This window comes from Cohnella silvisoli, from assembly GCF_021190915.1.
GTDB lineage: Bacteria > Bacillota > Bacilli > Paenibacillales > Paenibacillaceae > Cohnella > Cohnella silvisoli.
This window is the reverse complement of sequence record NZ_JAIOAP010000014.1, coordinates 1-57,671: the sequence shown is the minus strand read 5'-3', so window position 1 is coordinate 57,671 and position 57,671 is coordinate 1. Positions and strand designations below refer to the sequence as shown.

Below are 57,671 nucleotides of genomic sequence, written 5' to 3'. Positions count from 1 at the left end.
AATTTCCGGATCTCTATAAAGCGACTGCGTCCAGTCAGGCCGCTAACCTTGAAGATTTAAAGTATTCCGGTATTAAATGGACATTCGTGAGCCCGGCAGCTTTCTTCAACCCAGCAGGTAAGCGGACTGGTTCCTATCAAACGGGAAAAGACAACCTGATCGTGAATTCTAAGGGAGAAAGTCATTTGAGCTATGCCGATTTCGCCATTGCGATCGTCGATGAAATTGAAAACCCGAAGCATATCAATTCCCGGTTCACGCTTGTGTCCGAGTCTGAATAAGGCTCGATTGCCGCAAATGGAAAGGGCTGTCCCCTGTGGTCGCGAGACCTGAGGGGCAGCCCTTAATTATTGAAATTATTTCTTCACAATAGGAATCCATACCTCGCACCGATAGTTTTCCGCCGTGGTATCTCCCAGAGGATATACCTCCAATTCAGGCGCTCCGGAGTGTTCGTAACCGGTAGCTGGGAACCATTCTTGGAAGATCCGGGCGAACACGCCCTGGATGGCTCCAGGCAGCGGGCCGATAGAGGGGAATATTGCCCAAGTAGAGGCAGGTATCGTCCGCAAAGAGAGCCCTTCCTTACCGGATGTGAGATCGGTTTGACATGCAATCATATAAGAGAAATCTCCCTTTTCCGGTTGCATGTTCAAGCAGATTCCAAACAAATTCCCTTCGTTCCCGATTGAGCTTAGTTTGGCAACCGTGCCGTCTCGATGACATTCCTCCCAGAACTTCGGGATTTGGCGTGTCTGTTTTCCATCCTCCCACGTTGTTTGAATAGACTTGCCGATAACCGTGAAAGCCTCTTTTTCCACAATTCGATAATCCATATCCTTGTCTCCCTTCAGTGATAGATGAAAGGAGATGCGGGGAAAGGCTTTAAGGCTAACGCCCGAATTACGGGCTTCCGAGGGCGAAATGCCGTGGATTTTGCGAAATGCTTTGGAGAAGGACTCCGGAGAGTCATAGCCGTATTTAAGCGCTACGTCCAGTACCTTGGATGAAGTCATGGCGAGCTCCTGCGCCGCTAACGTTAGTTTGCGTTTACGCGTATATTCGGCGATAGTCATACCGGTGATCATGTGAAACATACGTTGAAAATGAAAAGGGGACACATAAGCCGCCTTTGCAATTTCTTCGATATCCAGACGCTCCTCCATCTTCAACTCCATCAAGTCAAGGGCATCTTTCATCCGTATTAGCCAATCCAACCGCATCACCTCCCTTTGTTAATCATCCTATCACTGACTTATCGAGCAATCCTGTCATTGCGTGCTTTCCGTTAACAGGTTCTAATTGATCTAATTATACAAAAAATAGGCCGTACCAGACAGCCTGCGCACCCAATCTAATCCGTGATCATAGCTGGCTCCAGTTGACATTCGATTAGAGGACGTTTGAAGAAACCGACTAAAAGGTCATTGTGCGGGGTAATGGAAACCAACTCCCAACCGTTGCGTCCCCATGCGGAAAGTACATGATCGATATACCCGTAACGAGTTTGCCCGCTATAGGTTTTCAGATAATCGCCCAATCCGGTGTCCGTACCATATTCCCATTTTTCGATGAGTTCGTCGGAAGCAACGGCTTGATAGCTGGAAATATTTCCGTGAATACGCGTTGCCGCAAACGATAGGGCATTCATTATGGCTTCCCGTTCCGTTTCCTCCAGAGCAAAGAAATGGGGAGCTTGAGGAATATCGAATCGGGTATGGGAATGATAAATCTGAAGGACGGCCGTTCCAAGCGGGTCACCGTCCTTATTCTTGATGACGTACCAAGCGCAGCGCTCACGCTCTTCCGGCGGTCCCCAGTTCTCAAAGGAATCGGATAAGTTGAAACCGGATCTCATCGCGTACCCCGTTTCGTTGATCTGCTCACCAATCGGGGCCATGAATTTATGGATGTATGCCCCATAAGCGCGGTCACCGTACTCGGCAAACATCTGGGTAAGTTCAGCTTTATTTTCCTGTAATACATTCTCCCATATTTCCGATAATTGCTGGTTCATAAACTTGACTAGCGTGTGAATGGTTACCTCGGGCTTGCCCGCAAGAAATTGTTGTAAAGTTTTCATTTGTTGTAGACTCCTTTTCGTTGTTAATCTAACGATGTTAGATTAATCTAATAGCATTAGAATAAACGCGCGTGATATACTTGTCAAGGGAAAGGGGAAATCTTTATGGCGAGAAGACGAATTCATCCTCCAAGTCATATCCTCGGTACGGAAGAGAGCGAACCCGCTCATATTCCGCTGGATCGGACGCGTATCATTCAAACGGCGCTGCAATTGTTAAACGAGATAGGTCTGAGGGATTTAAGCATGCGGAAAATAGCGGATCGACTACAAGTAAAAACCGCTTCGCTATACTATCACGTCAAGGATAAAGACGAGTTGCTTCAATGGCTCGGCGATAAAATAAGCGAGAATATGATTGAGCCCGATCCGTCTCTGCCTTGGGAAGAACAGATCGTTCAGTGGTGCGGGAATTTCCGAAAGCTGCTTCATTCGCACAGAGATGCTGTAGAGATATTCAATTCCGCTCTAGCGTTAGGGTATGGCCGTTTGACGCAAATTGAAAAGCTTTTTCAACTATTCGTTTCGGCAGGTTTTCAAGACAGCCAGATCCCTTGGATGGCAGCGATGCTGAAAAATTACGTGCTTGGGTTCGTAGCTGAAGAAGGACAACTCGTCGACCTTGCAGGCAAAGGGGATACGGCGGTTGAAGAATTGGGGGAGCAATATAGCCAGTTCCATCGCCATCTACCGGAAGAGCAGTTTCCGAATATGATTCGTCTAGCGCCCTATACGACGAGCACCGATTGGAAGCAAGAGTTCCAGTTTGGATTGGGAGTCATAATAGACGGTTTTTCATTGAAGCTTTCGTCGGGTAAGACTAACCGAGGTGATCCGTAGAAATGTACGATCTTCCGGAAAAAATTAGGACAAGAATAGTAATGATCCTGTCTAAAGAGAAGATCAGTTGAACAAGCCATTTTATTTGGATCAAGAGCTCGAGGCGACGCTAAGTCTAATTCTGACATTGACATAGCGCTAGTTGGTTCGAATATACCCATTTCCTTAAATACAAAGTTAAGGGATGCTGTAGGACTTTATCAAATCGATATTGTAAGGATCGATGATTTAGACAATGACTCTCTAAAGGTAAACATCATTAGAGAGGGTGTAATGATCTATAGTAATGAAGAGGCGGCATCGCTTGCCCGCCAATAAAGAAAAGCGCATCCACACAATGGGGTGCGCTTTTTTTATTGGCATGACTAACACTGACATAATGCTGTCAGTATTGGGTGTCTATACTGAAGTTAGAGATTGCAAATCACTGCGAAGGGAAGATATTTAATGAAAATGCGTCAGAACAAAACGGGAATGGTAGTGGCTGGACTCCTGCTCGCCATCCTGATGGCCTCCATGGATAATACGATCGTGGCGACCGCAATGGGGACGATCGTGGGTGAGCTTGGAGGACTCGACAAATTCGTATGGGTCACCTCTGCATACATGGTAGCGGAAATGGCCGGGATGCCGATTTTCGGTAAGCTGTCCGATATGTACGGGCGCAAACGGTTTTTCGTCTTCGGCATCATCGTGTTTATGCTCGGCTCGATACTATGCGGGACAGCTCATTCTATCGTCGAGCTAAGTATCTATCGTGCAATCCAAGGGACTGGCGGAGGCGCTCTAGTTCCTATCGCCTTTACGATCATGTTCGATGCGGTTTCTCCGGATAACCGCGGCAAGCTCATGGGATTATTCGGTGCCGTCTTCGGCATGTCGAGTATCTTCGGACCGATGCTAGGAGCTTATATAACCGATTATATCAGTTGGGAATGGATCTTCTACATCAACCTGCCGATAGGTCTTACCTCGTTGTTCTTCGTTGCCAATTACTACAAGGAATCTCTTGTACACATCAAACAGCGTATCGATTGGCTCGGTGCCGCCACATTGGTCGGAGCGATCGTGTGCCTCATATTCGCACTAGAGCTCGGCGGCAAAATGTATGCTTGGAACTCGGTTCAGATTATCGGTTTGTTCGCTGGATTTACGATTCTTACCGTGATGTTCCTGTTCGTGGAAGCCCGTGCCAAGGAGCCGATTATTTCGTTCAAAATGTTCCAGGACCGCTTATATGCCACTAGCAATATGGTCGCGCTCTTAAGCGGGGCGGCATTCATCGTAGCCTCAGTTTACATTCCGATCTTCATTCAAGGCGTTCTCGGCGGGACGGCTACAAACTCCGGCTTCGTGCTTCTGCCCATGATGCTTGGAACTGTCGTTACTGCGACATTGGGCGGAGTTGTGATGGCCCGAATGTCTTACCGCTCGATCATAATCGCAACTTTAATCCTTCTTGTGGCTGGACTTGGTCTGTTGACGACGATATCTGTAGATACCTCCCGCCTTGTCATCACCCTGTATATGATTCTGGTGGGGCTCGGAATCGGTGCTTCATTCTCGGTATTGACTAATGCAGCGCTTCACTCATTGCCGATGAATCAAAGGGGTTCTGGAACCGCCACCTTAAATTTCCTTCGTTCGCTTGGAATGATGCTGGGCATTACCATCTTCGGGATACTCCAAAGTCATTCGATGACGAGAAAACTGATCGAATCGTTCTCGGGAGGCGATTCAGCGGCCATACCTCAAGGCATCGATTTCAAAGATCCTTATGTTCTTATGACCCCGTCTACTCGTGCTCTCATTCCGGAGCAAGCATTGGGCACCATCTCGAAAGGGTTGTCTTCTTCCATTTCGGATATATTCGCTTGGGGACTCATCCCTGCGGTTCTGGCCGTTGCGGCTGCTTGCATCATGAGCCGCGAGAAGCATGACCCGAAGGCGGAGATGGAAGCCTATGCCGCTTCCCATTGAACAAACTCACGCACGTAAACCCGAGGGAGTAATCCCCCGGGTTTTTATCCGTTACTTGCTCAATCTAGGAAATCCAAAAAAAGGATATTAAAAGACAACGAAAGATATGACTGTTCGATTGCCATTATTGGGATTGTCACCAATGCTATTTATACGTGGCTGCTTAACCAATCGAAGCCATGAGTCATACGAGAATGAAGAGCACGCGTATTGAGGATTAAACAATAACGGCCGCTGCCGGATATTTATTTCGGTTAGCGGCCGCTTGTCTTCCTGCTTATCTTGCAGGTCGAGGCTTGATGGCTGCCTTTCCCCCTTGTTTATACAAAAAAATTCTGGGACAATAATAAACAGATTGTAGTACCGGTTATTGAAAAGAGGGCAACGGATGAATAAAGAATCTATATATGGACTGACGTTTGATAAATTGACCGCTTGGCTGATGGAACGCGGGCATAAGAAGTCCAGAGCAGCGCAAGTCTGGGAATGGCTCTATCGGAAGCGGGTAACGGATTTCTCCGAAATGACGGATGTCAACAAGGAGTGCGTTCAAGTCTTGTCGGACCATTTTGTCATCCAAACGATCAACGAGCACTTAAAGCAACAATCCGCGGACGGGACGATTAAGTTTCTGTTTAAGTTAAAGGACGGCAATCTCATTGAAACGGTATTGATGAGACATAAATTCGGTTTGTCCGTATGCGTTACGACGCAAGTCGGGTGCAATATCGGGTGCAGCTTCTGCGCGAGCGGATTAATCAAGAAAAGCCGCGATTTATCCAGCGGAGAGATCGTGGAGCAAATCATGAAAGTTCAGCAGCATCTGGACAAAGCGGGCAAAGACGAAGCGGTGAGCCATGTGGTCGTAATGGGCATTGGCGAGCCGTTGGACAATTTCGATAACCTGGTGGACTTCCTGTTGGTCATTAAAGATCAGAAGGGACTCGAAATTGCCGCAAGACATATTACCGTATCGACCAGCGGCCTTGCCGATAAAATATATGATTTCACCGACGCCGATCTGAGAGTTAATCTAGCGATCTCGTTGCATGCCCCGAATGACGAGCTCCGCACGCGGATTATGATCATAAACAAAGCTATTCCGTTAGCGAAATTAATGCCGGCGATCGATTACTATTTGGCGAAAACAAATCGAAGAATAACGCTCGAGTATATTCTGCTGAAGGATGTTAATGACCAGAGGGAGCATGCCCTTGAATTGTCTGAGCTGATCGGTGATAGAAGACCTCTCGTTAATGTGAATTTAATTCCATACAATCCCGTTGATGAGCACAGTCAGTATCAAAGGACCGACCGGGAAACGGTGAGTGCGTTCTATGATACGTTGAAGAAGCAAGGCATTAGCTGCAGCGTCCGCCTTGAGCATGGGACCGATATCGATGCCGCTTGCGGGCAGTTGCGGAGTAAGCAGATCAAGAAAGACATAGCAAATAACCTGGTTTGAAGTTGAGGGCATACTCTTCTTCGGCCGCACGACCTGCCCGCATCAGATGATGCGGGCTATTTCTGCTGGAGCGGGTGTACTATACGTTTAATATTAATTACGGTGAACCGTATCATAAGTAGAGCGAAATAAATTTAGCAGGTAATTTATGAACCTACTATGAAACAGTTGGAAAATATTTTATAATTTCATCATTCATAATAGGAAGGTAGGATATACAATGTCCATACAACTAATCAACAACGAAAAGGTTGATTTAGAAAATATTATACAGAGAATTAGAGATTCAAATGATAGATATATTACTTTAGGTACTAAAGTTAGTGATGAAATGTTAAGCATTATAATTAAATTGGCTGCAGAAGAACAGTGGGAGCATATGCATTTTAATAATGCCGCAATCACTAATATTCCAAAAGACATCAGTAAGATCAAGTCATTAAAAAGCTTGTCTTTTCAAAGCTATCACTTTTTTTCGGAAGAAGAATATTACAATACAATTAAAGTAATACCTGAAGAATTATGTGATTTGGAAAATCTTGAAGTATTGAATTTATTAGGCTGCCCAATCGTGAGTTTACCTTGTGGGATCAGTAAACTTAAAAAGTTATCCTCTCTTTGGTTGAACAATACAAAAATAGATTCACTGCCGGAAGAATTATTCAGTCTTGAAAATTTAGAGCAGTTGAATATTGGTGGTTGTCCAATTGAGAATCTGCCTCCGGAAATCCGCAGGCTTCAGAAATTATCGTCGTTTTTCTTCCATAACACAGAGATTTCGAATATTCCTGTAGAGATGTATGAATTGAATAATCTAACAGAATTAAGTATCAGCAGCAAAATAACAAATATACCATATGATATTACAAGACTAGATAAACTTAGTAAATTAATACTTACTGATTCCATATTAACTGAATTGCCACATCACATTAGTGATTTGACTGGATTGGAGGGAATCTACCTTCATGGAAGTAAAGTCAACTATTTTCCAAACTCAATGAAAAATCTTGTAAACTTGAAAAAACTTGATATAGAAGATACGCATTTTGAAAAAATCATTCCTCCGGAGATACTAAATCAACCTGCTATTGATATTGTCAATTATATTCTTAGATATCAAGAAGACCCCAATAAGCTTAAGTTGAACGAATCAAAAATGATTATCGTTGGCCAGGGAGGCGTAGGTAAAAGCTCGTTGCTGCACCGTTTGATTTATCAAAGCTATAGCGAGCCGGGAATACTTGATTCTACAGAGGGAATTGATGTCGAGCAATGGTCTTTCCAAATAGATGATCAAGACTACAAATTGAACGTATGGGATTTCGGTGGTCAGGAAATCTATCACTCTACACACCAATTCTTTTTAACTAACCGTTCATTATATGTTCTCGTTTGGGATGCAAGACAAGAGGATGAATATGGACGAATAGATTATTGGCTTAATACTGTAGAGTCATTTGCAGGTGATAGCCCAATTATACTTGTAATTAATAAATGTGATGAACGTAAGAATATTAAACATGTTGATCTTAAAAGCTTACAAAATAATTTCTCTCAAATCGTTGATGTATACAAAGTGAGTTGCAGCAATGGAATTGGAATAAACGAGTTAGAGCACTCTATCAAAGAGGAGACAGTCAAACTTCCTTTAACTAACATCGTGTGGCTGTCATCGTGGATCAGGATCCGCAAGCATTTGGAAGAGCTTGCATGTTCAAAAGATTTAATTTCATATACAGAATATCAGGATATTTGCCGGCAATATAACGTTAAAGAAGGAGAAGCTAAAAGTTTAAGTCAATATTTACATGATTTAGGAATAATATTACATTTTCAAAAAGATGTGCTATTAAAAGATTTCGTCATATTAAGTCCAGATTGGGGAACAGATGCCGTTTACAAAGTATTAGATGCAGAAGATGATTTGCTTCAAGATCGTAATGGAATGTTATTTATCGACGATCTTCCTGCCATATGGACGGATCGAGAAGTATATCCAGATGACAAATACTCATTAATCCTTAGGTTAATGGAAAATTTCCAACTTTCATTTGAGGTGGAGAGGAACAAGGTTTTCCTAATTCCTGAGCTAATGAAAAATGACGAGATAGAATTAGAAGGTATTAATTTTAATGATGATACCTGTTTAACATTTCAGTATGAATACGAATTTCTTCCTGCTGGTGTAATGACTCGATTTATCGTTAAAGCACATAATTATTTACTTAATAGAAATGGAAATAATAAAGCTTGTTGGAAGAAGGGGGCCTATTTACATTATAAAAAATCGATAGGAAAAGTAAGATTGTTTGATAATGTTTCTAACAAACGTATTGAGATTCATATAGCTGGATCGAACAAACGGCAAAATCTGGATTTACTTCAACGTATTCGTTCGTATTTTGAAGAAATTCATAATAGTATTAATAAGTTAAAATTGAAAGAGAAGATTCACTGCAACTGCAATCCAGGCTGTGAGCATAAATATGATTACAAAATGTTACTCAGGCTTGAGGAGCATGGTTATGAAGATACGGTATGCGAAAGATCGATGGCTAAGGTGTCAGTAACTTCTCTTCTTGATGGTATTGGATCGTTAAAAGACAGACAGAAGAATAGGGAGCTCTATATGGATAAATTTAATAACATTATATTCAATAATACTATTAACAATGAAAACCATAATGATAACAAAAGCAGCAGTGAGAATAGAAATAAAAATGAAAACAAAAATGAAAATAAAAATGAAAATAAAAATATCACGACAATCAGTATTGAAATTAGAAATATGATTAATGCACTTTCGGGTGATTTGCAAGATATGAAGGATGAAATAACTGCTATTGAACCAGAATTAGCCAATGATTTTGAAAAATTAGAACAAGGATTAAATAAATTAAATGATGCTGAATCTAAGGAAGAGATAATTCGATCTGGAGTTTTAAAGAAATTTGATCGTTTCATGCAGGAAGTTCAGAATGAAGAGTCGCTACTTGGCAAAACAATAAAAAATATTAAGTATGGCGTTTCAATTGCTCAGGATATAGCAAATAAATACAATACAATTGCAGAATGGTGTGGTATGCCGGTTGTGCCCAAGCCTTTTTTGAAAAAGTAGTAGTGTAAATATTTACTTTTAAGGGCATCCACAATCGGATGCCTTTAAATTTTGCCGTTACTTGTGATACGGTGAACCGTACCACAAGTAACGGCGAAAAATTTGGATGTTGGGGAAGCTCGGGGAATGTTGAAGGGCATGTAGAATAGTGTGATAAAGAGCCTCTTAGAACTGGTTTTAGGGGTTTTTTTTATTATCCATAATCGTGTTATTCAGCTGTGAACTACGGGAATTTTCTAAAAAAATCATTAATTTGTGTTACGATTAAAATCGAAAGGAATTACATTACATTTATGGATACGGAAAATGCCGAGTCGTGGATAGTTATGAACTTCTCAAATAAGACGTTATCTAAAATACGAAGAAAGTAGGTTATTACATGGCTGTTTACAATTCATTTATTAAAAAAGCGGTCAATAATGCACTATCTCAGTTTATATTACGGGATACATATTTATTGAGAGAAGATGTTAGTGAGAGAGCAATTACGCATAAGTTTGCAGAATATCTTCAATACGAGTTTGGATCATTTTACTCTGTCGATTGTGAGTACAACAGAAATTTCCTTCATCAAGGGCGATCGAAGATAATTCACGTTCTTGATAATGAAATAAGAGAGTTAGTCAAAAATAAATCTACTCTCGAGATAATTAATGATTTAGCGTACAGGGAGCTTTCGGTTTATCCCGATATTATTGTTCATAAAAGAGGAAAATCAAAAAATTTACTTGTAGTTGAAGTGAAGAAATCAAGCAATCAAGTGGGTAATAAACTCGATTTTTTAAAATTAGCAGCTTATACAGATCCTACTGAAGCTAATAATTTGCAGTATCAATTTGGGCTGTTTATTAATTTTGATATGATCTCATACAAAAACCATGAGTTGTGTTGGGTTAAGGATAGTAGAAGAGTTCAAGATCTTTGAGGACTGTTTCAATTATAACATCGTATTCACGCATCGGGTCATTCAGCCCTCGATCTGCCAGATGCATTTCGGGGAAGTAGAGTCAGGCGGGCACAACGATCTCCTAAGATGAGAGCTATCTAAGGGGGATCGATGTCGTGAATAAAAGAACGTTCGGTGAAATTCCTAGAAGAAGGGGTAAAGCAAATGACTAAAAGAGAAAAACTATCAAATTTTATCTTAGAAAACTTTAGTTTATTGGAATATGACTCTGGAAGTGGAAAATCATTGAAATTTCCAGAATTTCAATTACACGCATTAGACTATTTGAAGTTTGCCGAAGAAGAGATGGAAAATAGAACAACTCGTTCTTTAATTAATTGTATCTCTCATTTGAAACATGCTACAGATTGCCAGATGGATACATTTTTACATGTTCTAAATCTTTATAAAGTATTTGATAAGAAAAATTTGAAATTTGATGTAAAATTAAAATTTCTAAAAGATATTGGGTTATTTAGTTCAAAATCACTTTCTAGACTTAATGTTTTTAGAAACAGAATGGAGCATTATTACGAAGTTCCTAAAATTAATGATATTGAAGTATACTATGACCTGATAACAGCGTTCGTTGGGGTTTTACAAGGGGCACTTAGCATATTGGCAAACTATGGCAGTGGTGTTGGCATGTATATTGACGAAACAGAAAATAATTCTTTTACTAGGTTTTCTATAGAATATCACTATGATGAGCAACAAATCACTGCTAATTGGGACACAAAGGAACTGGAAGAAGAATTAATTGTTAAAGTCAATGAGCAGGATGATTTTACTTATTTTTTAAAAGTGTTGTTTTTAATCCATCATAGAGAGTCTTATGCTAGTGATAGTTACATAATAAACCAATTAGCTATCGTAATCTGAGTGTAATCAATCTTTTGAAGATATACTCAACGGAACATCAACCAACAATATGTTCAAGTTCCGGGACACGCCCCTCGGGTTCGGCAACAACGGCTGCGATTGATCATAATCGATTCTGTAGGGGTGTTACAGCAATTGGCTTCGCTTTCTCACTGGGGATATCGAAGCCTTTTTTGGTTTGAATCTTGCTTGATTTAGGAAGGAGTCATACAATAGAACCCTAAAATAATCGGGAAATAGGGCACCTAATCTAGGTGCCCTATTTCCCCGTTTGAGTGATACAGTGAACCGTTACATAAGTAAGGGCAAGTTCTGTACAGCAAACTTTAGAGGCCCACATCCTCATGATTTTCCATGCTTCTTTTCTTCCCAATCAAACATAGTGCGAAGTAATTGAAGAACGACCGCTTGATCCTCTGGCGACCTTGCGGATAGATCCTCCATAATTTCACCCAGAACGTCTTTTTTCTCCATGGGATCGAGATGTCGGAACAATTCCTCCAATGTTACACTCATTCCGCGGATTAATTTTTGAAGAGTTTCAATCGTAAGATTCTTCTCTCCACGTTCAACTTGGCCGATATAATTGGCATTGATGTCCGATAACTCGGAAAGCTTTTCTCTTGAAAACCCTTTGGTTATTCGAAGTAGACGAATTCTTTCGCCTACTTTTTTCGTTATATCGGCCATGTGATATCACCCCACAGTTAGATTACCTGAGGTGACCAATTTAAATAAACGAACTAAAAATACCAATTGACATATAATTAGAATATATAGATACTAATTATATATTTTTAGTGATGATATATACAAAATTAATGCTTTAAAGATCGGTTAAACTACCCTCAAAGGAGAACGAGTTTGTGATGCAATATCCGATTGTGTTGCCTGATACAGAAACAAAGAAGGATAAGGCTCCTAATTGCCGGAGAAAGCGGGTAGCGCTAGTTCGTCTTCATCTGGTGCGGGAATCTTCTCTATTAGCTCGCTATACGATCAATTCGCCAGAAGATGCCAACGATATTTTCCGTCAGTTCCTCGGCTCGGAAAGCGATCGCGAGCTTTGTGCTCTGTTGTGTCTGGATACCAAAAATCGGCCAACGACTTTACAGGTAATTTCTATTGGAACACTGGACAGCGTTCTAATCCATCCCCGCGAAGTTTTCAAAACTGCCATAATAGCAAATGCGGCATCTATTATTTGTGCACATTGGCATCCAAGTGGGGATCCTGAGGCGAGTGCAGAAGATGTGAAAATTACATATCGACTAACGCAGACGGGTGCCATTATTGGCATAACGTTACTGGATCATTTGATTATGGGCTCGGACAATGGTTATCTCAGTCTTAAAGAGAGCGGTCTGATGGATATGATGAAACATGTAAGAGTCACGTAGCAGCTAATAGAAGTAAGGAAGTGTGCCGCTTACATTTGGATGCGAGTACTGCGGAGGAGAGATGCACCGTTAAGAACAATAAAAAAACAAGTCATTAGCTGCAGCGTTCGCCTTGAGCACGGGACCGATATCGATGCTGCTTGCGGGCAGTTGAGGAGTAAACAGATCAAAAAGGACATAGCAAATAATTTGGTTTGATGTGAGAGATCATACTCTCCTTCGGCCGCCTGACCTGCCCGCATCAGTTGATGCGGGCTATTTCTGCTGGAGCGGGTATACTATGCGTTTAATATTAATTACGGTGAACCTTATCACAAGTAACGGCAAGTTTTTTGGCGGTGATCGGGCGAGATTGCTTGAGGGGCATCGGATTCTGATGCACAAGCTCCTCTAGAACTGGCGAATTCTCCGTTCAGATGTGCTTTTCGAGGCAATCATCCGTACCACAACCCAGTTTCAAGTGAGGAAGGTCAAGCCTAAAATGGAGTCAGAAGTGTCGGTACTGTCACGTCGGAGCAACTGACGGAACTGACGCTTTCTATGCCTTAGATCGTGAGGGTGAATCTTGAAGGATGCTTTTGCTTGGGAAAAGCAAAAGCCCCAGCATCAGTTTGTAAATTTTTGAAAATTTTATTGGAGATTTTGGGGATTTCTGATAGTATCTAAATTATATTAAGGTATGTGTGACTGGCGTAACGTAGGTAACTACGAGGGAGCACATATTTCATAAGCCGTACGCCTGGGCAAAGTATTTGATCTTAGATCAGATGCTTTTTTTATTTCAAATTATTGAAAGGTCAGGTGGCTCAGGATGAAGATGGCTTACATTCTGTTTGACAAGATGACATCGTTAGATTTTGTTGGTTTTTACGAAGCGGTATCTTGGTTAAGAATCTTAAAGGCTAAAGAGGGAGTATCGTGGGATCTCTGTGCAAACAAAGAGGAAATTACAGACGATCGAGGTATGACATTGAAAATCAAACATGTCAGCCCAGATTTATCCGGATATGATTTGATATTTATTCCTGGTGGTATGCCTACTAGAGAATTGAGATATGATACTGAATTTGTTTCTTGGATTCAAAGTGCCCGCGATGTACAGTACAAAGTATCAGTCTGTACAGGTGCTTTGCTTTTAGGGGCTGCAGGGTTCTTAAATGGAAAAATGGCGACAACGAACCCATCTGCATATGAATTGTTGACTCCTTATTGCTCAGAGGTTGTTAAGGCCCGAATTGTACGGAATGGGGATACTTATACGGGTGGCGGTGTTTCAGCTTCTATTGATTTAGGTTTGTACCTTGTTGAATCATTAACGACAGCAGATATTGCGAGAAAGGTTCAAAAGATGATGGATTATCCTTACTATAGGCCAGGAAATTTATCTGATATTTTCATGCCCGTCGAATAGCGCTTTATATTAATTATTAATGATCAAAAGGCCATCCTTTGCTTGGATGGCCTTAAAATTTGCCGTTACAGACAGCGCGGTGATGCGTATCGCGCATGCTGGTACAACAGAGAGTTGAGTTGAATGTAGACGCAGCAATGTTAAAAAGTAAATACAGGTAGATAGTCACTGAACTCGACTCTTCAGGCAGCAGCTCGATCCTGGCTTGTTGTGCAAATTGTTTAAGTCGCTTAATACTCTTGATTGCATGTATTAATTGATCAGAATCGCCAAAAAGCATTAAAATCGGCATAGTTAATTGATAAAGTGACTGATCACTAATTTGAGTGTTTGTAGCTGACCCCATTTTCCAAGTAGTGAGAAAAAAATTGCTTTCCATAGGAAACTGGCTTTTTCATGTGCAAGCCCTCCGGGACAAAGCAAAACCAAATTATCAACCTTATCCGGATAGGTGGTAGCGAAACTCAATGCCATCCAGCCGCCTAATGACATAGCTACAATTGAACACGTGCTTAATCCAAGTGCATTTATTGTTTCATTCAACAATAGAGCATATGCACCATTTTCGTAGCTTGGTCGGCTTGCCGCTGATAATCCTGCTTCTCCAATAATGTCGATTGCAAAGACATTGTAGGTTTTAGAAAGAGAAACTACATCGCCGTACCAGGTGAAAGAGTTCGATACGCAGGAGGATCAGTGGGGGATTGTCCTTTGATCCAGACTCTATGATAAAAGTCGGTCCAAGACTTGTCTCAACTTCTTTCTATTTCAGAAGCCATTTTTCAGCTTCTTCTTTACTTTCATACAATCTAAAATGATTGCCTTTGTTCGTTTCCATGGCCATTTCTTTAAATCTGCCTTTTTGAATTGTCTCCTGAGGAATAATAGCAGCAGCTTTTATACCATAGTTTATAAATTTCTGAATAATATTGCCGGCTAATCTGGTTTTAAGTTTGAAGAAGTCTTCTGATAAGGCTGCATAGTGTATCATAAGCGCATTTGTCTCATGTTCCCAGCATAAAGATATTAGATCAAGTGCATCATTCTCTGTACTTAAAGGTTCAGTAGTAGAAATGAGTTCAATATATTTTTTACTCTCTATTTCTCTAATTTGATAGTTCATTTTGTCTTTTTCCTCCATAACTTCATTTTCAAACAACTTCTGACGGGTTTCACGGACCCAATTAAGTTCATTATTATAGGTTGAAATAATGTTTTCTGAAATCATCTCCCATATTAAGCTTTCCCTTGTGCTCCTATTAGGTGAATGAAGAGCACGTCTGTATTTCTCTTTCTGCATAATCAATTGCAGTTTGATTTCATTTTCATATTTTGAGAGTACCTCACTTAATTCTTGATTACTTAACATATCTGACCATGCAAGCTGCACCAAACATGTTTTTTTTATCTCAGGAGCTTCGGGTGATGACACAAGCCATTTTTTTAGTTCGTTAAGTCCTTCTTCTGTTATGGTATATATTTTTTTTGAAGGAGAGTTATCCTGATGGACCACCTCACTGGTAACAAAATCTTCATTTTCCATATTCATTAGAGCTTTGTAAATTTGATTATTATTACCGGACCAATACATGAAGGAGGAATCCTCAAAAATCTTTTTTAGTTCATATCCTGTTGAGGACTTCCAACTCAGTATGCCTAATATTGCTAATTGGATTGACATAATTACACCTCGTTATAAATAACATAGGTTAATAGTAACATATGATATTATGATGGTCAATCTAATTAAGGCCGCAGGAAACCATTTCCGACTTCTATAATTGAAGGGTCTATCTGCTGTATGATCGATCTGTCTTTTGCTGGTTTTATCAGCAACTGCTGATTTATGGTGAGAGCCGTCTTTCAAATTTTTATCGCTGCATAAGATATTTATTAAGTCACTCAAGTCGGTTCTTAACAAAGATGGGAGATGTGAAGAGTTCGATGAAATACAGAAGCAGTACAGTCGGCAGTAAATGGACAAAAACGAAATGGCTGTTAAAACGGCGAGATTTTCTAAAACATATTCCTCAAACCATGTTGTTCAATAAACACAATCTGACAACTATGCTGACCTCTCATTCCGTCGTCTATTTTAAGCCTACGAACGGTTCAGGCGGGGTCAACATTATCCGGATAAAAAAACGGGCACAAGGGTATCAAACGCAATCCAATTCCATCAAAGTCGTTTACCGTACGATAGATCAATTGTTCAATAATCTGAAGCGGTATTCAGCTCATAGGCCGTACCTGTTGCAGAAGGGAATTGCATTAGCCAAGACAAACGGACGGCCCTTCGATATTCGTGTTATGGTTCAAAAAACAAATGGAGGCAAGTGGGTAAGCACAGCTGTATTTACGAAAATAGGACGGTCAGGAAAGGTCGCTACGAACTATAATCAAGGAGGGAAAATTGGCTACTTTCGTTCAACCTTGTCAGATGCAGGATATCATGCAGCCTCCATTCAACGAAAGGAAGCGAAGTTGAAGCGGATGGGTGTCTCCGTGGGGCATTGCTTTGATCGACATTTGAAGGGATTCAGAGAACTTGGTTTGGACGTCGCGCTGGATTCTGCAGGAAAGCCCTGGATTTTGGAAGTGAATACGAGACCTCAATTTTATCCGCTGAAGCACTTGAAGGATAAGGGATTATATCGACGAATTGTTTCTTTTGCCAAACAATATGGGAGAAGGAAATGACAAAGGTGAATGCTTGCCGGGATTCGATTAGGAATTGGTTTCGAGTCTCCTAGCGGGTGCATAAGTTGCTTGTTGGGCTCCCTGAAGATGGTTATCGTTTATTGAAAATATAGAGCGCTCACCTAATAGGTAGCGCTCTTACTTTGTCTTTGGGAGATAAACATACCCGTATAAATTAATTGTATAGACAATGGAATGATAATGGTCGTCTATTGGGTAATAAACTGTAACGGCAGGTTTTTCGTGTTTTTACAATACGGGTTTCCGTAAATTTGTTAAATTAGGCATAGGAAACCTTTGTCCTGCCGGGCTAGCCACAATATGTATAGAGAGGTAGTGGAACAATGAAATTGTCGCAAATGAGACTGTTGGTAGAAGATTTTCATAAAAGTGTAGCGTTTTACAGAGACGTGATGGAGATTCCAATGGGATTTTCCGCAGAGGAGATGCAGTTCGCATCGTTTAATACAGGCGAAACCAAAATAGAAATTTTTTCTCGTCAAAATATGGCTGAAGTAATCAATGAAAACAATCTTCCAACCGGCGCAGAACCACAATCGAAATTTTTACTCGCATTTGCAGTAGATCAAGTCGATGAGGTTTGCGCCCGTTTGAAAGATAAAGGGGTGGTTCTCCTTAACGAACCTCATGATCGACAGGCTTGGAATGCAAGGGTCGCTCATTTACGCGATCCAGATGGTAATGTGATCGAATTATACAAACACCCGCTTTAACGGCCTTTGCCCGGGTTCACTTCACTTAACAATTTGGTGTAGATTTCCGGAGATTTTCCTACGATGGATTTGAAGTCTTTAATGAAATGAGCTTGATCGTAATAACCGAGATCCAAAGCAAGCCTTGACCAGTCGGGAATATCGCCATCGGCCATTTTTTCCACCGCTTCGTGAAGTCGGTAGCGTTGAATCATCCATTTGGGACTGATCCCCACATACTGACGGAATAACATTTGAAACTGTCTTTTGTGAATTTGAAAGCGGCGCACAATGTCATCAACTTTAACGATACTTCTGTCGGAGATGATACTTTGCACGATTGTATTAATGAAGTCGACATGGTTGTCTGGTTCAGGAAGCCGTTCCCGAATAAAAGATTCTGCAAAAGGAATCATTTGTTCTGCGGTTTCCTGAGAAAAAAGCTGTTGTTCCAACGCTTTGCTGCTTATTCCGAAGATTTCTTGGAAAGGCACCATGCAGCCCGTTAGGGTTGAAACGGGTTTTTGCAGAAACAGATAAAAGGCTCCAGGCCGGAATTTAACGCCGAAGACTGCTCCTTGTTCCTGAAGAAGCACAGAAAATCTCCCTTTAAAGACGCCCACAATTCGCGAATTGTCTCTTTCGAAAACAAGATGAACGGAAGGATGAGGCAAGGTTTCTTGAAGGTGCGGTTCCTGCCCCCGAAGATCCCAGCGGACAACCCAATAATGCTCAATGAAATGAATGAGATCGGCGGAAGGTGAGTATTGGGAAACTGAAAATTTGGGCTTTTCCATATTTACATTTAACAGTCCAACGGGTTTCCCGAGTTTCAATTGCATCAGTGGTCACTCCAGTGTAGAACAGCTTAGGAGTATAATTACAAATATTATAACATAGCTGCAATCCGTGCTTTAATGATGGAAATGAACCCTCCATTGCTTTTGTGATGGCGGGTTTTTGTCGTGTTAAAAACATGCCGTTATCGATATTTGGGGTTTCGATCTCGATACTATGATAAGATTCGCGCAAGAGTTACAAGAACCGTTCCCGGTTTTGGCTAAGGGACGGTTCTATTTTTATCTTGTGAGAAATTTGGGAGTACTGATTCGTATAATTCAACACGTATCTCCTGCAGCCGATCGGTATGGAAAAAGCTGAGAAAAGGGCGGCACCTGAACGGTTTTTATTTTCTGATTGATGCTTGTAGTCCATAAGTAGGGAGACGAAGAGAAGAATGAGAACAATGAGTCCTAATAATCGCAAGATCGGCAATAGAATGCTGGCCTTGTTCATGGCGGCCGTGATCGTCTTGGCTTCCGTTGCAGGGATGTTGACCGCGGCGAAGAAGGCGCATGCGGCCGGATTTGCGCCTATGTTGGGGGAAATCAAGCTGTTCCCGTACAATGACGCGCCTTTGGGATGGTATTACTGCGCAGGGCAGGAATTGCCGATTGACGGAAATCAGCAGTTGTTCTCCTTGCTCGGAAACAAATTCGGCGGAGTCGGGCAAAGCACGTTTGCCCTGCCTGATTTGCGCGGCATGGAGTCGGTGCATGGAGTGGGCTATTACATGGCGATCTCGGCCTCTTTTCCTCCTCCGATACCTGAATATCCGGGTGTATCCATCATGGGCGAGATCAGACTGTTTCCGTATCCGGACGAGCTGATACCCGCTGGGTGGCTGCCGGCGGATCATCGGGCTTTGTCCAAATCCCAATACATGGACCTTTTTTATTTGATGGGTACGGCTTACGGCGGAGACGGGGAGACAACGTTTGCATTGCCGGAAGTTCCTTCTCCGATGCCCGGCCTTCGGTATTACATTTCTACCCAAGGAACACCGCTTTATTCGAGCAACGGCTCCCCGAACTCGTACGGAACACAATATGAGTATCTTGGAGAAATCGTTGCGTTCCCCTTTCGATCGTCGGCATTATCTTCTTTCTGGACCGAAACCGACGGCTCCGCGTTCTCGATTGCACATTCTTCGCTCCTCTTCACGCTGCTCGGAGCAAGGTTCGGGGGGGATGGAACGACTTATTTTTCGATTCCTGATATGAGCAGCGGCAGAGATGATCTGCTGTATTATATGAAGACAAGAATTTCCGATGGAAACAAATCTATCGGCTATTATCCTGTCTTGACCAGGGAGTCGGCTCTCGCGGCGAATCCGGACAGCTATCGGACGAACGTCAATGCGCCCCTCACGGTGTCTGCACCGGGTGTCATGTCCAATGACAGCAACGCCCTTACCGCCATGCTGATCGATAAGCCTGCGCACGGAACCGTAGCGATGAACAAAGACGGCTCTTTTGTCTATACGCCCAACTTGAATTATGCGGGCTCGGACAGCTTTACCTACCTGGCGAGCGACAATTATCGCAGCAGCGGCAAAATTACGGTTCAGCTGTCCGTAGAGGAGCCGGACCCCGTTATCACGGGGGTGACGAATGGAGCGACGTATGATCGCGATGTAACGATCGATTTCACGAACGGAACGGCGACTTTGGATGGCAACCCCATCTCAAGCGGGACTGTGGTAAGAACGGAAGGCGCGCATTCGTTAATCGTGACCTCTACGTATGGGAGCCATACTTTGGTCATTGGTTTTACGATCGATAATACCCCGCCGCTCGTATCGGGCGTCGCCGAAGGAGCCATCTATAGCGAGGCTCCGACGATTACGTTTAACGAAGGGACGGCGCTGCTTGACGGCCGCAGCTTTACAAGCGGATCTGTTGTTAGTTCGGATGGACCGCATACGCTGGTGGTCACCGACGCGGTAGGGAATATGACGACCGTACATTTCGCGGTGTATTTGCCCAGGATGGTCAGCTTCGACAGCAAGGGAGGTACGGCTGTAGGGAGCCAAGCGGTTCCGTATAACGGCAAGGCTTCTGAACCTGCGGCGCCGACGAGCACCGGGTATACGTTCAGGGGCTGGTACACGGACAATGGCATGACGACGGCGTATGACTTTGACGCACCGGTTACGGGGAATTTCATGCTGTATGCGAAGTGGACGATTAGCAAGTACTCGGTTAGCTTTGACAGCAATGGAGGTTCCTCTGTTACTAGCCAGACTGTGGAATACAATGGAACGGTAACGAAGCCGGAGGATCCATCACTTGTGGGTTACACGTTCGCAGGCTGGTATTCGGATAGCGCATTTTCTTCGGAGTACAATTTTGCTTCGCCAGTCACCGATAACCTCCCGCTCTACGCGAAGTGGACGATTAACAAGTTTACGGTTAGCTTCGACAGCAATGGAGGTTCGCCTGTTGCCGGCCAGACCGTGGAATACAACGGAATGGTAACGAAGCCGGAGGATCCATCACTTATGGGTTACACGTTCGCAGGCTGGTATTCGGACAGCGGGTTCACGACGGCGTATGACTTTGACGCACCGGTTACGGGGAATTTCCCGCTGTATGCGAAGTGGACGATTAACAAGTACTCGGTTAGCTTCGACAGCGATGGAGGTTCGCCTGTTGCCGGCCAGACCGTGGAATACAACGGAATGGTAACGAAGCCGGAGGATCCATCACGTACGGGTTACACGTTCGCAGGCTGGTATTCGGATAGCGGGTTCACGACGGCGTATGACTTTGACACGCCGGTTACGGGGAATTTTCCGCTGTATGCGAAGTGGACGATTAACAAGTTTACGGTTAGCTTCGACAGCAATGGAGGTTCGCCTGTTGCCGGTCAGACCGTGGAATACAACGGGGCGGTACTGCAGCCGGCTGATCCGACGCGTATGGGATATACGTTTGGAGGTTGGTATACCAGCAAGATGCTGACAACAGCGTACGATTTCGCATCTCCGGTAACGGGTGACATTAAGCTCTATGCGAAGTGGAATCTTATTCCGGTTTCTGTGCCGACCGCACCGACTGCACCGACCACGCCGGCCGAACCGACGGCAGCTGACAAAGGCATTGACGCCGGTGGATTGGGGGCAGGAGCGAGCGTGAAGGAAGTAAAGAGCGCGGATGGCCGGGATGCCATAAACGTATCCTTCGATGCGGATAAGCTAACCAAAGCATTCGTTTCCGATGGCAATCCGGTCAAGACGATCGAGATCACGGAGGCTGTTCCCGAGGTTCGGGTTGAACTTCCGATGAGCGCACTGGCGGAACTGGCAGCCAAAAAGCCGTCTGCGGTCGTTGAGATCAAAGTGGAGGGAGCGAGCTATCTTCTCCCGGTTAGCTTATTGAAAAATATCCCGACCGGCGCCAACGTCACCATCACCATCACCATCACCAAAGTATCCAAACAAACGAGAGATGACGTGGAAGACGCGGCGGCTCGGGAGGGCGCGAGGCTCCTGTCGAAGGACCCGATCAGCTTCGAGATGGAGATTAACGGCAGGCAAATAACGGATTTCCAAGGCAGATATCTAGAACGAACGCTGACCCTGGATAGCGAGGTTGATCCGGCTTCCTTGGTTGCGGTTTGGTACGATCCGAAAGGCGACTTGCATTTCGTGCCCGCGGTGGTTTCCGAACGAAACGGATCCCGCATCGTAACCATCCGATCTCCGCATAACAGCATCTATGCGCTGATCGAGACGAACCATGCATTCGCCGATATGCAGGGGCATTGGGCCAAAGCGGACGTGGAACTGCTCGCCAATAAGCTGATCGTTCAGGGAACGCCGGACCATAAGTTCTCGCCGGACAGCAGGATTACGCGGGCGGAATTCACGGCGCTTCTCGTAAGAGCCCTCGGTCTTCTTGAGGTACAGCCGGATAAACCGTTCACGGATGTCAAGGCAGACGCTTGGTATGCCGGTGCCGTGGGTGCGTCGCAAAGAGCGGGGCTCGTGACCGGCAACGCGGACGGATCTTTCCTACCGGAAGAGGACATCACACGCGAGCAGATGGCTGCCATGATCGTGCGGGCCATTCGAACGGCAGGCAAAGACGTGGCCGTGGATTCGAAGACGCTGGATAAGTTCAACGATCGCAGCGAAATCGCAAGCTGGGCGCAAGATGCAACAGCCCAAGCCGTCTCTGTCGGCATCATTAACGGCGCGACGGATTCGACGTTCGCTGCGAAGAAACATGCTACGCGCGCCGAGAGCGCCTCGATGCTGAAGCGGATGCTGCAGTATATAGCGTTTATCAACTGATCGAATCGAAGAACCGCCGCGATGCTGGAAACGCGGCGGTCTTCGTTTTTGTGGGGCTAAATGGAATTATGGTGTGATGGGGATAAATGGAAAATTCTTTGAGCATTTATACAAACTTCCAGTTAGAAAACGATAGATCAATAATATACGAAACGCTTACAAAGTAAGTAGTATATAGTATATTGGTATCATATGAATAAAGGTTCCAAACTATCAAAAAGAAATAAGTCACTCGTTTTACTCTCTTACGGGAAACACAATGAGGAGGAACTCGTTTGAAAAGCTTACGGCATGGATTAGTCGGCGAATATCTGTTTAACGGCAACGCAGAGGATACTAGCGGGAATGGTCAGCTAGAACGCCAACGATTCAATTGGAATGATTGCTACAACTCGTTCGCGCTCGCTCTTTATGGTGCTTTGCAATATTCGAACAAGCCTATCAGTTTGCCTCAGGTTTTGTTCTATTCAGGACAGGGGTTTACCATTAACACGGATACGACTGTAGCGCCGATGGATGTAATCGGAGACGGGAGTTTGCTCAGATCGGCTTTGAACAACCTCGGTTTCGATATGGAGGTTCTTGCGGCGAACATTTACGGCGGGGACTGGGAAGAAGACACCGTCGATAAGGCGCTTTTCATGGTGCGCGAGAGTATTCAGCGAGGGTTCGCCGTCATTGGATGGAACCTTGACAACTATGAACACGGGCTCATTTATGGGTATGATGACAAGCGAAAAATTTTGAATATCCACGATATCAATGCACGGGATGGCGGGGAACTGTCTTACGATGATTTTGGACGACGTCCGTTGAATGGTAACCCCATAGACCCGGAAATGTTTGTGTTGGTGCTCAGAGAGAGAAGCGAGACTCCGCATCTGCACGTTACGCGATATACTGAGGAAGAAGATGCAAGTTATCGGAAAACATTAAGGAATGCACTCTCTCTTGCCATTCGCCATATTGATGGAGAGGGACAAGCTGGCGACGGCCGTAACAATGGAATTGCTGCGATTGATGCTTGGATTTCGGCTTTCGAGGCGGGATCGGCACACCAATTCTTCACGAGTTATAACCTTTTATGGATCACATCTACGCGGCAGTATCTGGTTCCGTTCTTCACGCAATCCGCTATTACGCATTGTATGGGGATTCAGGATACTGTTCTGCAGCGCCTCATGATGGAAGCGGCTGATGTTTATCTGTCAAGTTATCGGACATGGGTTAATTTGCGTGAGTTATTCCCATTCCCGAATGGCGCAGATACGACGGATCCGCGATTTAAGGCCGAAGCCATTAAGCTGCTTGGTGAAGCACGGGAAACTGAAGTTGCTGGGTTGGCGATATTGCGCAATATTGTGAGTCACTTGTCTTAGGGGTATGAGGATTCCTCTTATTCAGAAGGGATCAATGGTCTTGTTCGTGAAGGTAAGCGACGGCTTCCGATCGGCTGGACACGTTTAGCTTTTTGTATATGATGCTAAGATAGTTTTTAACGGTACCCGTTGTTAAGAACAATTCAGAAGCGATCGTTTGATTAGACTTCCCTTGTTCCAGCTTCCTTACAATGCTTCGTTCCTGAATGGACAAACCTCTCAATCTTTCATCATGCTGTTGATTGGGAGAGGGTGTGATACTTTCTTTCGACGATCGTTGTTCATGTTGTTCCGATGAATAGAGCGCCTGAGCAAGACGCAACTGGATGCTGACGGGGTAATTCATTCTCCCATCTATACAGTCCTGAACCGTAGATAGAATTTTTTCAGTCTCAACTCCTTTTACCAAAAAGCCGCTAGCTCCATGACGAATCGCTTCCAATATATATTCTTCGTCCTCGAAAGTAGACAAAATCAGCACCTTGGTTTCAGGGAATTCCGTTTTGATTTGTTTTGTTGCTTCCAAGCCATTAAGCTTTGGCATATGGATGTCCATCAGAACAAGTTGAGGACGATGCAATTGTACTTGCGTTATCGTAGCCAAGCCATCGCCCGTTTTTGCTACTACGTTATATTGTCCCTCCATGCTCAGAATGGCCGCTAAACCGTCACGGATTAAGGGTTGATCATCTGCGATAAGAATGGTTGTTTTAGGCAATTCGCTCACCCCGCTCGATCGTTATCTTCTGAAAAAGGGATTGTGATCTCCAGTGTTACACCGCTGGCAGAACCTTTGGCTGAAACGGATAACACCCCTCCAACTTCCTCAACTCGCTCTTTCATGGCATTCAGGCCAAAGCCATAATCAATTTGGGATGGCGATTTACCATTATCGGATAAAATAAATCGTATGTGCTTAGCACGATAAGTTAACGAGAAGTGGAAATAGGTGCTGGTACCATGCCGGATCCCATTTGTAATCCCTTCTTGTAATGCGCGATAAATGGCCAGCTCGATCTTGGGTGACAGCTCAGGTATCGTTGTGCCTATTTCGCATGCAATTTCCACGCTGGTTTGTTTTTTGGTTTCATCGATCAACCTTAGAAGCTCGGGTATGAACTGGTGATCAGGGATGTTTTCACGCAACAAATGCACGGAGCTTCGTACGTCATTCAGACCGGTTAAAATATTCGCTTTCGTTCTGTCGATCATTTCCTGTGCAAGGGAGTGCTGGTTTTTCTTAATCGCGTGCGCTGCCGTTTGCAACCCGGTTAACGCTGATGTCAGCGTATGTCCAACCGAATCATGAATTTCACGAGATATTCGGGTCCGTTCTTGTATTTTGGCCTTGCGCTCAAGCTCTATCGAGGCCATGCGGAGTTGTTCATTGTCTCGAGCTAAGTCATTCTTTTGCTGTACGGCAATTTTGGCAAGAAGACTCATCCCGAAAATGGCAAAGTAGTCGATAACTCGAGGAATAAGAAAATAGATTTGATCAAAAGGCGGAAAATGGCGATAGACCAGCACGCCCAGGAATATGCAAGCATAGGTCATGATCGTAAAAATTAAAGAATGGATTCTGGAATGATGAAAGGTAAATTCTCCAATGAGAATTAAGAGATAGATTTGTGCAATAAAACTTTCCGACCACACCGATATGACCAAAGCCAATAGGAGTTGCAAGAGCAAAAATCGGATGCCAGTCATCCGGCGCAGATCGACCTTCATGATGTAATCTCGAACGAGGACGACAGTGATATAAAAGCAAGATAGCAACAAGAGGCCAATAGAAAACTTCGCCGTATGCATCAATAAGATGACCGTTGCTCCTATAACGATTATGGTTAAGATGAGAGTCATTTTTCTATTTATTTGTGCATCCATATGATGTCCTCGCATGCTATTTATAATCTACTCTATCACATAAGTGACTTAAGTCATATGAATTAGAAAATAGTGTCGAAAAATGACAGAATTACTGTTCTGCTAGTGAATTTCTTCATCTAGGATAGGTCATTGGATACATTTATAATGAGACTAACTTGATCGAATAATGAAGAACGGGGATACTCATGAACCTGACAGTAGCTGCAGATTACAAGCGCTTGAATGATCTTCTGATGGAGAGCATGGATCCCGCAATGAGCAGTTTTTCAAGCCGTTATCAAATTACGCTGCGGGAGTCGGAAATTCTGATTCTGATCGCTGTATATGGCTTTTCCAATCGCGAAATTGCTGAACAGTGCGCGATCACTGAAAAAACGGTTAAAAATCATATTGCAAACGTTATGAACAAGCTTGGCGTAAAATCGATGCGGAAATTGCTTTCTCTGCTATTCAGCTATGTACTTTCCAGAAGTTTCGCATATGGAGGGAATATATGATTCGCAAAGCAATCATACATACTGTTCTAATGCTAATGGCCGCGTTGCCGTTTCTTGGCGTATTTGCTAAGGATGCATCAGCGGCTTCTTCTCGTGTCGCCGTAATCAAGGAATTGAAAGGGACCCTTAAAGTGAAGAAAGCCGGGGGCTCCAAAGAGTTTACGGCATTCGTCAAGATGAGTCTGAATGAAGGCGATGTGTTGAAGACAGGTGCAGGCAGCTCTGCGGTTCTTCAATTCGCCAACGGTTCATCCGAGGACGATAAGATAACTGTAACGGACAATACGACGCTCACGTTCTCCAAGCTGAGCAATAACAAGGGGACGAGTACGAAAGTCAGCATGTTTAATGGCTCCGCCTGGGTGGACGTCAAGTCAATAACGAGCAAGGATGATGAGTTCACTTTGGAAACGCCGACGGCGGTCATGGGCGTAAGGGGGACGCATTTGCTCGTTTCCGTAAATCCGGAGACGGGAGCGACCCGTTTATCGGTTGCGGCTGGGGTTGTTACAGCTTCTTCAACCGATTCCGGCAGTGCAGCATCCCAGAATGTTCATCCAACCCAGGGTGCCTTATTCACGGATGACGACCAAGGAGCCTCGGAAATTACGATTGCTCCCGTTGACCTTGAGCAATTGATGAACCAGAGCGATGCGACTATCATCCAGGCTATCCTAGAGAATGCTGCGGCAATCACTCTGGAGAATGAACAATACGTGGCACGATACGAAAAAGAAGGTATTCCCGCGGAGATCGGCATGTCTCCTAAGGATCTTGATCGTTTCAAGTCGAATACGGAAAATCTGCTGGGAAGCATTGCGAATCAGGCATTGAAGAGCGGATTGCTGACGCAAGAGAGATTGGATCAGATTATAGCCGAGGTGAAGAGTCAATCCGGCATAGTCGTAGACCTGACCAAAAACACCCTTGTACTGACCGAAGAGGAGCAGCGGCTGAAAGAGAAGCAGCGCCTTAAGGACGATGCCGCTACCAATCAAGCCGATGAGCGCAAGAAGAAGGAAGCGGCGGATCGGAAGGCAAACGAGTCTCTGTTGAATAAGCTCGAGGAAGAACGCAAAGCCAAGGAGGAAGCGAATCGCAAAGCTGCGGAAGAGAAGCAGCGCGCAGCCCGGGAGGAGTACGAGGCGCAGTTGGCGCCAGCCGAGAAAAACCGGTTCGAGACGGAGAAGAAGCAACGCGAGGAAGAAACTGCGCTGGCGAGTGTTTCGCCAACGCCTTCGCCATCACCATCACCATCACCATCACCATCGCCATCACCGAGTCCGGTGTTGTCTCAGAATGCGGATTTGGCTGGGTTGCTACTTACTTACGTTGATTCATTGGGCGCAGTAGTTCCTGTGTTAGTCGAACCGACAATGAGCCCGGCAATCGTATCCTATTCGGCTAGTGTACCTAATACGGTATCTCAGTTAAAGCTAACGCCGAATGTTGCGGATACCGGTAAAGCTACGGTTATGATTAATAGTCAATCCTTATCCAGCGGATCTGTAAGTGTACAACTCGGAAGCGCAGGAAGTACGAAGTCGATACCGGTCACCGTGATCGCCGAGAACGGCTCGACGAAGACTTATACGGTGAATGTATTTAGACAGCCGAATTTGGTGAGTTCGTCAGAGGCTGCAGTTACAGGATTAGAAGAGTTTGATCCCGCCCAAACCCATTACACGCTGAGTCCGGTATTAAGCAACGTCGGGTCTTTACCGATGACCTTTGGTACAGAATTCAGCAATATTCAAATAGACGTAGAGGTTATTGGTGAGGGTTCCAACGTGCATAGCCTTGAGCCGAGTCCTTCACCCGGCGTGCAATTCAATGTTCCGCTGACTGGCGGTATGAATGATATCGTAGTCACTTTATTAGATATGAATGAGGGGATTTCGCAGAGCTATTTGTTTACGGTCGTTCGTGAGTTGTCAGAAGCTAAGGAGATTACTTCGTTTAACTTCGCAGGTTTGAGTGTCACAGGAGCCATTAACGTTACGAACAAAACGATCGCCCTGACCGTGCCTTACGGAACGAATCTGACGTCGCTTGTGCCGACCATCGCGTACACGGGAAAAAGCATCTCGCCAAACACGGGTGAACCACAAAACTTCGAGACAACGAAAATATATACGGTGACGGCAGAAAATGGAACGATGCAGGCGTATACGGTGACTGTTACGGTGGCTGGTCCCCCAGTAAATCTTGCTCTAAATCCGATTGGGACGGGATATCCGAATGTTTCAGCATCCTTTACGTGCGGCTGCGACAGCGTATGGAGTACGGTGAATGGTATTTTCTCCTACAATGAGAGTCCGCGCGATCGTTGGACCAATTACGGTGGGAATTCAACCGACTGGTTGGCTGTTGATTTTGGGTCGGTCCAAACTTTTAACCAGGTGAAACTATACGTGTTTAATGACGGCGGTGGCGTGAAGCCTCCGGCAAGCTATGTGATCCAATATTGGAACGGAACTGGCTGGGTTAACGTAACGAATCAAACCCAAAACCCTGCTACCCCTGCAGCCGCTTTGAATACGGTGAATTTTGATGCCGTCAACTCCTCTAAACTGCGAGTCGTATTTACAAATCAAAGCGGTGCGTATAGCGGAATTGTCGAGATTGAAGTTTTTCTGAATTGACCTTGTGGTAGATTAAGCGGCAGTATCCGCGGTAATGGCGGCCATTGAACAATTGCCTTTCTAATTCTCTGTGGCATTAAAACTCTTTATTACTCGAAGTAGGCGAATTCTTTCGCCTGCTTTTTTTGTGCGTTCAGAAGGCATAAGTTTCCATGTCCTAATACTCAACAGCGAAGATGGCTGGAAGCACCTCGCCATAGTCGGAAAAAGCGACTATAAGCAGGGAAGATGGCTGAAGCAGCTCACGATAGTCGGAAAAAGCGACTATGAGCAGGGAAGCGGGCTGCAGAACCTCGCCATAGTCGGAAAAAGCGACTATAAGCAGGGAAGATGGCCGAAGCACCTCACTATAGTCGGAAAAAGCGACTATGAGCAGGGGAAGAGGGCCGAATTGGCCACGTGATATCACCTGTCAAATGATTAGTTCGGGGAAGGCCTATGTGAAAGATTACGTAATATTTTATTACATAAAATTATCTTATATGTTCCTACTGACAGTCTAAACCCATAAATTCTGCGTTATAACTATCATATACATGACATTAAATTGGGTTAAAGCCGCGTTTTCCCGTATGAATTATCATTATGTAATTATTATTGACACGCATAGTCATGTGTGATAATTTAGTTAACAAGAAGTTTAACTGAAAAATAAAATTATTAATTTTTTAATTAAACCATAAATTTGCAGCTGCAAAAAATTCAATCAGAGTGGTGATCTCACATTGACCTACATCGCGGTTAATCGAATTTCTAAGAAGTTTCAACGTCGGGGTCAAGTAACGGAGGCACTGAGGGACGTAGCCATCGAGATGGAGCAGGGCACCTTTGTCAGCTTGATCGGCCCGAGCGGCTGCGGCAAATCGACGTTGCTGCGAATTATCGGGGGGCTGGAAACGGCGGACGATGGCGAAGTGCTGGTCGATGGAGTCACTCCTATTGAAGCGCAATCGGATAAACGATTTGGATTCGTACCGCAATCGCCTGCGTTATTCCCATGGCGGACCATTATCGAGAATATGCAGCTTCCGTTCGAGGTCAACCGCAAAGGCGGGCGACAAACGCCCGAGCAAAGTGAAGAGGCGAAAGAGCTATTGAGGTCCGTGGGGCTGGGGGAGTTTCTTAATGCTTATCCGAAAGAGCTTTCGGGGGGCATGCAGCAACGGGTCGGTATTGTCAGAGCTTTCGCTTCAGGCGCTCCTATTCTATTGATGGATGAGCCGTTCTCCGCATTGGATGAAATTACCCGCGAAATGATTCGGTACCAGCTGATGGATATTTGGGAGTCGCATAAGAAAACGGTAATCTTCGTCACTCACAGTATTCGGGAGGCGGTGTTCCTCTCTGACAAGATCGTGGTGATGTCGAACCGGCCGGGCCGAATTTCCGAAATCGTCGACATTGATTTGCCGAGACCGCGTTCGCATGAATTAGAAGAGACGAGCGAGTATCAGCGGTATGTGCACCATATCAAAGGATTGTTGCGAGAAAGGTGGGAGCACTGAAATGTCCACAACGGAAAATGCAATCGATAGCAGGCTGGCAACGCCAGCACCTGTCCTTGAGAAGAAAGCCCCAATGAAATTAAGGGCAATGTTCAATAGCGACGGTTACTGGAGCCATTACATTCATCCCGCTCTCGCTTTCATTTGTTTATTCGGCACATGGGAGCTTGTCGTTCGGATATTCCATGTCAACGCCCTTACCCTTCCGGCGCCTTCCAGCATTCTGAAAGCCGTGTTCTCGGACTTTGGGTTTTATCTAGAACACGCAGGAATTACGCTGTACGAGGCGATTATTGGATTTGCCGTCGGAACGACCGTCGCTTTGATCGGCGGCGTGCTGATGTCCCATTCCCGGTTTCTGGAACGGACATTGCTGCCGATAGCCGTTCTCGCGAACGTAACGCCGATCGTCGCAATTGCTCCCCTCCTCATTATCTGGTTCGGATTTGGCCCGTTGCCGAAAATCATTATCGCGGCGATCATTACTTTTTTCCCGATGTTGGTCAATTCCATTACGGGCTTCCGTTCAATCGATCAGAACAATTACGAATATATGCGCTCGCTTCACGCGAATAAGCTGGAAATTTTCCTGAAGCTCAGGTTTCCGAACAGTCTCCCCTTTCTATTTTCCGCTGCCAAAACCTGTATTAGTCTCAGTGTCATCGGAGCAGTCGTTGCCGAATGGAGCGGCTCGGATAAAGGGCTTGGCAACCTCATCATGATGTTCAGCAATTATATGCAGATGGAGCGGATGTTCGCGGCTATTCTGATGCTGGCCGTTATGGGCATCGTTCTCACCACGCTTGTTCGTATCGCCGAGCAGCGGGCTCTTTACTGGCATAGTTCCACGCATAAGCGCAACGGGTAACTTCCCTCCAATACAACAACAGCGGCTCGTGGCAAACCTATTCATTGAAGGGGGTGATGGCGTTCGGCGCAGCGCCATGTGACATGGGTCATGATTTTCGGTCGCGTATAACTGGGTAATCGGAGCAGGAGCAAGCCGTCATCATTACGCTAAAACAGGATAGGAGAATGTAACCATGCTGACAAATAGAAAAAGAAAAAATGCGGTAGGAGCATTGTTGTTAATCGTAGTATTGATCCTGGTAACGGCAGGCTGCGGGGGCGGCAATTCGAACTCTTCGGAGAGCTCAAGTCCAACGTCTTCAGCTTCAGTTGCTTCCCCAAGTGCGTCAAGCAGCAGTAGCAGCAGTCCTTCCGATGGAACTCCGACGGGCATTGATTGGGCAGCGCGTAAAGAAGCAAATAAGGCTGCTGGAAAAATTCGATATACGACAGGTTATTATTTTGCAGCTTCCTCCCCCGACGTACAGGCGGTTATGGCGGATGAGCTCGGGTATTTCAAAGAGCTGGGTCTGGATGTAGACATTCAACCCGGACTGGATTCGCAGGGAATGAAGTTCCTGGCGGCTGGGCAAGCGCAATTCTCAAGCGCGGGTAATCCGAGTCTGGTTATTACTTCTGTAGAGAGCGGTGCGGAGATCAAAGGTGTGGCTACGTTCGGGTCTGTCGGCGTAAATGCCCTTATGGTCATGGAAGATTCCGATATTCATAGTCCGAAAGATTTAGTTGGCAAAACATTAGGCTACAAAGGCGCAATCCCCTCCTACGTGATCTCGATGCTGAATTCGGAAGGCGTGACCCGCGATCAGATTAAAGCGGTATCCGTCGGCTACGATCCGCGCATTCTGGATGGGAAGGTGGATGCCTTGACGGTATACAAGACGAACGAACCTTTTATTATGCAAAAAGCCGGGTATAAGGTACGTCTGATCGATCCCGGCGAATTCGGGGGAGAGACCTCTTTCGGCGTCGTTGCGGTTAATTCGAAATTTGCTTCCGAGTTTCCGACGGCGGTTGAAGATTTCCTGCGCGCACTGTCTAAAGCTCACGAATACGCTCTTCAACATCCGGAAGAGACGCTCAAAGCAATGCAATCGCGTTCGGAAGCGGGTTACGATCTAGAAGCGGAAACGAATCGTTGGGCAGTTGAAAGCAAGCTGGTGCAGGATCATCTGCCGGAAGGACATGGCGTTGCATGGCAGACGGATGTGCAATGGCAGCGTGAAGTCGATATGTTGGTGAAAGCCGAAGTCATTAAGGCGGCATTGCCCCTTGATCGCGTAATGGACAATTCGTTTATTAACTCCATCTATGACGGCACAACTTTGATCTGGCCTAAATAAGCTGAATTTTATGAAGATGAATAAATGAACAATTTGGAGTGGGTAGAGAGATGAGCAGCAATGTGGATTATAACAAAATTGATTTCGGTGTATTTCTTCCGATTACGAACGGCGGATGGATTATATCCGATACGACGCCGAAAGTAGTAGGCAGCTATGAACAGAATCGGAACGCCGCCATATTGGCGGAAGAGATCGGATTGGATTTTATTATGTCTATGGCCAAATGGAGGGGTTACGGCGGTCGGACGAACCATTGGGGCACATCGCTCGAGTCGATGACGATGATGGCCGGTCTGGCGGAGGCGACTTCGCGGGTGAAAGTGTATGCTACCGTGCATACGCTGTTGTACCATCCCGCGGTCGCAGCCAAAATGTTCGCGACGCTGGATCAGATCAGCAACGGCAGAATCGGCATGAACGTCGTTTCGGGTTCTTTTTCCAAGGAATTTCAACAAATGGGCATGTGGCCGGAGCATCTCGATCATGACGGACGTTATGAGCTTGCCAAGGAATGGATGCAAGTGGTCAAGCGGTTATGGAGCGAAGATCGCGTCGATCATCAAGGTGAATTCTTTCAATTGACGGATTGCATGTCGTATCCTAAGCCGGTTCAGAAACCGCGTCCTTCCATTATATGCGCGGGGCAGTCGGACAAAGGCATGGGCTTCACGATTGACGAAGGCGATGCGTGTTTCATAGGCGGCAAGGATATTCCGGACTTGGCTAGGGTGAGCGCCCGGGCGAAACAATTGGCTGAGGAGCGCAATAAACCGATTAAGACTTATGCTATGTTCGGCATCTATCCGGGTGCGACGGAAGAAGAAGCAAACGATCGGATGAAGTTGTATCAAGAAGGCGTGGACCGCGAGGCTATTATGGGCTTGCTGGAAAGCTACGGCATGGCGGTCGATGGTACGGAGACGTCGATAGCAGCACGGGCTAAGACGGCTTTTATGTCCGAACCGATATCCGGCACCGCCGATCAGATCACCCAAAAGATCAGATACATTATCGAAACGGCAAACTTGGACGGCATGATGCTGACTTTCTCCGATTATGATGCGGATATGCGCTTTTTCGGGGAGAAGGTACTGACGCAATTGCGGGGATAACGCGAAACATAATCGATGATATCCGTCATCGGATGGCAGGTGAAATAGAATGGTTGATATCCCGAATGCGGGAATGGCTTTGTTGTTGGTGGACGTGCAGAGAGACTTCTGCGCGAAGGATGGGAAGATGTCGGAATGGGACGCGGATTTATCCGCGGTCGATCCGGCTGTTGACCGAATCGAGGAATTGATCGCCGCCGCTCGGGCGACTCACGTGCCGATTATCTATATCGCGCTCGTGACTTCTCCCGAGACGGATTCGCCGGCCATGCTTGAATGGTATGCTCGACAAGGACAAGATCTTTCGGGTGTTGCGGTATGCAGGACTTCCACGGCCGGGGCGGACTTCTATCGAATTGCGCCCCTTCCCGGGGATATGGTGGTCCACAAACAGCGCTATAGCGGGTTCGTCGGCACGAATCTGGAATTGATGTTAAAGAGCAACGGCATAAGGAAGCTTCTGGTTACCGGATTCACGACGGAATGTTGCGTGGAATCTACCGTGCGGGACGGATTCATGAGAGATTACGAATGTTTCGTCGTCTCGGACGCTTGCGCGGCGTACTCGCCGGATATTCATGAAGCATCGATGAGGGCGATGGAGCTTAACTTTGCTACGAGCGTAACGACAGAACAGGTTGTCCGTAGCTGGGGCACCGTAATTGGAGGTTAGCGAATGATTGCAATAAAGCCGGATGGCCCTATTTCGAGTCTCGAATTGCAGGAGGTCGCCGAGACGATCCGTAAAGCTATCGATAAGCAGGAATTAATTGATCTGGTCCTGGAACTCGGAAATATTCGTTCTCTCGCCGGTTATGAGAAAGACGCGGGAGATTACGTATATGAATGGATGAAACGCGAGCAATTCGCGCCGAAGCGGGTAGGAATGGTTCCGGATCGATTTAATGTCATCGGTCGGTATGGCGGGCAAAATCCAACTCAAGGGAAAAACCTGCTATTGACGAGTCATCTGGACACGGAATCACCGCAATATAACTATCTCGACAGCTGGAAATATCGTCCGGGTTCGGTCGAAAGATCGGAATGGCTCGAGGCTAAATTGGAGAACGGCGTATTTTCCGGCCGCCCGGTCGAGAACGACCGGGGTCCGATGGCTTGCTTCCTTATTGGAGCCAAGGCGTTGAAGAAAACGGGATTGCCGATGGCGGGCACGCTATATTTGACGGCTTGCCCGGCGGAGATCGGCCCTGAGCATGTCGAGGAATTTCAGGGTACGCAGTATTTAGGCAAGGAAATCGGGGCGCAGTTTATGATGACGCACGGCGGCGTAGCCCCGGATTTCGCGATCGCTGCTGAAGGGACGGATTTCGGCATCTCCTGGGTATCTTGCGGACACGCCAATTTCCGTATCGATCTGTATGGGCAAGATATTTTTACGCCATTGCTTGAGCATCCAACAGAGCTTCGCAAACATCCGAGTCCGTTGGTGCAGGTTGCTCCATTAATAGAAGCTTTGCAGCGGTGGTGCATCGAGTTCGAGAAAGACAACACTTATCATTCACCCGGCGGCACGGCCATTCCGAAGGTGCAAATCGGCGCTATCCGCGGCGGAGACCCTCACGTCATGGGCAGCGGAAGCGAAGTATGCTCCGTGTATCTGGGCTTGACCCTTACGCCGGTTCAGACCATTGCGGATGCGCAACGGCAGTTGGAAGCGTTGATGGCGGCGGAAGGCTTTGACGGCAAAGTGGAGCCTATCGTCTATCGCCAAGGATTCGAGGCTGACGCCGTACAGGTCGGCGGGCTTCACCGTGCATTAAGCCGGTCCAGCGTATCGATTGGCAAAGGGGAAACGAAGCAAGGGCATCCTATCTACTCCAGTATGTGGCGGGATCATAACGTATTCAACATGTATCATATACCCGCGGTTACTTACGGCCCGAGGAGATTTGGCCCGACAGTGGATGACATGATTGACGCTGCAGTTGTCTACGCGACTTCTGCGTGGCTGATCTGCAATCGGCTGGAAGGCTGAACCTTGAATGGAATAAGCTGCTTTCTTTTTAATTAAGGAGGGATTAAAATTGGATTCAACGGCATGGAGAAGCGCTATGGGCAAGTTTGCGACGGGAATTACCGTAATTACGACTAAAGATGCCGAGGGAAATCCTCAAGGGATGACGGTTAACGCGTTTACCTCTTTATCTCTGGACCCGCCGATGCTGCTGGTTTGTCTGGATAACAAGAGCGCGACGCTGAAGCATATTTTGGATTCGAAGACGTTTTGCGTTAATATTTTGTCTGCGGAGCAGGAAAATGTTTCGCGTTCCTTCGCCCGCAGGGGAGACGTAGACAAATTCGAAGGCATTCCGTACCATATCGGGGTGACCGACATCCCCGTGCTGGATGGCTGTTTGGCTCATGTAGTATGCGGCTTGCGCAAGGCGGTTGAAGGCGGCGATCATCAGATATTGCTGGGCGACGGCTTGCAGCTGAGCATTCAACAATCGGAGACGGGGCCTCTTATTTTCTACGGCGGCAAGTATGGGTATTTGACCGACAGCCTTCCGCAGGGGGCAAGCGCATCATGAAAATAACCGCCATCGTAGGAAATCCGAAAAGCCGTTCCAAAACCTACGGCATTGCAGAAGAGGTTCTCAAGCACATTAGCGCGAATATTACGCCGGATGGTGAGACGGCGGACGAAGCCGTTGTAGACCTGGCGGATACCGCTCCGGCGCTGCTGGATTGGGGAAATGCCGAGGTCATGCGGCAGTTGGAACGCGTATGCAGCTCCGACATCGTCATCTTCGCCAGTCCGACTTATAAAGCGACTTATACCGGGTTGCTGAAGCTATTCGTCGACCAACTTCCCGTGCAGGCGCTTGCCAACATTATAGCTATTCCCGTTATGGTCGGAGGAGCGCCTCATCATAGTCTGGCAGTGGAAGCCTATTTGCGCCCGCTGTTGGTGGAGACGGGCGCGATCTGTCCGACGCGCGGATTGTATGTACTAGACTCTCAAATCGACAATTTACCAGACGTTATCGGTAACTGGTATGAGGCGTCAGCGCGGGTTCTGCGCAGCGTCGTTGTCGGCAAGGGGGCATGAGGGGAGAATAAGAGGACATTGGAAACCGAAAGTTTGGATGAAGTGAAAACATCGGTTCAGGCGCGTATTCTGAATGCGGCGGAGGATATCTTTGCCCGAATCGGGTTCGCCGGCAGCCGAATGAATGAAATCGCTGTCAAAGCTGGCGTCAATCAGGCATTGATTCACTATTATTTCGAGTCCAAGGAAAAGCTGTACATGGATGTGGTCACGAGGCTTTTCAAGCAATGGGAGTTCCACGTCAATGATATACTGCTGGAGAACGAGGCGCCTCAAGCGTTGCTTCGCAAATATATTAAGGAACATTTCGAGTTGAAATGCAAGCTGCCTAACCTGTATAAAATCTATCATCGGGAGTCGTTGGAAGGCGGCAACCTGTTTTCTAAGTATGCATCGACCAAATGGACCAAGGATACAGAGGAAAAGTCGCAGATTCTCGCAAGCTGGAAAAGAGCCGGCATCATTCAAGAGCAAATGCATGAGCAAGTGCTGCTGCATCTGATCTGGGGAATGATGAACCAGTTTTACTATCGCAGCGCGGAGGATATGCGGGAAGAGTTAAAGCTGCAGGGCACTTACGAGGAATTGAAAGATATACTCGCCGATCAGATCATTAGGTTGACGCTCTACGGCGTGCTGCCGCGCGAAGATGCGAGTCGCAGGGGAACGGCGGAAGAGCGTGCGAATGATATAGCGGCGAAGCGGGTATATGTCCTGCTGCCGACCGAAGTCCGTTCGCAGGGTAAAAGCGAGATTGAAGAGCTGCTGGACGGCCTGCGAATAATTCACGGTATGGAGCTTCAGATCCTTGAGCGGGAAGACGAGCTATTGGATGTATTGAGCAAGGTGTGCCCGCGACTGATAGTCGTCTGCACGACGACGAAATTCGGTGAAATCCCTTCCGCGACGCACGAGCTGCTCGTGAAGCTGGAGAATCATTCTTCTTTGATCGCCGGTCGTTTTGTTGCCGTGTGGACAGTGCGGGATAAACCCGCCGGAGAAGCATTGCAGCGGACATTAGAGGAAGCGCTTAACCGGCTTGGCGCCTATGCGGTTGCTCGCGTACCCGGCCAATCCAGTCGCGACTATGCCGGCCGCTGCGCTAAACTTGTAGAAATCTAGGTGGTAGCTTTGAATTCGGATAAGTATGTGGATCGGCGTTCTAAGTCGCAATTAAATTGGATTATGTCGGCTTTGCTCGTAAGCATTTTTTTGACGCAAGTGGATCAGACGATCGTCTCGACTGCACTGCCGACAATCGTGTCGGAATTGAATGGTTTGCAGCAAATGTCCTGGGTGTTTACCGTCTATATGCTCGCTTCAACGGTTATGATGCCGATTGCGGGGAAGCTCTCGGACATCTTTGGAAGAAAAAGCTTCTATATGCTCGGACTATCCTTGTTTATGTCAGGGTCAATCTTATGCGGTCTGGCTGACAGTATGACGCAATTGATTCTATTTCGAGGCATACAGGGGCTGGGGGCGGGATTTATTATCCCCATTACGTTTACGCTTGTGTTCACAATAATGCCGAAAGAAAAAGCGGGGAAATACCAAGCTTTCTATATGAGCGTGTTTGCTTTATCGTCCGTTGTCGGGCCTTCGTTGGGCGCTCTGATTACGGAGCATCTCGATTGGCGCTGGAATTTCTACATTAACCTTCCCGTCGGGCTGTATATTTTTATAGTTCTGAACCGCTGTTTGCGGGACAAGCAGCGGGCAGCGGAAGGCCGACCGTCCGTGGATGTCAAAGGCGCGTTGCTGCTGGCTTTAACTACGTTGTCGATTTTATTGGCTTTGAAAATGGGAGGAGAGCAGTTCGCCTGGCTATCCGTCCCGATTATCGGACTGATCCTGCTGGGGGCGATAGGTCTTACGTTGTTCCTTGTCGTTGAGATGCGAGTTAAGGAGCCGATTTTGCCGCCGGCATTGTTTCGGAGCAAAGTGATCTCCGCCACGTTAACGGCAACTTTCTTACAGGGGATGATTATGTATGGCGCGCTGCTGTACATTCCTTTGTTCGTGCAGGGCAGCATGGGTGGAGATGTCGGCGATGCGGGCAATACGTTAACGCCGATGATGTTCTCGATCATGATCGGTGCGACTTTGAGCAACTTTCTTCTGAAAAGATGGACTTACAGATCCGGGATTATCGCCTCAATGTCTATGGCTGGACTCGGTATGCTGGGCATGACTTATATGCCTCTGGACGTTCATTTCTGGATTATGGCGTTGGTGATGCTGCTGATTGGCATTGGAATCGGCATTCTTATGCCACTTGCCCAGATGGCGGTCACTTACAGCGCTGAAGATCGCTTCAAAGGGATCGCGACATCGACGGTCGGCTTCAGCCGTTCGGTCGGGGGCGTATTCGGCTCGGCGGTATTGGCGGCTATCGTGAATAACCGACTGTCTTCGGCGGTTCAAGAGCATGCGGCTGAATTTAATCTTAGCGGTGAGGAATTGGCTAGTCTCGCCGACCCGCGACAATTGTTGAGCGTGGATTCTTCGTTATCCGACGCGGCTGCTCGTCTGCTCCGGCAAGCGTTGGGAAATTCACTGCAACTAGGCTTCTGGTTTCTGGTCATTGTTGCAGGCTTAGGTATTGTCGCCGCGCTTTGGACGGGAAAAGCTCGGTTCGAGACGGATGAGCTATCAACGCCGGATAAGAGCGCAACAACTTCGGCCGCTTCGATTCCAGGCGTTGGGCACTGAATGGTCCGAGAAAAGTAGGCCGTTCGGAAATGTGATGCGTACGTAATAGGGGTACCCTGCAGCTTGCTGCGTGGTATTTCTGTTGGAGCTGGTGTACCGGGCGTTTAGGATTAATCGGGGGGAACCGTACGAAGAATTCCATAAGACGAGGGAAGCTGATCGATCAGCTTCCCTTTGCTCGTAGTTCTACAGTTTTATCAGGTAATTATTACGTTTCCTTTTGATAAGTTTAAGTTTGAAATGTTGAAAATGAGTTATCTCCCGACGGTCTTGTAATCTGGAACCATCAACATAATGGTCGCTTTACGGACATCATCATATTTGTCGGCGCTTATGCAGAGAATGGAAAAGTAATCACAACTAACAATAGTTTAGTTTAATGAAACTGTATTCCTATACTTTTTCATTAATTGATTAATTCGATTCATGACTTCCAAACGGACATGTTCTGGCTCCAGGCATATACATTTTTCTCCAAAACTAAGTAAGTGCCCATATCCATAATCACTCTCAACAAACGGAAATTTGACTAACCACTTATTGTTTTTATGAAATGTAACATTTTCTTCTCCACAATAACCTGCCATATAATGCCGAAGCGACTCATCAATAAGGAGTTTAAGATATATTTGTTTATTTTCCGAAGGATCTAATGGCTCAGACTTTAAGTTTTTAGGTGAAAACTGTTCGTCATGCAATTTAACAGAAGACATAGATGAAAGTTTAAACATTTTGAATCCTTGCAATTTTAAACAATAGGCATGCAAATACCAGAGGGTATCTTTGAGTACAAGTCGATATGGTTCAACTTTGTATTGTGATAATTCTTCAAATTGATCGCAATAATCAAATGACAACAATCTATTGTTTATGAGAGATGTTCTCAAGTCATCGAAATTGAGTTTTTGTGTCTGTTTCCCCAACCAGGGAGTCGGATCAATGACGATCTTGCTTTCAAAAAGTAGAATTTGCTCTTCAGATACTAGGCCCTTTATTTTAACTCTTGTTTTTAACAAATCCTCACTCGACATAATGGCATTAAGACTATTTAATCCAAGCAAAAGAGTTATGACATCAGTTGTAGTAAATAGCTTCTTTTCCAATTTGAATTTTTCCATAATTCCGATGCCTCCTTTTGCACCGGGATAAGTGATGATTGGGATTCCAGCTTTATTGATAGTCTCTATATCTCTGAAAATCGTTCTTGGTGTAACCTCAAACATTTCTGCAAGCTTAGATGCGCTAATTTTTTCCCGATCAAGAAGTAACATAACAATAGATAAAAGACGGTCAATCTTCATATATCTCACCTAAAAGTTTTAATACTTTCAAAAAAGAATAATGACATAATGCTGTCATAATTATATATGTTAATCTTAATTATGTCGACGTGAAAAAAAGTCCAATTGGCTAATAAAATTTAATGATGAATGAGTGACGACTCTTTACTCCACTATAAATATGGTGGTTACTCCCCGGGCAGTAACCACCAAGATTATTTATGTTTTCTGTATATATTTTCTCCTTTAATCTAAGGAGCTAATTAAGCTTTAGGTTGAATTTCGTTAGATATTTAGCTTACGTTGTTGCTCTGCTTATGAATGTATGTTGTGAGGTGGATTGAAATGCAAAGTTTCATTCGTGTTAGAGGCGCGAGAGAAAACAATCTGAAAGATGTTAACATCGATATTCCACGAGATCAGATGGTTGTTTTTACGGGGGTAAGTGGTTCAGGGAAATCAAGTCTGGCATTTGACACGCTCTATGCAGAAGGGCAGAAACGTTATGTTGAATCATTATCTGTTTATGCTAGGCAATTTTTAGGTCAAGTTACTGCACCTGATGTGGATTCAATAGAAGGCCTGTCACCTGCAATTGCGATTGAACAGAAGACTACTTCGAATAATCCACGTTCAACAGTAGGCACGATTACAGAGATATATGATTATTTACGACTATTATATGCCAGAGCAGGTATCCCTCATTGTCCGGATTGTAAAGTTGAAGTTATCAGAAAGTCAGTTGATGAAATTGTTGACGAAATTTTCATGCTACATCAAGGAGCCCGTTTTGCAATATTGGCACCAATCATTCGTGAACAAAAAGGCGAACATAGTAAGATGCTTGAGCAAGTACGACTGAACGGATATCAACGAGTACGTATTAATGGAGCATTTTATATATTAAGTGAAAACAAACATTTAGATAAAAATAGCCCCCATTCAATCGACATTGTTGTAGATAGGCTTACTGTTAAAATGGAGGATATGCAGCGTCTCGTAGATTCGCTCGAAACTGCCTTTTCTTTGTCTAGTGATACTGTAACGATTTATGAATATGAAAGCCAACGAGAAACTTGCTTTTCACAAAGCTACAGTTGTACTCGGTGTGGCCAAGCAATTGTAGAATTGTCACCGAGCATGTTTTCATTCAATAACCAATTTGGAGCTTGTCAGACGTGTCATGGGCTTGGAGTAAAACTCCATTCAGGAGCACTCGACCGATTCGCTCTAATGCATAAGGAAATCGAAGATCAGTTATCAGACCAACCATGTCCGGATTGCCGAGGTGACCGCTTGGCTCCGTTACCGTTAGCGGTAACGGTTGGTGGTATGAACATTGCGGATTTTTGCCGGTTATCCATTGACGAAGCTTATGAATTTATAGTGAATTTAAAATTGCCAGGTGCAAAAGCAATAATTGCCGATCCAATTCTTAATGAAATTAAAGAGCGTCTGATGTTTATGAAAAATGTAGGGCTCTCCTATATAACATTGTCTCGTACATCAAGTACTCTTTCCGGAGGAGAAGGGCAGCGAATTCGATTAGCAACTCAAATTGGTTCGGGGCTTTCCGGTGTTCTTTATGTTCTTGACGAGCCATCGATTGGACTTCATCAACGCGATCATGCTTTATTACTGTCTGCTCTGAGGGATTTGCGTGACAAAGGAAATACGCTTGTTATTGTGGAGCACGATGAAGCAACAATCCGGCAAGCTGACTGGGTTGTAGACATTGGGCCAAAAGCAGGAAAACATGGAGGAGAGGTGGTGGCTCAGGGAACAATTGAATCGCTTTTGAATGAGCCGAACTCGATAACCGGCCAATATCTATCCGGAAAGAAAAGCATAGCAATACCAAAGATGAGACGATCAGGTAACAGTAATTACTTAACAATAATTGGTGCGTCAGAAAACAATCTGAAAGAGATAGATATTTCAGTTCCGCTAGGTACGTTAACCTGTGTCACAGGCGTGTCTGGCTCAGGGAAATCAAGTCTAGTCAATGAAATCTTGTACAAAAAGCTGGCTGCTGAACTAAATCGAGCTCAAACGCTTCCAGGTAAATATAAAGAAGTTAAAGGATATGAATTTCTTGATAAGGTAATTTACATTGATCAAAGCCCAATTGGACGCACTCCACGATCCAATCCGGCTACTTATACCGGACTATTCGATTTGATCCGTTCACTCTTTGCTTTAACCAATGAAGCAAAAGTACGTGGATATATTGCCAGAAGGTTTTCTTTTAATGTTCCGGGTGGCCGCTGCGAGGCTTGCACCGGTGATGGGTTAATGAGGATTGAAATGCACTTTCTTCCTGATGTATATGTTCTTTGCGAGGTTTGCAAGGGAAAACGGTATAACCGAGAAACATTGGACATTCATTATAAGGGCAAGAATATCGCAGATGTGCTTGCCATGACAGCAGACGAAGCATTATCGTTTTTTGAGCATATACCTAAAATTCACAGAAGAATATTAGCAATTTGTAAGGTAGGGCTCGGATACGTTCAATTAGGACAAGCGTCTACTACGCTATCCGGCGGCGAAGCTCAACGTGTCAAGCTTGCAGCGGAATTGTTGAAGCCTGCAACGGGTTCTACGCTTTACGTTATGGATGAACCAACAACAGGCTTACATGTAGCCGATGTGCATCAATTGGTTGATATTATGCATGAACTGGTTCATAACGGAAATACCGTTATCGTGATTGAGCATAATATGGACGTTATTAAAAATGCTGATTATATTATCGATTTGGGACCAGATGGCGGCGTAAATGGCGGTTATGTTGTTTGCACAGGCACACCTGAAGATGTGGCATTCTTTGATAGAAGTTACACAGGTCGTTATCTCCGAGAAGAGTTGAAGGGGGGACACCGAATTGAAATTGATTAATAAAAAAGTACTTCATACTACATTTGGAATAGGGAAAATCGTGAATATCGATAGGGATCGGATGGATATTCATTTCATGGAACTCATTGGACAGAAATCATTCGTCTATCCAGATGCTTTTGAGAAGTATTTGTGCATGAGCGATAGCGATGCCCAGATATTTGTACTAGCGGAATGTACAAAGAAGCAGGAACAAATTAAAGTCGAAAAACAAAGAGTTGAACAACTTCGCAGAGAAGAAGAAGAGCGAGTGAAGGCTTCAAAAGTAGTGGGTAAAGGAAAAGCAACAACGAAGAAACGTAGCCCTTCCTCTAAGAAGTGAACTGCAAAAGAAATGCCGATTTGGAAAAAGTAGATTTGACTGTGTATTACTAGGCAGAGCAAGATTACAAGAAGCCGATCTAAGAGGTTCTATCCTTGGCTGTATTGACTCAAAAAAACTTGTTTTGAAAGACGTGCGTATTGGAGATGGCTTGCATGCTGTTGTTTGATTGGATCCATGGTGACAATAGACTTTGATTTACAAATTACCGAGTATATTTATTAAAGTAAGGGGCGTCTCACATATGAGTGTGGCGTTTTTCTTCATAAGGAAATAAATACAATATTGAAAAGCAGTAAGTATAGACTACTAAAGAAAAGAGGAGAAATATTCCCATGTTTCAAAAATGCGATTTTGTTATATATGGCGCGGTTGGTGTCTGTGAAATTAAAAGTATTGATTATATGGGCTTTGGTAGAGGAATTGAAAAAAAGTTGTATTATACTCTTTCAGCAGTTTTTGATTCATTGCTTATATATACACCAGTAGATACTCAGACGTTTTTACGGGAATTAATATCATATGAAAAAGCTTCTGAATTATTAACTAATATTGAGAAAATTAAAACAAAATCTTTTGGTGGACAAACTCAAAATTCAATCATTGAAGCATACGAGGCTACTATAAAATCATATGATTGCGATAAACTTCTTCAAATGATTAAATCTTTATATCTAAATAATCAGTCAAGGAAAAAAAAGAATGCAATAGATTGCAGATATATTCAAAGAGCTGAAGAATTACTTTTTAGCGAATTAGCAGTAGTTCTTAGGCGTTCAAGAGAAGAATTAAAGCAATTTGTAGAAACTGAATTCATGAAGTCCTTAGCATTAGCATTCTAGTCTCATCAATAATTATTAGTGAGAGTGCAGATAATATTTCTAGTACAAATGATGTATAACAGTGATCCGTTATGGATTTAAACCAACTTTATTGATGGGACTAGTTGTATAAAGTTATAACAAGCTAAAGAATTAATGATTCCTCAAAATAGAATAAACGGGGAAATATATGCGAGTCTCATTTCGTGGGAAAGCAAAAAAAGTAGGAGGAGTATTGATGAAAAAGGAGCAAAGAATACATTTTATAGATATAAAAAAGCATGCTCTAGATATTGAAGATCGATTATCACATATCGGAGTATATGATGCTTTACAAATGTACATGAAAAACGTCAAACGAATACAGCTCCTTTCACCGAAAGAGGAGATCGAACTAGCGAAAAAAATAGAGCAAGGCGATGAGGATGCAAGACGGATATTTACAGAGGCTAACTTGCGTCTGGTTATTAGCATAGCCCATAAGTATCAAATAAATGATATACCATTACTTGATCTAATTCAGGAGGGGAACCTCGGATTAATGAAAGCAGTTGAAAAATTTGATTTCCGTAAAGGCTTTAAGTTCAGTACGTATGCAACATGGTGGATTCGCCAAGCGATAACTCATGCCATTAGTGATAAGACACAGTTGATTCGTCTTCCTGTGCATATGTTTGAAAGAGTAAAAAAGTGGAACAGGCATTTTTATGAATTGATGCAGGAACTTGGACGTGAACCAACTTCAAAAGAAATTGCTGATTCAATGAAATTACCAGTCGAAAAAATACTTAAAATTGAAAGAGTTATCCAAGAAAAGGTAGTTTCTTTGGATAGTCTGATTGGCGTAGAAAAGGACAAAGTATTACGGGATCTTATTGAAGACACAACTACCGGTAAACCAGAGGATAAAATTATATATAAGATGTTGAAAAAGCATATAGAAGCCATCTTAGATATGCTGAATGATCGTGAGAAGAACATCATGCAATTACGTTTCGGACTTTGTGATGATCGGATGCGTTCGTTGAAAGAGGTAGGAGATCAATTTGGCATTTCTCGTCAAAGGATACAACAAATAGAGTCAAAAATGCTGTCAAAGCTTAGAGAGCCCATACAACAACAATCCTTGAAGGATTTTCTTGAAATATAAAGGAGGAAATCAAAAATTGGCTGAGAAGGAACCTCTTTTAACTCTAGAAGGTTTTAAGAAGCTTGAAGAAGAGCTTGATAAGCTTATATTAGTTAAGCGCCGTGAAGTTAGAGAAAAAATAAAGTTCGCGATTGGTCAAGGAGATATAAGGGAGAATTCAGAATACGAAGCTGCGAAAAATGAACAAGCTTTTATTGAAGGACGAATCGTTACTCTAGAGAAAGTTCTTAGAAATGCACGTATTATCAATACCGAAGAAAAGGATTTGAATACAGTGAGTATTGGATCTACGGTTGTGATTGAGGATTTGGAACATGGAGATATTGTGGAATATACAATCGTAGGTGCTGCAGAAGCCGATCCTTTTCAGAATAAGATTTCCTATGAAAGTCCTGTTGGAAAAGGGCTCCTTGGCAAGAAGAAAGGGTTATTAGTTCATATTAATACAATGTATCATATCCTATAAAATTATTGAGATTGGTTAAATTGGGTTGCATAAGAAAGAAAGGTTTGAAATACGATTCATTTACTAATGTATATTGTACGACTCTATCAAAAGAAAGAAACCGTGGGTTGACGCTAATTATGTGGGTAGTATTAACCTTTTTGCTGGAAAAATTTCTCATAAGGTCTGATGATAACTGAGGAGGTTATGGACTATGGATAATGTAGAGGCAACAACATCAATGCTTGAAAAGAAAAAAATGTTGGAAAAAGCCTTAGTGGAGATTGAACGCACATATGGAAAGGGATCTATTATGCGTTTAGGTAAACACTCAGTCAATAGATTGATTGAAACAATTTCTACTGGTTCTATAGGTCTGGATTTAGCTCTTGGAATCGGAGGGTTGCCTAAAGGTAGGGTAATCGAAATATATGGTCCAGAGTATGAAAACTGGCATACCGCATTGTCGTCTGTATACGCAATTTACCTGATTGCCGATAGAAAAGATGGCAAACTATACGTTGGTTCAGCTTTTGATACGGGTGGACTACTTAATAGATGGAAAAGTTTTGTTGACACCAAGCATGGTGGCAACAAAGGAATGAAAGAATTAGTATGTAATTTCCCAGATCGATATGAGTACTTTCAGTTCAGTATATTGCAAATTATCCCCAAAAATATAACAGCTGAAGAGGTAATTGAAGTCGAGAATCTATATAAGAAGAAGCTAATGAGTATTGATTTCGGAATGAATGAAAATTAACGAATTGATACAAATGTATTGTGTGTGACTTTCTAACATTTCTTCAAATCGGTACAGCAGCGAACCTCACACGTATCACAAAAAAATCGGAGCTAGGCAGAAATTTAGATCAAGATGGTAAACAAACAGAACCTTACTTCAACTTTGAAAACCCTTATAAATCAAGGCTTTAGCCTACCGCGGCAGACGGGGAACAAATAAGCTATGTTCCCGCATACGGTGCATGTTGAAGCTGTTTGTTCCTTGATTTACAAGGGTTTTGAGTGATTGAATTGTTAATTGGGGACGAAATGTTAAGTTTAGGATTTGTTTGTCCGTGAAATTGATTGAAGCCAGAAAAACGTTATAATGACTAAAGATAGAAAATAAAGAAAAGGGAGAGAATACCTTGATAAATAAGGTGACTGATTACTTTTAACTGTGTAATCAGTGATTTTTTTAGTTATAGCATTACTTATGATTACTTAAGTAAATAATTATAATCAAGAATAAAGCCTTGTATAACATAAGAATATGAGAATTATGATGTATAATCTTAAAGGTGGATGTAGCCCAAGCGGGAGCGTCATAATCGTTAATTTTTATATGTTGGGACAACAAAGGGGTACCGTCAACAAATCGCGTTTTGTTGGCGGTACCCCCTCTAATGTTCGTATTGTCTGGTTAGCTCCCTGAGCTTGCTTTGTATTTGTTCGCGCACCACTTGGGGACGCTTCACGTTCGCCTCCAAGCCGAAGCCGAGGAAAAAATGTACCGTCCATGGTATATACGATGCGCTCATCTTTGTACGAATCGTGCCTGAGCCGTCCTCACGCAGCTCAATCCCCTGGGTTAACCATAAGTCTGATCGGCATCGTCTCACACCCTCCGGAGTCAAATCCACCTCAAGCTCCAACGCATCACTCTCATCCATTCGCATGATCCAAGTCTGAATGTGCTCCTCAGTCGTATTCAATTTCATACTTTGGTCGGCCTCGTGTGAAAAATCCTTCACTCGATCCACGCGAAACACTCGATAATCCCCTGCCGTGAAGCAGTAAGCTTGGCAGTACCATAAACCGTTCATCGTATATAACCCGAGTGGTTGAATCATCCTTTCTCGGCGCGAAGAAGCTTCGTATATGATAGTGACGACGCGTTGCTCCAATGCAGCCTCGAGCAGCTCCTTCAAGAAAAGAACTTCCATCTCATGTGGAGGTATCCAGAATACAAGCCGTTGTTGCATGTGTTCGATCTTTTGCTTTAGCTCACTCGACAGGAAATGAAAAAACTTGTGCAACGCGGCATCCACTTCATTTTTGAAAGGAAGAGACTTGTAATTGTGTAACGATTGACAGGCGAAAAACATTGCAATTGCCTCATGTTCAGTAAAGCTGATGGGCGGCAGCACCTTCTCTCGTAGAACGCGATAACCGCCGCCGGGGCCTGCTTGGGAATAGAGCGGCACACCCAGTTCATTCAGCTCCATTAAATCGCGAATCATCGTCCGACGTGAAACGCCGCATTCGTCGGCCATCTCCTGTATCGTAAACTTCTTTCGTTCATTGACCAGCATTATAAGTTGAACGAGTCGCTGAGCTTTGTGCATGGACCGTTCCCTCCATATTTTTAAAAACTAAATTAATAGTGCCACTACTTGGCACTATTATCCCGTATGCTTAATCTCGAAGTCAATGTTTACACACCAAGGAGGATTCGGATATGCAATTTAGACTAGTATAATTATTCTCATGCTAGCCTAACTTGGATGTCGCTATGGATGCGTTCATGATCCTACCGTCATGGTAAGGGTTATGTGGCGAGTACTGACTATGATCAGTAGGTGTGAAGATAGCTTCTTCAAATATGAGGACGGAGTGAATAAAAAGATGGAGCAGAAGAATCAACAATACGTGATGGAAATTGTTTTGTTCGAGTTGAAGGAAGGAACGGATAAGCTCCGCTTTTGCAAAGCGGCCACTGCATTGAGCGAGGTGCTGCAAAATGGAATATCTGGGTTCAAAGGGCGCACATTGCTACATACACCAAATGAAATCCAATGGACGGACATTATTTACTGGTCCGATATGGAAATGGCATTGGCAGCTATGGAGCAACTCAAGTCTGTACCAGCTTTCCAAAATTTTGTTTCAATGATTGATTCGAGGGAGATCACGCAACGGCATCTAATCCCGATTAATTTGAGCATGTAGGGACTTTGGGAAGTTGGCCAGTTCTTTGCTCAATTCACATTTAGATGATAATACAAGAAAGGAGATGGAATATGGGTGATACATTTGCGGGTAAATATAATCTGGATTTTTTCACCAAATTTACAGCCATCGTCAAACTCAAGTATCCGGCATTTGATTCAACGAAGTTTCTGAACTTGATCTACGATGCCAGCTGGGAACAAAAACAATTGAAACAGCGTATCCGGCATATAAGCGCTTCTTTGCGGCTGACCCTGCCAACGTCCTATAGCGAAGCATTATCGGTTTTGATCCAAATCGCTCCTCAATGTAGAGGAGTCGAATACTTGTTCTTTCCAGATTTTGTGGAAGTATACGGACTTGACGATTGGACGGATTCCATTCCAGCACTGGGGCGGTTCACGCTCTTTTCCAGTTCGGAGTTAGCCGTTCGTCCTTTTATTGTGCAAGATCCCGTTAGAATGATGGACCAGATGCTTCAGTGGGCGATCCATCCTGATCATCACATCAGACGGCTAGCCAGCGAGGGCTGCCGTCCCCGATTGCCTTGGGCGATGGCCTTGGACATATTCAAAGCTGATCCGTCGCCAATTATGCCCATATTGGAACAACTCAAGCGAGATTCATCCATCTATGTGCAGAAAAGCGTTGCTAATAATCTGAACGATATATCCAAGGATCATCCCGAACAGATTAAACAACTTGCCCGCGTTTGGTTTGGAGAGAACCTCCAGACCGATTGGATTGTCAAACACGGGTGTCGTGGTTTACTTCGAAAAGGAGATCCAGACGTACTTTCTTTGTTTGGTTTTGCGACTTCGCCAGATGTGACGATACGCGGTTTGACGCTTGACGAAGAGATACTGGTGATCGGCCAATGTCTTAACTTTTCATTTTCGATCCGAACCAACTCATCTGTAACCCAACTGCTTCGGGTCGAATACGGGATTGATTTTGTCAAATCGAACGGTACGACATCGAGAAAGCTATTCAAGATAACAGAACACAACTACGACAATGTGGAGCGGAAATACGTGCGAGCCCATCATTTCAAGGACTTGACGACCCGCAAGCATTATCCAGGTAAACATCGGCTATCCGTAATAATAAATGGAAAAGAGCTGGCGACAACGGATTTCTACGTAACCGCTACCGCAGAGCCCTCGTGAGAACGAATGTTTATAAACAAAAAAACGCTACTATCGTTTAAAAATTAAGAATTTTATGACATGGAGGAAACAATATGAGTAATGTATCAGTAATTGGTTTGGGATCAATGGGCGCAGCAATTGCACGAGTGTTGCTTCAAAATGGCTATCGAGTAACAGTATGGAATCGGTCGAGCGCAAAGGCGGAGCCGCTCATCAAGGAAGGAGCTATCCTTGCACCCAGTGCGGCATCTGCAATAAGTGCAAGCCATGTGTCGATCATCTGTGTTTCTGACTATAAGACTTCATACGGTATTTTGGATACAGAGGAGGTCAAACCGGCCCTCGCAGGTCGCATTCTTGTCCAGTTGAGCACAGGCAGCCCCCAGCAAGCACGTGACAATGAAGCATGGGCTCGAGAACACGATGCGGAATATCTCGACGGAGCCATAGCGGCTTCACCGCCCCAGATGGGCAAACCGGACGCTACAATCTTTACATCAGGCTCCATAACCGCTTTCCAACAGAGTGAGCCGTATCTTAAATGCCTGGCCGGAAATGTGCCTTATCTTGGTGAGCAGGTTAGCGCAGCATCTTCGACAGAATTAGCGTTTCTTTCATACTTATTTGGTTCGTACCTCGGCTTTTTTCATGCGGCACGTATCCTTGAATCGGATGGCCTTCGCGTGGATGCTTTCGGGTCCATGATCGCTCATGTCTCGCAGGTTGTCGGTGATGTCATCAAGTATGAGAGTGAAGTGATTCAAACAGAAACATACGATAATCCACAGAGTTCTGTAAATATGTGTATGACGACAGTGGAGCTCCTCATGGAACAAGCTCGTGAAGCTGGCATTAACAATGCATTTCCGGTATTTGCCCAAGGGCTTTTCAAGAAGGCCTTGGATGCTGGCTACGGACATGAGGAACTCGGTGCCCTTATTAAAGTAATGCGATAGAACACTGATAGGCATCTTAATGTGCAATATCTTCTTACCTGGAAGGTGCAACAACCACCGTCAAAGATGATTCTAACGCTGCCGGCTCTGATTCGGAGGGACGTACGGTGAGACGGAGTTTGAACGCACGATAGATAGTTAGAACCCAATAAGAAAGTCTTCGCTTCACCAAAATGAGTAGAAGATAGTAACAATCCCAAAAAGGTTCCCATCAAGCCAAAAACCATATCCGAAATCATACAATGGAGCAGAAAAATGCTTTATACAGAGTAAATAATTCAAAAAATAAGACTACTGACAGCGAAAGTTTCTGACAATCCCACAAGACACTATCCTCTTGACGAGGGAACTAAATTGCTTTACGAATTGAAACTATTAGGGTATCAAAAAAAAGAGGTATATGCTTTAGTATTACCTTTATGGAATGAGTTTGAAAACAAAAGGATTAATCAGGATTTCGTTGGGGATTTATTAGATATGATTTGGGGCGATTATGTTGGGAAAAATATCATTTGGTGATACCTAATAAGTGTTCATTGGCATGGATCAAAAATTATTGAATATAAATCCACATTTCATGATTAGGCATATTTTTTGATATGTTACAATAGTGTGCAATTGTTTTAGTGTAGAAACTAAGCATGCCTTCATTTTCTCATGAATGGATTTAACGTTGAAGGTGTGCTTGGTTTGACGCTTACCCATAAAGCGATTCACGCGTACGGTAAGGATTAATGAAATGGTCGACAAAGCATATGAACTACTGGACACTAACGGAAATAATCTAATATAACCAATACAATACCCGCCAGTAAGTTTCCGGCGGGGTATTTTTTTTCTTGAAAGTTGCTTTTTGAGGCGAAATTTATTATAGGTGAATTATTGACATATTTACGATTTTTGTATGGTCGTATTAACCTTGAATTGAAGGTCATTTATGGTTGCAATATAGGTCTGTTATTGAATTTACTGTTCTTGGAAGAAGGGCTGGCGTCATAATATGAGGTTATTATCGAATTGGATAAAGGAGGGTATTGAGGGCTAGATGAAGTAATGGGTTAGTAAGTACGTGGTAAAGGAGAAATATAGTTTAAATATCCATCATTTGAAAAATGACGGAGAAGCTGTAAGAGCCGCTTCATCGAATGCGCCACTGGACAGTCGTTGGTATTCACATGCCGTTGAAGCTCTGCCGCCTGTTTTTCCGTCAAGGCTATTATACAAGGTCATCTAGGCGCTGGAAGGTATTGGATATATGTTGATAGGGATTGTCTACGAGTAATACCCGAGGCGCTTCTCCCTTGCTTACGGCGTCCAGCGGCTTTGTCGTCGGCAGTCCATCCAATCCAAGTGTTTCTAAAGAGCCGGTTTGTTCTAACGCCCACGCTACCCGTGCTAATCGTTTTGCAAATAGCTCCTACCCCGAACTGTTGCGCCGCACATCTCCAAATCATCAACGCCGCGCTGCGAGAGGCGAAAGATTTTGTTTTTTTTCTTGCCTATGACAGCCTCAATATAGCCCCATTCCGTGAGCGCCTTTGTCCTTTGGTAGATCGTATTCCTAGGCCGGTTTTCCGGCATTAGCCTAACAAGGCCGGGAATAGTGATATGGCCGTATTTGCCGATTGTCTGCATGATTGAATGGTCTAGTGTCAACAATTGCCGCTTAACCGTTCTTTGAGCTTCGTTTAGCATCATTGGAGCCTCCTTATTCTGTTTCATGCTGTGCTTGCAGTTCAGCAGCAATTACCATGAATTCGGCAGTGTCTCGTTGCAACATTTCGCGTTTTTCTTCTTCATTCTTGGTTCGCCTCTTACATTAATTATACTTGAATTACGGATGAATGACGAATGAAGTCGTGGGGGCGTAAAGGGCAAAAACCGTACTGTATCAAGGTTTTTAAGGTAAAGCTATGGGGACGGATTGGGGACGAAATTCAGCATAAACCATCATTTTTAAGCCTAACCTAGCCTATCGGTAGATTTGAAAAATGCCGTAGTATCAAAGGTTTGCGGGTTTTAGCATGAAGCACCGTAGCGGGATATTATCCCGCATACGGGGCATGTGGAGTGCTGTGTGTTGCTCATAAAAATTTAATTCTAACGAGCAATTAAAGTTTGCACAAAGCCAAAAAAGTCTGCCTAGAGCATAAAAAGTTTACATAAGAACCGAGCGATATTCAGGTAGCAGCTCCTGGTTGTCCTCAGCTCTTTTCCGTTTTGAACGATTGGGAGGGGCGCCAGCCCTCTCCTGCGTATCAGGCGAAATACAGTGCTAGCAAGGGCTGAGGCTGGCTTATTTCGATTATTTGATTTTGGTTGAATCGGGCGTAGAGAGGCTCAGAAGCCTTATGGCAGTAAGGCGGAGTGAGGATGTCCGGTAGGAACAACATTTCGGCGTCTCTATCCGGACATTACACAGTTTATGCTTACCTTGCAGCTGCGGGAGCTTGAGCGGGATGGTATCATTCACCGTGAAGTTTATAAACAGGTACCTCCAAAAGTAGAATACTCGCTGACCGATTTTGGAAGAACGTTGAAACCGATCATATTGTTCACGAAAGAATGGGGTGAGACGTATAAGATCAAACTTCATGAAGCTGCAATACAAAGGGATGAAGATATTTAATAACTGAACGGATTTTCACCAATGATGTTAACAGAAAAATCAGTTTCAGCCGCGTGTTCGCCTGAAGAAACGGCTAATAGGGCTAGGCATGGTTAAATAACGTATTAGAGAGGATGTGTTCGTATGACGATAGCTCCGGATAAAAATAAGCTGTATCCCAATGAAAATATGAGAACAGTTTGTTACATTAAAAATCTACCAAGCAGATCAAACGTTAAGATTGGCGATTACACATATTATAGCGACAATACAAACTCACCAGAGAATTTCTATAATAATATTCAGCATCATTATGAATTTTTAGGTGATAAGCTGGTTATAGGTAAGTTCTGCGCCATAGCTGAAGGGGTTACAATTATTATGAATGGTGCTAATCATCGGATGGATGGTTTAACAACATATCCTTTCAATATTTTTGGCGGAGGCTGGGAAAAGGTCACTCCAACCATAGAGCAATTGCCCTTCAAAGGCGATACCTTTATTGGCAATGATGTATGGCTGGGACAAAATGTTACGATTATGCCAGGAGTAAAAATTGGTGACGGTGCAATTGTTGCTACGAACTCAACTGTTGTAAAAAGCGTTGAACCGTATACAATTGTTGGCGGCAATCCTGCACATGTTATTAAGAAGCGTTTCAGTGATGAGATGATTACATTATTGTTAGAGCTTCAATGGTGGAACTGGGATGAGAAAAAGATATTTGAAAATCTTGAGCAATTAGTATCGGTTAACGATATTACTACACTAAAGAAGCTACTGAATGAGGAGTAATATAATGAAAATAATGTTTGGTGGATTCTTTATTGGATGGTGAATAATTTAGTGCGATCCTTGAGAAGATAAAAAAGATATTTATAAAAAATATTGAGGTTTAATAAAAGATGAGGGTTCAAGTTATGCCAAAAAACGATAATATGCTGGCCATTCTATGGATGCTGAATTCGGGCGTAAAAATGACTGCAAAACAAATATCCGAAAAGTTAGAAATAAATATACGAACAGTTTATCGGTATATTGATGCACTATGTGCCAGTGGAGTGCCTATAATATCCGACACAGGTCATAATGGCGGGTATAGTTTGCTGAATCATTTTATCAGAGCACCTCTGCTATTTGATATTGAAGAAAAAAAGGCACTCCTTCATGCTGCTGCTTTTGCAAAAGAAGCCGGATACCCTTTGAGTGAGGCATTAGGCAATGCGACATCAAAATTGAAAATGTATTCGAATCAGGAGCAGGAAAGTATACTTAGCCGTCATTTGGCTGGATTTGAAGTTATAATCCGCATGGGAGACCCTTCTGTTCAGCCGGTATTGGCGGAATTGGAGCAAGCTATAGCAAACGAATTCTCTGTAGAAATCGATTATCGCACAAGCCGTGATGATCAACCCAAGAATAGGGTGATAGACCCCTATGGAATGGTTTACTGGAACAATAAATGGTATACTGTTGCATTTTGCCACCTAAGGAATGAGATCCGCAGCTTTCGGGCAGATCGGATTCTACAAATCAAGCGTACTCAAATCATATTTAAGCGTTCCGAAGCTTTTTCGGCCCGTGAATTTTTTATGCAATACCTGATTTGGTGGGCAAGGACGGGTTAGTTTCTTTAATTATCGGAGGCAGGTCAGAGGCATTGGATGACTTATGCCTGCATTGGTTTTTGGGGCATCATCTGAAAGAGCGGACATCAAATCAAGCAATCTTTTTACTTGAGGAAAAATCAATGCATACCTATGTTCCTTATTTTCTCCTATCCTACGGGAAATCCATTCAAGTAATCGAACCACAGAGTTTGAAGGAAAAACTTGTTACTGTTGCGTCGGAGTTAATGGAATATTATCAACTTTGATGGCTTCACTGACAGCAGATGTCAGTGAAATTATTTTATAATGAAGATAATCATTGATTACCGATGGATGGTTGGTATCACTTGATGAATTGTAAAATAAGGAGAACTTGCAAATGAATAATACGGTATATCTTTATGTGTTTGACACAATGGCAGACTGGGAAATAGGTTACTTAACTGCCGAACTGAACTCGGGAAGATATTATAAAAAGGGGCTGGCCCCATCAAAAATAGTTACCGTGGGAATTGAAAAGACTCCTGTAACTACAATGGGCGGATTGAAAATACTGCCTGACATCAAATTGGATGAGTGCAGCATTGAAAGATCAGATCTATTGATTTTACCCGGTGGAGATACATGGACAGAAACCATTCACCAACCCATCTTAAAAATCGTTGAGAGGTGTTTAAAGGAAGGGATATGGGTTGCTGCGATTTGTGGTGCTACAATGGGACTTGCCCAGACAGGATTGCTAAATTCACGTTGGCATACAAGCAATGATCTGGAATACCTTAAAATGATCTGTCCCACTTATACAGGAGAAAAGTATTACAAAATGGAGTCTGCTGTAACTGATGGAAAACTGATCACAGCATCTGGAATAGCTCCGTTGGAATTTTCTGTACACATCTTGAAAGCTTTGGATGTGTTTTCTCCAAAAACATTAGACGCCTGGTATAGCCTTAATAAGACTAGTGATTCTAAATATTACTATGAGTTGATGAATTCAATACAATGAAGGTATCAGCATTTAAGGAGGAGTAAAAATGACTGAAAGCATAAAAGATATGGGAGTGTCAGGTAAATATACAAAGAATGGAACACCCAACGGCTTTACATCTATTACCCCATTTATAACAGTGAAGAATCCTTCTGAAGCAATAGAGTTCTATAAAACTGTTTTCAATGCAAGGGTTAAGGATATTACTGAATATCCTGATGTAAATGGGAAAAAAATAATTGTTCATGCGGAATTAGATTTTGGAAATGGTTTTTTACAGCTGGGAGCAGCGAATCCGACTTATAAATTGGCCTTGCCGCCAGATGAAGACAATGCGTGTTATTCTTTAGGAATTTACGTAATTAATGTTGACCAGGTATTTGAAAATGCGGTAGCAAGAGGAGCAAAAGTAAGGGAACCGGTTGCAAGCTTTGTTTCAGGTGATCGATTCGGAAGTATATTGGATCCTTTTGGAGTAAGATGGTCTATTATGACTAGGATTGAGGATTTGTCAGAAGAAGAAAGTAGTCGCAGGGTAGCTGAATGGGCCAAAAGCTTTAGTGGAGAATAAATGCAATAACTGTTCTAATAAAAAGTGTTAAAAGTGACAATTTGCTGAAATGATGTAATAGAAATGCTGGTGCCAAATAGTGTCAATTTGCTGAGAAAATGTCACCTTAACTCTTCCGAGAAAATGTCACTTTTACGGTGTTTCCAAACCACCGTTAGGTGGCTTGGACTGTCGTTGATTTTGTGGTATTCTTTACTTGCTTTTGA

49 protein-coding genes, 6 pseudogenes and 1 riboswitch (1 of these 56 running past the window's edge) are annotated in these 57,671 nt (G+C 44.0%); of the genes and pseudogenes, 43 read left to right on the top strand and 12 right to left on the bottom strand.

The features are described 5' to 3' along the window. A protein-coding gene (locus K7P76_RS23245) for an NAD(P)-dependent oxidoreductase (RefSeq protein WP_232187706.1) crosses the window boundary here: on the top strand, window positions 1-281 show its final stretch. The gene continues 358 nt to the left of window position 1, outside the view; only the last 281 of its 639 coding nucleotides appear in the window; the start codon falls outside the window, past its left edge; it ends in the stop codon at window positions 279-281. A gap of 75 nt (window positions 282-356) precedes the next feature. On the opposite strand, the gene K7P76_RS23240 is transcribed toward K7P76_RS23245, so the two are convergent. Both K7P76_RS23240 and K7P76_RS23235 read right to left on the bottom strand, forming a co-directional pair. Next, entirely contained in the window at window positions 357-1,223 is an 867-nt protein-coding gene (locus tag K7P76_RS23240) for an AraC family transcriptional regulator (protein ID WP_232187705.1), read from the bottom strand. Window positions 1,224-1,354: 131 nt separating this feature from the next. Continuing rightward, window positions 1,355-2,083, bottom strand: coding sequence for a DUF6022 family protein (locus K7P76_RS23235; protein ID WP_232187704.1), 729 nt, complete (start codon window positions 2,081-2,083; stop codon window positions 1,355-1,357). A 105-nt stretch (window positions 2,084-2,188) separates the two neighbouring features. Here K7P76_RS23235 and K7P76_RS23230 point away from each other — a divergent pair, with 105 nt between their 5' ends. The 7 genes and pseudogenes from K7P76_RS23230 to K7P76_RS23200 all read left to right on the top strand — a co-directional run bounded on the left by K7P76_RS23230 (window position 2,189) and on the right by K7P76_RS23200 (window position 11,317). After that, a complete protein-coding gene (locus tag K7P76_RS23230; RefSeq protein ID WP_232187703.1) occupies window positions 2,189-2,923 on the top strand; it encodes a TetR/AcrR family transcriptional regulator C-terminal domain-containing protein in 735 nt (244 codons plus the stop codon). Between the two features lie 63 nt (window positions 2,924-2,986). Then, window positions 2,987-3,241, top strand: a pseudogene (locus tag K7P76_RS33740) (nucleotidyltransferase domain-containing protein); the annotation flags it as partial. 129 nt (window positions 3,242-3,370) lie between these two features. Continuing rightward, window positions 3,371-4,903: an MDR family MFS transporter gene (locus tag K7P76_RS23225; protein WP_232187702.1), complete on the top strand. Its 1,533-nt coding sequence runs from the start codon at window positions 3,371-3,373 to the stop codon at window positions 4,901-4,903. A gap of 388 nt (window positions 4,904-5,291) precedes the next feature. After that, window positions 5,292-6,368: a dual-specificity RNA methyltransferase RlmN gene (rlmN, locus tag K7P76_RS23220; RefSeq protein WP_232187701.1), complete on the top strand. Its 1,077-nt coding sequence runs from the start codon at window positions 5,292-5,294 to the stop codon at window positions 6,366-6,368. Window positions 6,369-6,588: 220 nt separating this feature from the next. Beyond that, window positions 6,589-9,489, top strand: a complete 2,901-nt coding sequence (locus K7P76_RS23210) for a COR domain-containing protein (protein ID WP_232187700.1) — start codon at window positions 6,589-6,591, stop codon at window positions 9,487-9,489. Window positions 9,490-9,868: 379 nt separating this feature from the next. Beyond that, window positions 9,869-10,414 (top strand): hypothetical protein, encoded by a 546-nt coding sequence (locus tag K7P76_RS23205; RefSeq protein ID WP_232187699.1) that lies wholly within the window; start codon window positions 9,869-9,871, stop codon window positions 10,412-10,414. Window positions 10,415-10,600: 186 nt separating this feature from the next. After that, a complete protein-coding gene (locus tag K7P76_RS23200; protein ID WP_232187698.1) occupies window positions 10,601-11,317 on the top strand; it encodes a hypothetical protein in 717 nt (238 codons plus the stop codon). A gap of 342 nt (window positions 11,318-11,659) precedes the next feature. Here K7P76_RS23200 and K7P76_RS23195 read toward each other — a convergent pair whose 3' ends face one another. After that, window positions 11,660-12,007, bottom strand: coding sequence for a helix-turn-helix domain-containing protein (locus K7P76_RS23195; RefSeq protein ID WP_232187697.1), 348 nt, complete (start codon window positions 12,005-12,007; stop codon window positions 11,660-11,662). A gap of 179 nt (window positions 12,008-12,186) precedes the next feature. Between K7P76_RS23195 and K7P76_RS23190 the strand changes: the two genes are divergently transcribed. The 3 genes and pseudogenes from K7P76_RS23190 to K7P76_RS23180 all read left to right on the top strand — a co-directional run bounded on the left by K7P76_RS23190 (window position 12,187) and on the right by K7P76_RS23180 (window position 14,128). Then, the gene (locus K7P76_RS23190; protein WP_232187896.1) at window positions 12,187-12,717 is read left to right on the top strand and encodes a JAB domain-containing protein; all 531 of its coding nucleotides are present in this window, start codon (window positions 12,187-12,189) and stop codon (window positions 12,715-12,717) included. Between the two features lie 78 nt (window positions 12,718-12,795). Further along, window positions 12,796-12,915, top strand: a pseudogene (locus K7P76_RS33735) (dual-specificity RNA methyltransferase RlmN); the annotation flags it as partial. 475 nt (window positions 12,916-13,390) lie between these two features. After that, a riboswitch (ZMP/ZTP riboswitch) is annotated at window positions 13,391-13,469 on the top strand. Window positions 13,470-13,528: 59 nt separating this feature from the next. Beyond that, window positions 13,529-14,128, top strand: coding sequence for a DJ-1/PfpI family protein (locus K7P76_RS23180; RefSeq protein ID WP_232187696.1), 600 nt, complete (start codon window positions 13,529-13,531; stop codon window positions 14,126-14,128). Between the two features lie 294 nt (window positions 14,129-14,422). Here K7P76_RS23180 and K7P76_RS33730 read toward each other — a convergent pair. Together K7P76_RS33730 and K7P76_RS23175 are read right to left on the bottom strand one after the other, a co-directional pair. Next, window positions 14,423-14,782 (bottom strand): annotated as a pseudogene (locus K7P76_RS33730) (alpha/beta fold hydrolase); the annotation flags it as partial. A gap of 109 nt (window positions 14,783-14,891) precedes the next feature. Continuing rightward, entirely contained in the window at window positions 14,892-15,809 is a 918-nt protein-coding gene (locus K7P76_RS23175; protein ID WP_232187695.1) for a PadR family transcriptional regulator, read from the bottom strand. Window positions 15,810-16,072: 263 nt separating this feature from the next. On the opposite strand from K7P76_RS23175, the gene K7P76_RS23170 reads away from it, so the two are divergent. Next, window positions 16,073-16,828, top strand: coding sequence for a YheC/YheD family protein (locus tag K7P76_RS23170; RefSeq protein ID WP_232187694.1), 756 nt, complete (start codon window positions 16,073-16,075; stop codon window positions 16,826-16,828). A 344-nt stretch (window positions 16,829-17,172) separates the two neighbouring features. Further along, complete coding sequence (locus K7P76_RS23165) at window positions 17,173-17,562, top strand: VOC family protein (RefSeq protein WP_232187693.1); 390 nt, start codon at window positions 17,173-17,175, stop codon at window positions 17,560-17,562. On the opposite strand, the gene K7P76_RS23160 is transcribed toward K7P76_RS23165, so the two are convergent. Beyond that, window positions 17,559-18,383: a helix-turn-helix domain-containing protein gene (locus K7P76_RS23160; protein ID WP_232187692.1), complete on the bottom strand. Its 825-nt coding sequence runs from the start codon at window positions 18,381-18,383 to the stop codon at window positions 17,559-17,561. The genes K7P76_RS23165 and K7P76_RS23160 overlap by 4 nt on opposite strands. A gap of 395 nt (window positions 18,384-18,778) precedes the next feature. Here K7P76_RS23160 and K7P76_RS23155 point away from each other — a divergent pair, with 395 nt between their 5' ends. Further along, window positions 18,779-22,681 carry an InlB B-repeat-containing protein gene (locus K7P76_RS23155; RefSeq protein ID WP_232187691.1) on the top strand — a complete coding sequence of 1,301 codons (3,903 nt, stop codon included), beginning with the start codon at window positions 18,779-18,781 and terminating at the stop codon, window positions 22,679-22,681. Window positions 22,682-22,956: 275 nt separating this feature from the next. Then, window positions 22,957-24,060 (top strand): hypothetical protein, encoded by a 1,104-nt coding sequence (locus K7P76_RS23150; RefSeq protein ID WP_232187690.1) that lies wholly within the window; start codon window positions 22,957-22,959, stop codon window positions 24,058-24,060. A gap of 31 nt (window positions 24,061-24,091) precedes the next feature. On the opposite strand, the gene K7P76_RS23145 is transcribed toward K7P76_RS23150, so the two are convergent. Next, window positions 24,092-24,778 (bottom strand): response regulator transcription factor, encoded by a 687-nt coding sequence (locus tag K7P76_RS23145; RefSeq protein ID WP_232187689.1) that lies wholly within the window; start codon window positions 24,776-24,778, stop codon window positions 24,092-24,094. 5 nt (window positions 24,779-24,783) lie between these two features. Further along, window positions 24,784-25,944, bottom strand: coding sequence for a sensor histidine kinase (locus tag K7P76_RS23140; RefSeq protein WP_232187688.1), 1,161 nt, complete (start codon window positions 25,942-25,944; stop codon window positions 24,784-24,786). A gap of 188 nt (window positions 25,945-26,132) precedes the next feature. Between K7P76_RS23140 and K7P76_RS23135 the strand changes: the two genes are divergently transcribed. Continuing rightward, the gene (locus tag K7P76_RS23135; RefSeq protein ID WP_232187687.1) at window positions 26,133-26,444 is read left to right on the top strand and encodes a LuxR C-terminal-related transcriptional regulator; all 312 of its coding nucleotides are present in this window, start codon (window positions 26,133-26,135) and stop codon (window positions 26,442-26,444) included. Beyond that, window positions 26,441-29,089 (top strand): SGBP N-terminal domain-containing protein, encoded by a 2,649-nt coding sequence (locus tag K7P76_RS23130; RefSeq protein ID WP_232187686.1) that lies wholly within the window; start codon window positions 26,441-26,443, stop codon window positions 29,087-29,089. The genes K7P76_RS23135 and K7P76_RS23130 overlap by 4 nt, the downstream gene beginning before the upstream one ends. 157 nt (window positions 29,090-29,246) lie before the next feature. Here K7P76_RS23130 and K7P76_RS23125 read toward each other — a convergent pair whose 3' ends face one another. After that, window positions 29,247-29,498: a hypothetical protein gene (locus K7P76_RS23125; RefSeq protein WP_232187685.1), complete on the bottom strand. Its 252-nt coding sequence runs from the start codon at window positions 29,496-29,498 to the stop codon at window positions 29,247-29,249. Between the two features lie 316 nt (window positions 29,499-29,814). On the opposite strand from K7P76_RS23125, the gene K7P76_RS23120 reads away from it, so the two are divergent. The 10 genes from K7P76_RS23120 (at window position 29,815) to K7P76_RS23075 (ending at window position 39,707) form a co-directional block, all read left to right on the top strand. After that, window positions 29,815-30,594, top strand: a complete 780-nt coding sequence (locus K7P76_RS23120) for an ABC transporter ATP-binding protein (RefSeq protein ID WP_232187684.1) — start codon at window positions 29,815-29,817, stop codon at window positions 30,592-30,594. 1 nt (window position 30,595) lies between these two features. Next, on the top strand, window positions 30,596-31,462 hold the full coding sequence (locus K7P76_RS23115; protein WP_232187683.1) for an ABC transporter permease: 867 nt from the start codon (window positions 30,596-30,598) through the stop codon (window positions 31,460-31,462). A gap of 175 nt (window positions 31,463-31,637) precedes the next feature. Then, window positions 31,638-32,804 carry an ABC transporter substrate-binding protein gene (locus K7P76_RS23110; RefSeq protein WP_232187682.1) on the top strand — a complete coding sequence of 389 codons (1,167 nt, stop codon included), beginning with the start codon at window positions 31,638-31,640 and terminating at the stop codon, window positions 32,802-32,804. A gap of 50 nt (window positions 32,805-32,854) precedes the next feature. Beyond that, window positions 32,855-33,919: an LLM class flavin-dependent oxidoreductase gene (locus K7P76_RS23105; RefSeq protein ID WP_232187681.1), complete on the top strand. Its 1,065-nt coding sequence runs from the start codon at window positions 32,855-32,857 to the stop codon at window positions 33,917-33,919. Between the two features lie 49 nt (window positions 33,920-33,968). Continuing rightward, window positions 33,969-34,592 (top strand): cysteine hydrolase family protein, encoded by a 624-nt coding sequence (locus tag K7P76_RS23100; RefSeq protein WP_232187680.1) that lies wholly within the window; start codon window positions 33,969-33,971, stop codon window positions 34,590-34,592. A gap of 3 nt (window positions 34,593-34,595) precedes the next feature. Next, a complete protein-coding gene (locus K7P76_RS23095; protein WP_232187679.1) occupies window positions 34,596-35,915 on the top strand; it encodes a zinc-binding metallopeptidase family protein in 1,320 nt (439 codons plus the stop codon). 49 nt (window positions 35,916-35,964) lie between these two features. Further along, on the top strand, window positions 35,965-36,471 hold the full coding sequence (locus tag K7P76_RS23090) for a flavin reductase family protein (protein WP_232187678.1): 507 nt from the start codon (window positions 35,965-35,967) through the stop codon (window positions 36,469-36,471). After that, window positions 36,468-36,992, top strand: a complete 525-nt coding sequence (locus K7P76_RS23085; protein WP_232187677.1) for an NADPH-dependent FMN reductase — start codon at window positions 36,468-36,470, stop codon at window positions 36,990-36,992. The genes K7P76_RS23090 and K7P76_RS23085 overlap by 4 nt, the downstream gene beginning before the upstream one ends. Window positions 36,993-37,010: 18 nt before the next feature. Beyond that, window positions 37,011-38,114, top strand: a complete 1,104-nt coding sequence (locus K7P76_RS23080) for a TetR/AcrR family transcriptional regulator (protein WP_232187676.1) — start codon at window positions 37,011-37,013, stop codon at window positions 38,112-38,114. 9 nt (window positions 38,115-38,123) lie between these two features. Further along, a complete protein-coding gene (locus tag K7P76_RS23075) occupies window positions 38,124-39,707 on the top strand; it encodes an MDR family MFS transporter (RefSeq protein ID WP_232187675.1) in 1,584 nt (527 codons plus the stop codon). A gap of 371 nt (window positions 39,708-40,078) precedes the next feature. On the opposite strand, the gene K7P76_RS23070 is transcribed toward K7P76_RS23075, so the two are convergent. Next, a complete protein-coding gene (locus tag K7P76_RS23070) occupies window positions 40,079-41,008 on the bottom strand; it encodes a helix-turn-helix transcriptional regulator (protein WP_232187674.1) in 930 nt (309 codons plus the stop codon). A 324-nt stretch (window positions 41,009-41,332) separates the two neighbouring features. Here K7P76_RS23070 and uvrA point away from each other — a divergent pair, with 324 nt between their 5' ends. From uvrA to K7P76_RS33720, 7 genes and pseudogenes are all read left to right on the top strand, one after another. Next, window positions 41,333-43,888 (top strand): excinuclease ABC subunit UvrA, encoded by a 2,556-nt coding sequence (uvrA, locus tag K7P76_RS23065; protein WP_232187673.1) that lies wholly within the window; start codon window positions 41,333-41,335, stop codon window positions 43,886-43,888. After that, the gene (locus K7P76_RS23060; protein ID WP_232187672.1) at window positions 43,875-44,210 is read left to right on the top strand and encodes a hypothetical protein; all 336 of its coding nucleotides are present in this window, start codon (window positions 43,875-43,877) and stop codon (window positions 44,208-44,210) included. The genes uvrA and K7P76_RS23060 overlap by 14 nt, the downstream gene beginning before the upstream one ends. 335 nt (window positions 44,211-44,545) lie before the next feature. Beyond that, window positions 44,546-45,052, top strand: a complete 507-nt coding sequence (locus K7P76_RS23055) for a CarD family transcriptional regulator (RefSeq protein ID WP_232187671.1) — start codon at window positions 44,546-44,548, stop codon at window positions 45,050-45,052. Window positions 45,053-45,269: 217 nt separating this feature from the next. Beyond that, window positions 45,270-46,181, top strand: coding sequence for a sigma-70 family RNA polymerase sigma factor (locus K7P76_RS23050; protein ID WP_232187670.1), 912 nt, complete (start codon window positions 45,270-45,272; stop codon window positions 46,179-46,181). A gap of 16 nt (window positions 46,182-46,197) precedes the next feature. Then, entirely contained in the window at window positions 46,198-46,647 is a 450-nt protein-coding gene (greA, locus tag K7P76_RS23045) for a transcription elongation factor GreA (protein ID WP_373692466.1), read from the top strand. Window positions 46,648-46,867: 220 nt separating this feature from the next. Beyond that, window positions 46,868-47,068 (top strand): annotated as a pseudogene (locus K7P76_RS33725) (recombinase RecA); the annotation flags it as partial. Between the two features lie 21 nt (window positions 47,069-47,089). Continuing rightward, on the top strand, window positions 47,090-47,389 hold the full coding sequence (locus K7P76_RS33720; RefSeq protein ID WP_232187894.1) for a GIY-YIG nuclease family protein: 300 nt from the start codon (window positions 47,090-47,092) through the stop codon (window positions 47,387-47,389). 643 nt (window positions 47,390-48,032) lie between these two features. On the opposite strand, the gene K7P76_RS23030 is transcribed toward K7P76_RS33720, so the two are convergent. Beyond that, window positions 48,033-48,977: a helix-turn-helix transcriptional regulator gene (locus tag K7P76_RS23030; RefSeq protein WP_232187669.1), complete on the bottom strand. Its 945-nt coding sequence runs from the start codon at window positions 48,975-48,977 to the stop codon at window positions 48,033-48,035. Window positions 48,978-49,257: 280 nt separating this feature from the next. On the opposite strand from K7P76_RS23030, the gene K7P76_RS23025 reads away from it, so the two are divergent. From K7P76_RS23025 to K7P76_RS23010, 4 genes are all read left to right on the top strand, one after another. Beyond that, window positions 49,258-49,581 (top strand): hypothetical protein, encoded by a 324-nt coding sequence (locus K7P76_RS23025; protein ID WP_232187668.1) that lies wholly within the window; start codon window positions 49,258-49,260, stop codon window positions 49,579-49,581. Between the two features lie 71 nt (window positions 49,582-49,652). Beyond that, complete coding sequence (locus tag K7P76_RS23020) at window positions 49,653-50,750, top strand: DNA alkylation repair protein (RefSeq protein ID WP_232187667.1); 1,098 nt, start codon at window positions 49,653-49,655, stop codon at window positions 50,748-50,750. 74 nt (window positions 50,751-50,824) lie between these two features. Next, window positions 50,825-51,688, top strand: a complete 864-nt coding sequence (locus tag K7P76_RS23015; protein ID WP_232187666.1) for an NAD(P)-dependent oxidoreductase — start codon at window positions 50,825-50,827, stop codon at window positions 51,686-51,688. A 354-nt stretch (window positions 51,689-52,042) separates the two neighbouring features. After that, window positions 52,043-52,207, top strand: coding sequence for a hypothetical protein (locus K7P76_RS23010; RefSeq protein WP_232187665.1), 165 nt, complete (start codon window positions 52,043-52,045; stop codon window positions 52,205-52,207). 876 nt (window positions 52,208-53,083) lie between these two features. Here the strand turns inward: K7P76_RS23010 and K7P76_RS23005 are convergent. Continuing rightward, a complete protein-coding gene (locus tag K7P76_RS23005; RefSeq protein WP_232187664.1) occupies window positions 53,084-53,386 on the bottom strand; it encodes a hypothetical protein in 303 nt (100 codons plus the stop codon). Between the two features lie 694 nt (window positions 53,387-54,080). On the opposite strand from K7P76_RS23005, the pseudogene K7P76_RS23000 reads away from it, so the two are divergent. From K7P76_RS23000 to K7P76_RS22980, 5 genes and pseudogenes are all read left to right on the top strand, one after another. Beyond that, window positions 54,081-54,317, top strand: a pseudogene (locus K7P76_RS23000) (winged helix-turn-helix transcriptional regulator); the annotation flags it as partial. Between the two features lie 123 nt (window positions 54,318-54,440). Beyond that, window positions 54,441-55,091, top strand: coding sequence for a Vat family streptogramin A O-acetyltransferase (locus tag K7P76_RS22995; RefSeq protein WP_232187663.1), 651 nt, complete (start codon window positions 54,441-54,443; stop codon window positions 55,089-55,091). Window positions 55,092-55,216: 125 nt separating this feature from the next. Next, a pseudogene (locus tag K7P76_RS22990) lies at window positions 55,217-56,172 on the top strand (helix-turn-helix transcriptional regulator). Between the two features lie 113 nt (window positions 56,173-56,285). After that, entirely contained in the window at window positions 56,286-56,912 is a 627-nt protein-coding gene (locus K7P76_RS22985; protein WP_232187662.1) for a type 1 glutamine amidotransferase family protein, read from the top strand. Window positions 56,913-56,940: 28 nt separating this feature from the next. Continuing rightward, entirely contained in the window at window positions 56,941-57,465 is a 525-nt protein-coding gene (locus tag K7P76_RS22980; protein ID WP_232187661.1) for a VOC family protein, read from the top strand. The last annotated feature ends 206 nt before the right edge of the window (window positions 57,466-57,671 follow it).

What these genes read in the sequence shown, in the direction of transcription:
- K7P76_RS23240 (WP_232187705.1), bottom strand. Translation starts at nt 1,223, where the DNA reads ATGCGGTTGGATTGGCTAATACGGATGAAAGATGCCCTTGACTTGATG.
- K7P76_RS23235 (WP_232187704.1), bottom strand. Translation starts at nt 2,083, where the DNA reads ATGAAAACTTTACAACAATTTCTTGCGGGCAAGCCCGAGGTAACCATT.
- K7P76_RS23230 (WP_232187703.1), top strand. Translation starts at nt 2,189, where the DNA reads ATGGCGAGAAGACGAATTCATCCTCCAAGTCATATCCTCGGTACGGAA.
- K7P76_RS23225 (WP_232187702.1), top strand. Translation starts at nt 3,371, where the DNA reads ATGAAAATGCGTCAGAACAAAACGGGAATGGTAGTGGCTGGACTCCTG.
- rlmN (WP_232187701.1), top strand. Translation starts at nt 5,292, where the DNA reads ATGAATAAAGAATCTATATATGGACTGACGTTTGATAAATTGACCGCT.
- K7P76_RS23210 (WP_232187700.1), top strand. Translation starts at nt 6,589, where the DNA reads ATGTCCATACAACTAATCAACAACGAAAAGGTTGATTTAGAAAATATT.
- K7P76_RS23205 (WP_232187699.1), top strand. Translation starts at nt 9,869, where the DNA reads ATGGCTGTTTACAATTCATTTATTAAAAAAGCGGTCAATAATGCACTA.
- K7P76_RS23200 (WP_232187698.1), top strand. Translation starts at nt 10,601, where the DNA reads ATGACTAAAAGAGAAAAACTATCAAATTTTATCTTAGAAAACTTTAGT.
- K7P76_RS23195 (WP_232187697.1), bottom strand. Translation starts at nt 12,007, where the DNA reads ATGGCCGATATAACGAAAAAAGTAGGCGAAAGAATTCGTCTACTTCGA.
- K7P76_RS23190 (WP_232187896.1), top strand. Translation starts at nt 12,187, where the DNA reads ATGCAATATCCGATTGTGTTGCCTGATACAGAAACAAAGAAGGATAAG.
- K7P76_RS23180 (WP_232187696.1), top strand. Translation starts at nt 13,529, where the DNA reads ATGAAGATGGCTTACATTCTGTTTGACAAGATGACATCGTTAGATTTT.
- K7P76_RS23175 (WP_232187695.1), bottom strand. Translation starts at nt 15,809, where the DNA reads ATGTCAATCCAATTAGCAATATTAGGCATACTGAGTTGGAAGTCCTCA.
- K7P76_RS23170 (WP_232187694.1), top strand. Translation starts at nt 16,073, where the DNA reads ATGAAATACAGAAGCAGTACAGTCGGCAGTAAATGGACAAAAACGAAA.
- K7P76_RS23165 (WP_232187693.1), top strand. Translation starts at nt 17,173, where the DNA reads ATGAAATTGTCGCAAATGAGACTGTTGGTAGAAGATTTTCATAAAAGT.
- K7P76_RS23160 (WP_232187692.1), bottom strand. Translation starts at nt 18,383, where the DNA reads ATGCAATTGAAACTCGGGAAACCCGTTGGACTGTTAAATGTAAATATG.
- K7P76_RS23155 (WP_232187691.1), top strand. Translation starts at nt 18,779, where the DNA reads ATGAGAACAATGAGTCCTAATAATCGCAAGATCGGCAATAGAATGCTG.
- K7P76_RS23140 (WP_232187688.1), bottom strand. Translation starts at nt 25,944, where the DNA reads ATGGATGCACAAATAAATAGAAAAATGACTCTCATCTTAACCATAATC.
- K7P76_RS23135 (WP_232187687.1), top strand. Translation starts at nt 26,133, where the DNA reads ATGAACCTGACAGTAGCTGCAGATTACAAGCGCTTGAATGATCTTCTG.
- K7P76_RS23130 (WP_232187686.1), top strand. Translation starts at nt 26,441, where the DNA reads ATGATTCGCAAAGCAATCATACATACTGTTCTAATGCTAATGGCCGCG.
- K7P76_RS23115 (WP_232187683.1), top strand. Translation starts at nt 30,596, where the DNA reads ATGTCCACAACGGAAAATGCAATCGATAGCAGGCTGGCAACGCCAGCA.
- K7P76_RS23110 (WP_232187682.1), top strand. Translation starts at nt 31,638, where the DNA reads ATGCTGACAAATAGAAAAAGAAAAAATGCGGTAGGAGCATTGTTGTTA.
- K7P76_RS23105 (WP_232187681.1), top strand. Translation starts at nt 32,855, where the DNA reads ATGAGCAGCAATGTGGATTATAACAAAATTGATTTCGGTGTATTTCTT.
- K7P76_RS23100 (WP_232187680.1), top strand. Translation starts at nt 33,969, where the DNA reads ATGGTTGATATCCCGAATGCGGGAATGGCTTTGTTGTTGGTGGACGTG.
- K7P76_RS23095 (WP_232187679.1), top strand. Translation starts at nt 34,596, where the DNA reads ATGATTGCAATAAAGCCGGATGGCCCTATTTCGAGTCTCGAATTGCAG.
- K7P76_RS23085 (WP_232187677.1), top strand. Translation starts at nt 36,468, where the DNA reads ATGAAAATAACCGCCATCGTAGGAAATCCGAAAAGCCGTTCCAAAACC.
- K7P76_RS23070 (WP_232187674.1), bottom strand. Translation starts at nt 41,008, where the DNA reads ATGAAGATTGACCGTCTTTTATCTATTGTTATGTTACTTCTTGATCGG.
- uvrA (WP_232187673.1), top strand. Translation starts at nt 41,333, where the DNA reads ATGCAAAGTTTCATTCGTGTTAGAGGCGCGAGAGAAAACAATCTGAAA.
- K7P76_RS23055 (WP_232187671.1), top strand. Translation starts at nt 44,546, where the DNA reads ATGTTTCAAAAATGCGATTTTGTTATATATGGCGCGGTTGGTGTCTGT.
- K7P76_RS23050 (WP_232187670.1), top strand. Translation starts at nt 45,270, where the DNA reads ATGAAAAAGGAGCAAAGAATACATTTTATAGATATAAAAAAGCATGCT.
- K7P76_RS23030 (WP_232187669.1), bottom strand. Translation starts at nt 48,977, where the DNA reads ATGCACAAAGCTCAGCGACTCGTTCAACTTATAATGCTGGTCAATGAA.
- K7P76_RS23025 (WP_232187668.1), top strand. Translation starts at nt 49,258, where the DNA reads ATGGAGCAGAAGAATCAACAATACGTGATGGAAATTGTTTTGTTCGAG.
- K7P76_RS23020 (WP_232187667.1), top strand. Translation starts at nt 49,653, where the DNA reads ATGGGTGATACATTTGCGGGTAAATATAATCTGGATTTTTTCACCAAA.
- K7P76_RS23015 (WP_232187666.1), top strand. Translation starts at nt 50,825, where the DNA reads ATGAGTAATGTATCAGTAATTGGTTTGGGATCAATGGGCGCAGCAATT.
- K7P76_RS23005 (WP_232187664.1), bottom strand. Translation starts at nt 53,386, where the DNA reads ATGATGCTAAACGAAGCTCAAAGAACGGTTAAGCGGCAATTGTTGACA.
- K7P76_RS22995 (WP_232187663.1), top strand. Translation starts at nt 54,441, where the DNA reads ATGACGATAGCTCCGGATAAAAATAAGCTGTATCCCAATGAAAATATG.
- K7P76_RS22985 (WP_232187662.1), top strand. Translation starts at nt 56,286, where the DNA reads ATGAATAATACGGTATATCTTTATGTGTTTGACACAATGGCAGACTGG.
- K7P76_RS22980 (WP_232187661.1), top strand. Translation starts at nt 56,941, where the DNA reads ATGACTGAAAGCATAAAAGATATGGGAGTGTCAGGTAAATATACAAAG.